49 protein-coding genes (2 of these 49 cut by a window edge) are annotated in these 57,671 nt (G+C 33.8%); 30 read left to right on the top strand and 19 right to left on the bottom strand.

Annotated features, from left to right (window positions below):
- The 5 genes from EHQ43_RS19120 to EHQ43_RS19100 form a co-directional block, all read left to right on the top strand.
- On the top strand, positions 1-242 hold the 3' portion of the coding sequence (locus tag EHQ43_RS19120; protein ID WP_135772057.1) for an antibiotic biosynthesis monooxygenase family protein. It extends 76 nt beyond the left edge of the window; 242 of the gene's 318 nt are visible here — the last part of the coding sequence; its start codon lies beyond the left edge, outside the window; it ends in the stop codon at positions 240-242.
- Between the two features lie 1,327 nt (positions 243-1,569).
- Entirely contained in the window at positions 1,570-3,825 is a 2,256-nt protein-coding gene (locus tag EHQ43_RS19115; RefSeq protein ID WP_135772056.1) for a glycosyltransferase family 4 protein, read from the top strand.
- Positions 3,822-4,760 carry a glycoside hydrolase family 130 protein gene (locus EHQ43_RS19110; RefSeq protein WP_135772055.1) on the top strand — a complete coding sequence of 313 codons (939 nt, stop codon included), beginning with the start codon at positions 3,822-3,824 and terminating at the stop codon, positions 4,758-4,760. Before EHQ43_RS19115 ends, EHQ43_RS19110 begins: the two co-directional genes overlap by 4 nt.
- On the top strand, positions 4,761-6,239 hold the full coding sequence (locus tag EHQ43_RS19105; protein ID WP_135772054.1) for a glycoside hydrolase family 130 protein: 1,479 nt from the start codon (positions 4,761-4,763) through the stop codon (positions 6,237-6,239).
- Between the two features lie 88 nt (positions 6,240-6,327).
- Positions 6,328-9,543 (top strand): CheR family methyltransferase, encoded by a 3,216-nt coding sequence (locus EHQ43_RS19100; RefSeq protein WP_135772053.1) that lies wholly within the window; start codon positions 6,328-6,330, stop codon positions 9,541-9,543.
- Between the two features lie 35 nt (positions 9,544-9,578).
- Here EHQ43_RS19100 and EHQ43_RS19095 read toward each other — a convergent pair whose 3' ends face one another.
- The gene (locus tag EHQ43_RS19095; protein ID WP_135772052.1) at positions 9,579-11,045 is read right to left on the bottom strand and encodes a protein adenylyltransferase SelO; all 1,467 of its coding nucleotides are present in this window, start codon (positions 11,043-11,045) and stop codon (positions 9,579-9,581) included.
- A 383-nt stretch (positions 11,046-11,428) separates the two neighbouring features.
- Between EHQ43_RS19095 and EHQ43_RS19090 the strand changes: the two genes are divergently transcribed.
- Both EHQ43_RS19090 and EHQ43_RS19085 read left to right on the top strand, forming a co-directional pair.
- Entirely contained in the window at positions 11,429-12,541 is a 1,113-nt protein-coding gene (locus EHQ43_RS19090; RefSeq protein ID WP_135772051.1) for an alpha/beta hydrolase, read from the top strand.
- 2 nt (positions 12,542-12,543) lie between these two features.
- Complete coding sequence (locus EHQ43_RS19085; RefSeq protein ID WP_135772050.1) at positions 12,544-12,843, top strand: DUF3995 domain-containing protein; 300 nt, start codon at positions 12,544-12,546, stop codon at positions 12,841-12,843.
- 132 nt (positions 12,844-12,975) lie between these two features.
- On the opposite strand, the gene EHQ43_RS19080 is transcribed toward EHQ43_RS19085, so the two are convergent.
- A complete protein-coding gene (locus tag EHQ43_RS19080; RefSeq protein WP_244242907.1) occupies positions 12,976-13,482 on the bottom strand; it encodes a DUF1554 domain-containing protein in 507 nt (168 codons plus the stop codon).
- Positions 13,483-14,487: 1,005 nt separating this feature from the next.
- Between EHQ43_RS19080 and EHQ43_RS19075 the strand changes: the two genes are divergently transcribed.
- From EHQ43_RS19075 to EHQ43_RS19060, 4 genes are read left to right on the top strand one after another with little or no spacing between them, the layout of a single operon-like run.
- Positions 14,488-15,051, top strand: a complete 564-nt coding sequence (locus EHQ43_RS19075) for a dihydrofolate reductase family protein (protein ID WP_135772048.1) — start codon at positions 14,488-14,490, stop codon at positions 15,049-15,051.
- A gap of 2 nt (positions 15,052-15,053) precedes the next feature.
- Positions 15,054-15,419, top strand: a complete 366-nt coding sequence (locus EHQ43_RS19070; protein ID WP_135740886.1) for a DUF2200 domain-containing protein — start codon at positions 15,054-15,056, stop codon at positions 15,417-15,419.
- A 25-nt stretch (positions 15,420-15,444) separates the two neighbouring features.
- On the top strand, positions 15,445-16,341 hold the full coding sequence (locus EHQ43_RS19065; protein WP_135772047.1) for a hypothetical protein: 897 nt from the start codon (positions 15,445-15,447) through the stop codon (positions 16,339-16,341).
- Between the two features lie 38 nt (positions 16,342-16,379).
- Positions 16,380-17,360, top strand: coding sequence for a hypothetical protein (locus EHQ43_RS19060; protein ID WP_135740884.1), 981 nt, complete (start codon positions 16,380-16,382; stop codon positions 17,358-17,360).
- A gap of 104 nt (positions 17,361-17,464) precedes the next feature.
- Here the strand turns inward: EHQ43_RS19060 and EHQ43_RS19055 are convergent, their stop codons facing one another.
- On the bottom strand, positions 17,465-18,820 hold the full coding sequence (locus EHQ43_RS19055; protein WP_244242906.1) for a beta-propeller fold lactonase family protein: 1,356 nt from the start codon (positions 18,818-18,820) through the stop codon (positions 17,465-17,467).
- A gap of 208 nt (positions 18,821-19,028) precedes the next feature.
- On the opposite strand from EHQ43_RS19055, the gene EHQ43_RS19050 reads away from it, so the two are divergent.
- Positions 19,029-19,598, top strand: coding sequence for a DUF4256 domain-containing protein (locus tag EHQ43_RS19050; RefSeq protein ID WP_244242905.1), 570 nt, complete (start codon positions 19,029-19,031; stop codon positions 19,596-19,598).
- Here EHQ43_RS19050 and EHQ43_RS19045 read toward each other — a convergent pair.
- From EHQ43_RS19045 to EHQ43_RS19030, 4 genes are all read right to left on the bottom strand, one after another.
- The gene (locus EHQ43_RS19045; RefSeq protein WP_425269670.1) at positions 19,588-22,353 is read right to left on the bottom strand and encodes a CHASE domain-containing protein; all 2,766 of its coding nucleotides are present in this window, start codon (positions 22,351-22,353) and stop codon (positions 19,588-19,590) included. The two genes, EHQ43_RS19050 and EHQ43_RS19045, sit on opposite strands and share 11 nt — an antisense overlap.
- A gap of 410 nt (positions 22,354-22,763) precedes the next feature.
- A complete protein-coding gene (gene creD / locus EHQ43_RS19040; protein ID WP_135740883.1) occupies positions 22,764-24,095 on the bottom strand; it encodes a cell envelope integrity protein CreD in 1,332 nt (443 codons plus the stop codon).
- Positions 24,096-24,169: 74 nt separating this feature from the next.
- On the bottom strand, positions 24,170-25,579 hold the full coding sequence (gene creC, locus EHQ43_RS19035) for a two-component system sensor histidine kinase CreC (RefSeq protein ID WP_279631092.1): 1,410 nt from the start codon (positions 25,577-25,579) through the stop codon (positions 24,170-24,172).
- A gap of 34 nt (positions 25,580-25,613) precedes the next feature.
- A complete protein-coding gene (locus EHQ43_RS19030) occupies positions 25,614-26,291 on the bottom strand; it encodes a response regulator (RefSeq protein ID WP_135772045.1) in 678 nt (225 codons plus the stop codon).
- 305 nt (positions 26,292-26,596) lie between these two features.
- Here EHQ43_RS19030 and EHQ43_RS19025 point away from each other — a divergent pair, with 305 nt between their 5' ends.
- Positions 26,597-27,025 (top strand): hypothetical protein, encoded by a 429-nt coding sequence (locus EHQ43_RS19025; RefSeq protein ID WP_135772044.1) that lies wholly within the window; start codon positions 26,597-26,599, stop codon positions 27,023-27,025.
- A 15-nt stretch (positions 27,026-27,040) separates the two neighbouring features.
- Here the strand turns inward: EHQ43_RS19025 and EHQ43_RS19020 are convergent, their stop codons facing one another.
- Positions 27,041-27,922: a DUF4349 domain-containing protein gene (locus EHQ43_RS19020; protein WP_244242904.1), complete on the bottom strand. Its 882-nt coding sequence runs from the start codon at positions 27,920-27,922 to the stop codon at positions 27,041-27,043.
- Positions 27,923-28,208: 286 nt separating this feature from the next.
- Between EHQ43_RS19020 and EHQ43_RS19015 the strand changes: the two genes are divergently transcribed.
- Positions 28,209-29,384, top strand: coding sequence for an acyltransferase family protein (locus EHQ43_RS19015; RefSeq protein ID WP_135753568.1), 1,176 nt, complete (start codon positions 28,209-28,211; stop codon positions 29,382-29,384).
- A gap of 16 nt (positions 29,385-29,400) precedes the next feature.
- On the opposite strand, the gene EHQ43_RS19010 is transcribed toward EHQ43_RS19015, so the two are convergent.
- Complete coding sequence (locus EHQ43_RS19010; protein ID WP_135772042.1) at positions 29,401-30,666, bottom strand: U32 family peptidase C-terminal domain-containing protein; 1,266 nt, start codon at positions 30,664-30,666, stop codon at positions 29,401-29,403.
- Positions 30,667-30,792: 126 nt separating this feature from the next.
- Here EHQ43_RS19010 and EHQ43_RS19005 point away from each other — a divergent pair, with 126 nt between their 5' ends.
- The gene (locus tag EHQ43_RS19005; RefSeq protein WP_135753570.1) at positions 30,793-31,293 is read left to right on the top strand and encodes a hypothetical protein; all 501 of its coding nucleotides are present in this window, start codon (positions 30,793-30,795) and stop codon (positions 31,291-31,293) included.
- A gap of 118 nt (positions 31,294-31,411) precedes the next feature.
- Here EHQ43_RS19005 and EHQ43_RS19000 read toward each other — a convergent pair whose 3' ends face one another.
- Positions 31,412-31,864 carry a bacteriohemerythrin gene (locus EHQ43_RS19000; RefSeq protein WP_244242903.1) on the bottom strand — a complete coding sequence of 151 codons (453 nt, stop codon included), beginning with the start codon at positions 31,862-31,864 and terminating at the stop codon, positions 31,412-31,414.
- Positions 31,865-32,316: 452 nt separating this feature from the next.
- Here EHQ43_RS19000 and EHQ43_RS18995 point away from each other — a divergent pair, with 452 nt between their 5' ends.
- The 12 genes from EHQ43_RS18995 (at position 32,317) to EHQ43_RS18940 (ending at position 41,476) form a co-directional block, all read left to right on the top strand.
- A complete protein-coding gene (locus EHQ43_RS18995; RefSeq protein WP_135772041.1) occupies positions 32,317-32,940 on the top strand; it encodes a GNAT family N-acetyltransferase in 624 nt (207 codons plus the stop codon).
- Between the two features lie 13 nt (positions 32,941-32,953).
- Entirely contained in the window at positions 32,954-33,712 is a 759-nt protein-coding gene (locus tag EHQ43_RS18990) for a phytanoyl-CoA dioxygenase family protein (protein WP_341867058.1), read from the top strand.
- Between the two features lie 239 nt (positions 33,713-33,951).
- The gene (locus EHQ43_RS18985) at positions 33,952-34,251 is read left to right on the top strand and encodes a PadR family transcriptional regulator (RefSeq protein ID WP_135772040.1); all 300 of its coding nucleotides are present in this window, start codon (positions 33,952-33,954) and stop codon (positions 34,249-34,251) included.
- Positions 34,252-34,356: 105 nt separating this feature from the next.
- Positions 34,357-35,529: a chromate efflux transporter gene (gene chrA / locus EHQ43_RS18980; RefSeq protein WP_135772039.1), complete on the top strand. Its 1,173-nt coding sequence runs from the start codon at positions 34,357-34,359 to the stop codon at positions 35,527-35,529.
- Positions 35,530-35,615: 86 nt separating this feature from the next.
- The gene (locus tag EHQ43_RS18975; protein ID WP_135753574.1) at positions 35,616-36,113 is read left to right on the top strand and encodes a DinB family protein; all 498 of its coding nucleotides are present in this window, start codon (positions 35,616-35,618) and stop codon (positions 36,111-36,113) included.
- Between the two features lies 1 nt (position 36,114).
- On the top strand, positions 36,115-36,537 hold the full coding sequence (locus EHQ43_RS18970) for a hypothetical protein (protein ID WP_135772038.1): 423 nt from the start codon (positions 36,115-36,117) through the stop codon (positions 36,535-36,537).
- On the top strand, positions 36,512-36,961 hold the full coding sequence (locus EHQ43_RS18965) for a GNAT family N-acetyltransferase (protein ID WP_135772037.1): 450 nt from the start codon (positions 36,512-36,514) through the stop codon (positions 36,959-36,961). The genes EHQ43_RS18970 and EHQ43_RS18965 overlap by 26 nt, the downstream gene beginning before the upstream one ends.
- Before the next feature lie 26 nt (positions 36,962-36,987).
- Positions 36,988-37,599, top strand: a complete 612-nt coding sequence (locus tag EHQ43_RS18960; RefSeq protein WP_135772036.1) for an FMN-binding negative transcriptional regulator — start codon at positions 36,988-36,990, stop codon at positions 37,597-37,599.
- 70 nt (positions 37,600-37,669) lie between these two features.
- Positions 37,670-39,232 carry an NAD(P)/FAD-dependent oxidoreductase gene (locus EHQ43_RS18955; protein WP_135772035.1) on the top strand — a complete coding sequence of 521 codons (1,563 nt, stop codon included), beginning with the start codon at positions 37,670-37,672 and terminating at the stop codon, positions 39,230-39,232.
- Between the two features lies 1 nt (position 39,233).
- Positions 39,234-40,532 carry a DUF2079 domain-containing protein gene (locus EHQ43_RS18950; protein WP_135772034.1) on the top strand — a complete coding sequence of 433 codons (1,299 nt, stop codon included), beginning with the start codon at positions 39,234-39,236 and terminating at the stop codon, positions 40,530-40,532.
- Between the two features lie 36 nt (positions 40,533-40,568).
- Complete coding sequence (locus tag EHQ43_RS18945) at positions 40,569-41,144, top strand: LBF_2127 family putative lipoprotein (protein ID WP_135772033.1); 576 nt, start codon at positions 40,569-40,571, stop codon at positions 41,142-41,144.
- Entirely contained in the window at positions 41,114-41,476 is a 363-nt protein-coding gene (locus EHQ43_RS18940) for a hypothetical protein (protein ID WP_135772032.1), read from the top strand. Before EHQ43_RS18945 ends, EHQ43_RS18940 begins: the two co-directional genes overlap by 31 nt.
- Here the strand turns inward: EHQ43_RS18940 and EHQ43_RS18935 are convergent.
- Genes EHQ43_RS18935 through EHQ43_RS18910 form a run of 6 tightly spaced genes read right to left on the bottom strand, consistent with a single transcriptional unit; the run spans position 41,473 to position 52,928 of the window.
- A complete protein-coding gene (locus tag EHQ43_RS18935; RefSeq protein WP_135772031.1) occupies positions 41,473-42,786 on the bottom strand; it encodes a TolC family protein in 1,314 nt (437 codons plus the stop codon). The two genes, EHQ43_RS18940 and EHQ43_RS18935, sit on opposite strands and share 4 nt — an antisense overlap.
- 53 nt (positions 42,787-42,839) lie before the next feature.
- Complete coding sequence (locus tag EHQ43_RS18930; protein WP_135772030.1) at positions 42,840-45,905, bottom strand: ATP-binding cassette domain-containing protein; 3,066 nt, start codon at positions 45,903-45,905, stop codon at positions 42,840-42,842.
- 2 nt (positions 45,906-45,907) lie between these two features.
- Positions 45,908-47,011 (bottom strand): beta-barrel domain-containing protein, encoded by a 1,104-nt coding sequence (locus EHQ43_RS18925; RefSeq protein WP_135740850.1) that lies wholly within the window; start codon positions 47,009-47,011, stop codon positions 45,908-45,910.
- Entirely contained in the window at positions 47,004-50,069 is a 3,066-nt protein-coding gene (locus EHQ43_RS18920) for a peptidase domain-containing ABC transporter (RefSeq protein WP_135772029.1), read from the bottom strand. Before EHQ43_RS18920 ends, EHQ43_RS18925 begins: the two co-directional genes overlap by 8 nt.
- A complete protein-coding gene (locus EHQ43_RS18915) occupies positions 50,070-51,740 on the bottom strand; it encodes a transferase (RefSeq protein WP_135772028.1) in 1,671 nt (556 codons plus the stop codon).
- A 6-nt stretch (positions 51,741-51,746) separates the two neighbouring features.
- Positions 51,747-52,928 (bottom strand): acetyl-CoA C-acetyltransferase, encoded by a 1,182-nt coding sequence (locus tag EHQ43_RS18910; RefSeq protein ID WP_135772027.1) that lies wholly within the window; start codon positions 52,926-52,928, stop codon positions 51,747-51,749.
- A gap of 65 nt (positions 52,929-52,993) precedes the next feature.
- Here EHQ43_RS18910 and EHQ43_RS18905 point away from each other — a divergent pair, with 65 nt between their 5' ends.
- Complete coding sequence (locus EHQ43_RS18905) at positions 52,994-54,415, top strand: DUF6938 domain-containing protein (RefSeq protein ID WP_135740846.1); 1,422 nt, start codon at positions 52,994-52,996, stop codon at positions 54,413-54,415.
- Between the two features lie 4 nt (positions 54,416-54,419).
- Here EHQ43_RS18905 and EHQ43_RS18900 read toward each other — a convergent pair whose 3' ends face one another.
- Positions 54,420-54,728 carry an Hpt domain-containing protein gene (locus EHQ43_RS18900; RefSeq protein WP_135742381.1) on the bottom strand — a complete coding sequence of 103 codons (309 nt, stop codon included), beginning with the start codon at positions 54,726-54,728 and terminating at the stop codon, positions 54,420-54,422.
- Positions 54,729-54,872: 144 nt separating this feature from the next.
- Between EHQ43_RS18900 and lpxA the strand changes: the two genes are divergently transcribed.
- Both lpxA and galE read left to right on the top strand, forming a co-directional pair.
- Positions 54,873-55,679 (top strand): acyl-ACP--UDP-N-acetylglucosamine O-acyltransferase, encoded by an 807-nt coding sequence (lpxA, locus tag EHQ43_RS18895; protein ID WP_135740845.1) that lies wholly within the window; start codon positions 54,873-54,875, stop codon positions 55,677-55,679.
- Positions 55,676-56,644 carry a UDP-glucose 4-epimerase GalE gene (galE, locus tag EHQ43_RS18890; protein WP_135740844.1) on the top strand — a complete coding sequence of 323 codons (969 nt, stop codon included), beginning with the start codon at positions 55,676-55,678 and terminating at the stop codon, positions 56,642-56,644. Before lpxA ends, galE begins: the two co-directional genes overlap by 4 nt.
- Here galE and EHQ43_RS18885 read toward each other — a convergent pair.
- Together EHQ43_RS18885 and recG are read right to left on the bottom strand one after the other, a co-directional pair.
- On the bottom strand, positions 56,639-57,439 hold the full coding sequence (locus tag EHQ43_RS18885) for a M15 family metallopeptidase (RefSeq protein WP_135753585.1): 801 nt from the start codon (positions 57,437-57,439) through the stop codon (positions 56,639-56,641). The two genes, galE and EHQ43_RS18885, sit on opposite strands and share 6 nt — an antisense overlap.
- 14 nt (positions 57,440-57,453) lie before the next feature.
- Positions 57,454-57,671: the final stretch of an ATP-dependent DNA helicase RecG gene (gene recG / locus EHQ43_RS18880; RefSeq protein ID WP_135772026.1), read on the bottom strand. 1,852 nt of this gene lie beyond the right edge of the window; the window shows 218 of its 2,070 coding nt (coding positions 1,853-2,070); its start codon lies beyond the right edge, outside the window; it ends in the stop codon at positions 57,454-57,456.

Below are 57,671 nucleotides of genomic sequence, written 5' to 3'. Positions count from 1 at the left end.
ACCGTGAATTTATAAAAACAATTCCAGGTTTTTTAAGTGATGAGATTTACCTTTGTGAAAAAAATAATAACATCCTACTTGTTACAGTAGCAAAATGGAAAGATCAAATCAGTTTACAAAATGCCAAGGCACTCGTCATTTCAGAGTATCAAAATCAAAATTTTGATATGCCTCAATTTTTAGCTCTTAACTCAATCCAAATAGAACGTGAGATTTTCCAAAATCTGGAATCTATTGAATAAAACTAACCCGAAGTTATTGGTTTAAACTCCCATGATACTAACCACTGTTGCATTAGCCGATAGTGGTGCCACACAACTAACAGAACAAAACTTTAGTATTAAAACTGGAGAATGGGAAGTAAGATTTAAAACATGAAAAAATATCATAGGGGAGAATGTTTGTTTCCAACAAGCCACTCTCTCCAACCTAACTAGAATGGAGATTTGTAAAATGGAAATTACCTTCAAGATGTTCGAAAGGCGGTTTAAATATAGATTAGATTTTCCAATTATTTGATTTTTTTAGGAATTCAAAAAACTATACTGAGGATGGAAAAACTAGTATGGAACATGTAGTCCTAAACATTTACTTGTGAAATCCCAATTGGAATAAATTTGGATTTCCATTTTGTTCAAAGATTTGGGATTAGATATAAATTAAAATATTACCGTTATGAATCATAACCTATAATTCTACATAATGTCACGAATGAATGCTTCGCAAGATCAACTCATATTACAGGAAGCCATGCAATGAGAATACTGATATAGATACTTTAAAACAAGGAAATAAAGTGAAAAAAATATCAAAACCTGCTTCTTTAAATGAAGTTTTATCTTGAACAATTATAATTTGATTGTTCCCTTCTGAATCAAATCGATTCATTGAAAATTGATATGTTCAAAACTTTTTCGTAAAAATAATTTCCATGCATTGGTCCAACTTATTCAAACTATTCTTTTCATTTCCAAGTCCATTTCTAGCTAAAGTTGGAACAAACAAAAATTAATGCGAATTCATGATCGACCTTACCAGATAACATTCGCTATACATTTCGAAGTCTATTAAATCAAATCGCCAGACTTCTAGCATAAAATTTTGATATGATTAAAACTAAAATTAACAAATTTTTTAAAGATTTAACCCTAAAAAACAGATCTCAAAACTTAAATTTAAACCAAAAATACAAAACAAAAACCCAAAAATCCTAGTACATTTTGTACAAATTCAAAAGAATCGAAACAATTTCGAGAAATACCTTAGAATTCATCAATTATATTGAAAATTGATTATAATTCTCTTGCAATTAATAAAGAACCATTGCATTATTAATTGTTAGGTTAGCAATCCTATTACTGCTAAGCTGTCCAGATAAAAAGCCCCTGCATTTTTCGACTTACGATTGTAAGAAGTAAGTTCACTATCTTTGAATCTACACAATACCAGTCGCTAAATATTAAAGACAGTTGGTATGATGGTACAAATCACTAGGAAACAAAAAATGAATCTAAATTCAAAAAAGAACATATCGAATCTTTGTAGAAACGGTACAAAAGTTGGTAAATCGTGAAAAGAGTTGCCTTTATTGGTAACTATGCCCCAAGACAATGTGGGATTGCCACTTTTACAACTGACCTATGTGAATCCATTTCACAACAATTCCCTGAAACTGCCTGTATTGCACTCCCAGTAAATGATATCGACTCTGGTTATGCATACCCTATAAGAGTACGTTTTGAACTAAAAGAAAAGGACATCAATTCGTATCATCGCGCAGCAGATTTTTTAAACATCAACAATGTTGACCTCGTTTCACTTCAGTTCGAGTACGGAATTTTCGGAGGAAGGTCAGGAAGCCATATACTTTCCCTCCTGCGTGATTTACATATGCCGATTGTCACTACCTTACATACGATTCTTAAAGAACCAGATCCTGACCAACGACATGTATTAGAACAATTAATTTCATTATCAGATAGAATTGTAGTGATGAGCAACACTGGAGCCGAAATTTTAAAAAACGTTTATAACATCCAATCTGATAAAATTGATATCATCGCACATGGAATCCCAGACGTACCATTTGTAGATCCAAGTTTTCACAAAGATTTATTTGGTGTAGAGGGCAAAGTAGTTTTAATGAGTTTCGGACTAATTTCAGCTAACAAAGGATTGGAAAATGTAATTCTTGCTTTACCGAACATCATTCAAAAATTTCCAAATGTTGTTTATATTATCCTTGGTGCCACACATCCACAAGTACTTCGAAACGCAGGTGAAGCCTACAGAATTTCCTTACAGTTACTTGCAAGAGAAAACAAAGTTGAGAAAAATGTTCTCTTTTATAATAAATTTGTCAGCCAAAGAGAATTAACTGAATTCATTGGTGCAACTGATATTTATATTACGCCCTATTTAGAACCCAATCAAATTGTTTCGGGAACCCTTGCTTATACTTTAGGAGCTGGAAAAGCAATCATATCAACTCCTTATTGGTATGCAGAAGAAATGTTAGCTGAAGGAAGAGGAATCTTAATTCCTTTTCATGATAACAAAACTCTGAGTTATGAAGTAATCCATCTATTAGAAAACGAAGCCATGCGTCATTCTATGCGAAAAAAAGCATACCTATTCGCCCGGAGTATGATATGGTCGCAAGTTTCAAGGCGTTATATGGAATCTTTTCGTCGTGCCAGAGAAGAAAAAAGATACTATTCTTCATTAGGATTCAATATAAAATTAAGAAATACACCACCGATTGAATTTCCTGTTCTAAAATTAACTCACTTGGAACATATGACTGATGATACAGGTATGTTGCAACATGCATTTTTCACCTTACCAAATTACGGTGAAGGGTACACAACCGATGACAATGCACGTGCATTGATTGTGTGTAAGTTGATTGAAGATTTAGATTCTGATACCACTTACAAATTAAGCTATCGATACTTAGCCTTCTTATGGTATGCATATAATGCAAAAACAAAAAGATTTAGAAACTTTATGGATTATCAGAGAAATTGGTTAGAAGAATCAGGATCTGAAGATAGCCACGGAAGATCATTAATGGCCTTAGGAACAATTCTCGGAATAGAATCTCTCCCAAAATTACCAACCATAGCCGGTCGATTATTTGAAGAAGCACTTCCTTCAATATTAACTATGAATAGTCCAAGGGCATGGGCTTTTTCTCTTTTGGGCCTGAATGAATATTTTAAACGATTTAAAGGCGATAGGCGAGCAGAATCAATTAGAGACGAATTAGCAAATAGAATCTTGCAACTTTCCAAAGAAAACTTTAAATCCGAGTGGTTTTGGTTTGAACAATCACTTAGTTATTGTAATGCAATTCTTCCTCATGCACTTCTTGTTTCAGGAAAATCAATGCAAAATCAAAATATGGTAGATATTGGTTTAAAAAGTTTATTTTGGTTAGCTGATTTACAAAAAGCAAAGGATGATGGTGGTCATTTCATTCCTATTGGCACAAATGGATTTTACACTCGCGGAGGACTACATGCGAGATTTGACCAACAGCCTGTAGAGGCTCAAACAATGGTATCCGCATCAATCGACGCCTTTCATATTACCAAAGACCAATTTTGGAAAAAAGAAGCCAACCGAGCTTTTGAATGGTTTCTGGGAAGAAATGATTTAAAAGTTTCTTTATATGATCCTACTACTGGTGGTTGTCGCGACGGATTACATTCCGATCGTATGAATGAAAATCAAGGAGCAGAATCTACTTTAGCATTTATGCAAAGTATGTTAGAGATGCGGCTAGAAGAAAGTATCAATTTTTCAAAAGGTACTATATGAACCCCAACTATCCTGAATTATTTGTAAGAAACAGTGAAAATCCTATCCTAACAGCCAGTATGTGGCCATATCCTGTACATACTGTATTTAATCCAGGGGCAACTATTTTAAAAGATGGGAATACATTACTTTTATGTCGGATGGAAGATCGCAAAGGATTATCACAACTAGGGATTGCTAGGTCAAAAAATGGTTTAAACCATTGGATAATAAATCCAAGTCCATTTATGACAGCGGAACCAGAAATATATCCTGCTGAGTGTTGGGGAATTGAGGATCCAAGGATTACCTTTATTAGCGAATTAAATCAATATATAATTTGTTATGTTTCTTACGGAAAAAGTGGTCCTTCAGTTTCGCTAGCTATTACAGAAAATTTTGAAGAACAAATAAAACTTGGAATGGTTTTAAAACCTAATGATAAAGATGCAGCTTTATTCCCTAGAAAGATTCAAGATAGGTGGGTGATGCTTCACAGACCAATCGACCATAATAGTGCCAATATTTGGATATCTTATTCAGTGGATTTAATGCATTGGAAAGATCGGAAACTTATTTTGGGAACAAGGACAGGAGGTTGGTGGGATGCCGAAAAAATTGGTTTAGGAGCACCTCCTATCGAAACAAAGGAAGGTTGGCTTATTATCTATCATGGTGTTAAAAAAAATGCATCTGGATATCTGTATAGAATTGGATTAGCTTTGTTGGATTTGGAACATCCAGATATTTGTATCAAAAGAACAAATGACTGGATCTTTGCGCCCGAGACTGATTACGAAAGATTTGGTGACGTCAAAGATGTTGTATTCCCATGTGGATTAACACTATTAGCAGACAATGATACAATCCATTTATACTACGGGGCAGCCGATACAAGTATTGGTGTAGCTACGGGAAGTGTTCGCAAGTTACTCGACTGGCTTCAGAACCAATAAATGAATACACAAAATTTGGAACTCGTTCGAACTGGATTAGAACTAACACCTGATTATCGAAGGGTTTTATACCGACCTCTATATATTGAGCCAGAAGAACGAATCATTAAAATTTTAGGTAGAATTCAAACACTTACTGAGACAGAAGTAAATAATGAAATAAATGCACTACTCACTTCCTTTGAAGAAAGACATAAACGATTAAAAAAATTCTTTTTACAAAGATACCAACAAATAAAGAAATATCTTCTCACAGACCATATCCTTTCTGAAGAAAGAAAACTTTTGATAGGAGCTTACTTTACACAGGAGTACTCCTTAGAATCAGCAGCATTATTTAACCCCTCAATCATTTGGGATAAAGACCAAACCAATCTTCCTCCAGGTTGCAAACGTTTCATCATGAGTTTACGGGCCACGGGAGAAGGACATATATCATCTATTACTTTTAGATCAGGTATTGTAGATTCGGAAAACCAAATCACAATTACAAATCCAACCAAATATGTTTCTACCTCTGATAATATATCGAATCCAATCTATGAGAAAAAAATATTTGAACGAAAATTATCAGAGTTAGATTTACTAACTGATTTTTCGATTACTATACTTTCCCTTCTGGATTCTTATTTTACGATCGAAGATTTAAAATTGAATTTAGACAAATTCACAAAAAACACGAAAACAAAATCATCTGAAAACAGAATGACCGCTAATGGAATCCTTTCCTTAGCTTTGTCCAATTATGAAATTCAGTATGATAGTGAACAAAAGCTTTCCGAAAGAATCATTTTCCCACATTCACCTTCCGAAAGTAACGGAATAGAAGATGCTCGGTTTGTTGATTTTACAGATGACGATGGTAATCATATTTATTATGCAACCTATACTGCATATGATGGAAAAATCACATTCCCTCAACTATTAGAAACCAGAGATTTTTTACACTTTAAAGTAAGCACACTCAATGGACCCGAAGTAAAAAACAAGGGTATGGCACTATTCCCAAGAACAATTAACAAACAATATGCAATGTTGTCTAGGCAAGATAATGAAAACATTTTCCTTATGTATTCAGAGGACCTCCATTTTTGGTATAACAAGGAATTGATTTTAAAACCTACCTATCCTTGGGAATTCATCCAACTTGGAAATTGTGGATCACCAATAGAACTTGAAGAAGGTTGGTTAGTGATTAGCCACGGTGTAGGTCCAATGAGAAAATATTCAATTGGAGCTTTTCTCTTGGAAAAACTGGATCCACGGATCGTAATCGGAAGATTAATTGAACCCCTTCTCGTACCAAATGAAAAAGAAAGAGAAGGATATGTACCAAATGTAGTTTATAGTTGTGGAAGTGCGATAAACGCAGGTGAACTAATACTTCCTTACGCAATGTCTGATAGGTCGATCGGATTTGCAAAAATCAACCTAAATCAACTCGTATGTCAGCTCACTAAAAACAAAAAGGAAAACTAAATATGTCCATAGTATCCAAATCCAATCAAAATCTTTATTTCCAAAATAAGTTCTCCGATTTATTGAATCTCAAATCGGTATTATTCCAATGACGTTTCCTGTCATCGGTATCGGGGCTTCTGCTGGTGGACTGGACGCGTTAGAATTATTCTTCAAACATCTGCCAATCGATACCGGTTATAGTTATGTAGTGATCCTTCATTTAGATCCTAACCATAAAGGTATGATTCCTGAAATCTTACAACGTCATACTTCAATACCTATCATAGCAGCAACCGATGGAATTAAAGTAAAACCTAACACAGTTTATGTATTACCTGCAAACAAAACGATATCAATTTCTAATCACGTCTTATATCTTTCAAAACCTGTAGAACAGAAGGGTTTTCGTTTACCAATTGATTTATTTCTTTCATCACTTGCGAAAGATTATAAAACAAAAAGTGTCGGGATAATTTTATCTGGTATGGGAACTGATGGGGGAATTGGACTTCAATCTATAAAAAAGGAAAGTGGATTAGCATTTGTACAAGATCCAGCCACTGCAAAATTTGATGGTATGCCGTTAAATGCAATCAAAGCTGTCAACGTCGATTTAATTGCTTCACCTGATGAATTAGCAATTAGTCTCGTGTCCTTTATAGATTCTCCAGCTGGAATGAATCAATTTGATCAACCGCCTGAAGATTCAATTAAATCATTAAGGGTAATACAATCACTTTTAAAACAAAAATCTGGTCATGATTTTACAAATTATAAAACTAATACTTTATTTAGAAGAATAGAACGAAGAATAATTTTTTTAAATTTAGAAAGCATTCATTTGTATGAGAAATATGTTACAGAAAATCCAGATGAACTTTTATTCTTATTCAAAGAAATTTTAATCGGCGTTACACATTTCTTTAGAGATAAAGAAGTTTGGGATAGAATTGAAAAATTAATATTTGAAAAAATATTCGAAAAAACATCGAATGAAATCATAAGAATTTGGATCCCTGGTTGTTCTACAGGTGAAGAAGCATACAGCCTTGCGATAACCTTTTTAGAAGCGAAAATTAAAAATAAAAGCTATCAAAGTTTTATTATTCAAATTTTTGCCACTGACTTAGATGAAGAAGCAATCAACAAAGCAAGGCAAGGTATTTACTCAAAAAATATTGAAAAAAATGTTTCGATTAATCGACTAAATACTTTTTTTACAAAAGTTGAAAACGGATACCACATCAATCCAAATGTTAGAGAATTAGTTGTTTTTGCAAATCACGATATCATTAAAGATCCTCCGTTTACAAAACTCGATATAATATCCTGTCGCAATATGCTAATCTATATGGAACCTAATTTACAAAAAAAAATATTAGGATTATTTAGATATTGTCTAAAACCAGAAGGATATTTAATACTTGGAACAGCAGAAACCTTAGGCAATCAAAACATATTTTTTAAAACCATTGATCCAAAACTAAGAATTTTTGAAAAAAATCAAGTTTCGATTAAAAATGAACATACTGATTTTCCAACTTTTTTCAAATCTGAAAAGTTAGCAAATTTTGAAATATCCAAAATGAAAGATTCGGAAAATAGTATTCAAACATTAACGAATACTATTCTCCTCCAAGAATATAGTCCCTCTAGTGTTCTTACCAATGAAAAAGGAGATATAATATACATTACTGGAAAAACGGGAAAATACTTAGAGCCTGCCGCGGGTAAAGCAGTCTTAAATATTTTTTTAATGGCAAGGGAAGGTTTAAGTCACGAAATCATCATTGCATATAGAAAAGTAATAGAATCAACTAATCCCATCACACTAAAAAATTTAAAAATAAACTATAACTCCAATATTGTATTAGTAGATGTAATCATTCGGAAGATAGAAAAACCAGATGGATTGTCAGGTTTATTCTTAATCGTTTTTGTTGATGTGCCTACCCTCATTCCTATCACTAAAGAAAACCCGAAGGAATTAAAAAACAAATACCAAACACAGATGATGGTCTTGGAAGCTGAACTGCAAAGAACTAAAGAAGATCTTCAGCTCACAATTGAAGAGATGCAAACATCTCAAGAAGAGTTAAAATCAACAAATGAAGAATTGCAATCAACAAATGAAGAATTGCAATCAACAAATGAAGAACTGCAATCAACAAATGAAGAACTGCAATCAACAAATGAAGAAATAACTTCTTCCAAAGAAGAAATGCAAAGTTTAAACGAAGAATTACAAACTGTTAATGCTGAATTACAAACCAAAATTGATGAATATATTTCAATAACAAATGACTTTAAAAATTTATTAGATGGAACCGATATTGCTACTTTATTTTTGGATAAGGATTTAAGAATCCGAAGGTTCACAAAACATGTAACTAGAGTATTTAACATGATACCTACTGACATCGGAAGACCCATAACGGATTTAGGCAGCAAATTAGATTATCCTGAATTCATTCATGATGCTCAAGAAGTTTTAGATACCTTAATATTCAAAGAAGTTGAAATTCAATCCAATTCAAAAATTTGGTATATAGCAAAGATTATGCCTTACCGAACGGTAGATGATCGAATCCATGGCCTTGTAATTACATTCACAAACATAACCAAGACAAAGGATTTGGAATTTGCTTTAAGGAATACAAATGAAACTTTAGACATTCATTTAACAGAAGTCCAAAATCTATTGTCTGAAAAAGAAATCATTCTAAAAGAAGTTCACCATCGCATTAAAAACAACATGGGTACTGTATTAGGAATATTAAATTTACAAGCAGACACAATCACTAATGAAACAACTAAAAATATCTTAGTAGATGCATCGTGTCGAATTCAAAGTATGATGACCTTGTATGATAAATTGTATCGATCTAGAAATACATCAGAAATTGATATTTCAGATTATCTACCTGATTTGATTGGAGAAATCATTAGTATTTTTCCAGAAGGTCATTTAGTATCAAAAACGATACATTTAGATAAAATTGCCCTCAGTTCAGAAATGATATCTACTTTAGGTATTATTTTAAATGAACTTGTTACTAATTCAATGAAATATGCATTTAAGAAATTTGATAAAGGTGAGATTTCACTAGTAATCCATAAATTAGACAACCAAATTTCCTGTATTTATAGCGACAATGGTATCGGAATTCCAAAGGACATTGACTTTGAATCTTCCACCGGATTCGGTCTTGAATTATTAAGAATCCTTGTAAAACAATTGAGAGGAACGATTCACTTAGAAAGAAAGAATGGAACCAAAATAATAATTAGTTTTCCTTTGAAATACCTGCCGAAAACCTAAAAACGAAAACGACAAACAAGTAACGAATCTGCAATTTAAGTTCCACAAAACGTTCGATAGTTTCTATCACCTCCTCTGGGAACTTCATCGTTGTAATCATAACCTAACAAACGTGTATAAGGAGATTGGCCTCTTTTGATCAAATCCTCGGCAATCCTTAATTGTCCTTGGCGAACGTTAGCAAGTGCTAATTCTACTAAGTGATTTCTAGGAACCAAACTTGGATTTGTCTTTTGCATAAGATAAATTGCATCTTCTTCGAGGATACCATGTTTCTTTTTTGCATCCTGCCAATCTTTCACCCAATCCTTCCATCGATGATCGTTATAGATTGAATCCTTTGGAACGTAAGCTCCTTCCAGTACAAGAAAAGTATTGGTATAATCGGCTTCCGTGTCTTGCATCCATTGGTATAAGTTTTGTAACAACGGTAAATCCTTTTCAGTTAAATTTGGAAATCCAATTTTCTCACCTAACATCCGTATGTAACTTTCTTGGAACCAATTTTCTAATTCAGATAATTTTCCTTTTGCTAAGTCTATAGCTGTTTTCTCGTTTGGATCAATCAAAGGCAAGAGGGCATTTGTTAAACAAGCAAGATTCCACTGTGCTATACCCATCTGATTGGCAAATGCATAACGTCCATTTACATCAATCGAGCTAAACACTCTCTTTGCGAAGTAACCATTCAAAAAAGCACATGGACCATAATCAATGGTTTCCCCAGAAATACTCATATTGTCGGTATTCATCACACCATGGATAAAACCCACGCGCATCCAATTAGTAACAAGCGTTACCTGTCGTTTCATCACATATTCTAAAAATGCAAGCACTGGATTGTCGGCATTCAGAAGATTCGGAGCATGTCTATTTACAGTATACTGAAATAAAGATTCTAGTTCATGTAGTGATAATGTATGGTAAGCATATTCAAAAGTTCCTACACGGATATGACTTGAGGCAACACGAGTTAATACCGCTCCCTCCTGTGGTTCGTCACGTAATACAGTTTCACCAGTTGCAATTACCGCCAAGCTTCGAGTTGTTGGAATTTGTAACCCAACCATTGCCTCACTCATGATGTATTCTCGCACCATAGCACTAATTGTAGCTCTTCCATCTCCATTTCTTGAGTACTTTGTTCTACCAGATCCCTTCCATTGGAAATCATACCTCTCACCACTTCGATTCTGAAACTCTCCCATTACAATTGTTCTACCATCACCTAACATTGTAAAGTGTCCAAATTGATGGCCTGCATAGGCTTGAGCAAACGGCTGTAAATTTTCCGGCAAACTTGTCCCAGAAAAAAATTGGGCGGTAATTAAATCCTGTTTTTTCCAATTTTCAAACATAAATTCATTAGCTAAACTCTCATTCCAAAAAATAACGTTAGGCGAAGCGACAGGAGTTGGTTTTATGTATTGGAAAAAAGAATTAGGCAATGATGTGTAAGTTTTTTCTACACTGGGATGTTCAGGAAAAGAAAAAGATAGCATATTGTTTAGACTTTTCTTGGAATTCGTTTTGCGTCTCTAATTAATATGAAACTGAAAAGATTAGTTTCCACTTAAAAATTGCTTTGAACACAGGTTTTGGGCGCACATTTCCGGCTTTCCGCTCCAATCTTTGCATTCGCAAAGGATTTCCGCTGCAATCCGGGGCGCAGGATTGAAATTGAGTGAACCAAAGAACATATCATTGTTATTTTTATTTTATCATGATTCTATCGCTGAAAATAAGATTGGTATCAACAAAGATTCTTCTTCTCACAAAGTAGAATTGAATCTCAAAAACATGTGACAAACACTAATAAAAAAAAATTTTTCATGAAAGAAAAACCCCTACTCAATTGTTGTTCCCAGTCGAAAGGGTAAATGGTATGAAATACTTGATTCAGTACAAAATCGGATGGAATTATTTTTGTGTTATAAAACCTATCTATGTATTTCTTATATTATGTTTACTGAATGTTTCCTGTTCCATTTTAGGAGAATATTCTGATGACAAAAACAATACACAAAATACATCATTAATTGCTTCTGGTTTATTATTACAAGCACTCTCGAACCAAAATAGTTGGACAACTCCTCCTACTGTACAGTCAAATGCAACATATACTGTTGCCAAATCGACGCATATTTATGCACAAGCATTAAGCCATTCCAATTGGGGATCACCTACAACGAATGTAGTCAATTTAAGTTTAGATTTATATTTACCAACCAATGCACCAAGGAATCGTCCTGCAATGATCCTTATCCATGGAGGTGGTTTTTCTACTGGATCCAAAGATGATTCAAACATTGTAGCTATGGCAAATTATTTTACTAGCCGTGGTTGGGTGTGTATCTCCATCAACTATAGGCTGATATCGTCTTACGGTACACTTTCAACAGCTTGGGGAACATATGTGATGAATCTTGCTAGCCTTTCTCCAGCAGAAAAACAACAAAGTTATGCAATGTATCCTGCAGCTAGAGATGCAAAAGCTGCGCTTCGATGGTTGTATGCCAATGCGGCAAATTATGGAATCAATACAAATTTCATTACAGCTCTTGGTGGTTCAGCGGGATCCTTTTTAGCGAATATGCTTGGCATAACGAATGCTAGTGATTTTCGAGATGAAACTCTCACTTTAGTTGATGCTACTCTTTCTAGCACGAACCTTACCGCAAGGGCACAAATTCATACAGTCATTAATCATTGGGGTGGAATCAATCATATGACATATTTGCAATCTATCACTGGTCAATCAAGGTTTGATGCAAATGACCCACCGATTAGTATAGTTCATGGAACACTTGATGCCGATGTTCCATTTACGCAAGCAGAAGCTCTTCGTGATGCTTACATCGCAAGTGGAGCTGCATATGAATTTAATCCACTTGTGGGAGAAGGTCATAGTGCATGGTCTGCTACGATTAATGGTAAGTCTTTATCAGAAAATGCTTTCCAATTCATTGTCACAAAACAATCTCTCACTCTAAACTAACGATGACATTCATTACGATTATCACTACATCAATCCTTTTTTCATTAGCTCTCGTTCATATTTACTGGGGATTCGGTGGCTTATGGCCAGGAAATACCAAACAAGAGTTAATTGATAAGGTATTTGGCAAAGGGAACCAATTCCCCTCTCCATTCATTTGTTTTTTTGTGGCCTTAGGATTGTTTTTGTTTTCTATGTTACCAATTTTATGGATGTTTCGTTTTTCGCTCATAAAAAGAATAATACCTACACAGATGAATATCTGTTGGATGAATTTCCTTCGAAAGTATACTAACGAATGACGAGATGAATTGTAAGTCTCTTTCACCTACCACTAAAGGATAACAAAGCAAAATAAACACAAACAAAATACATTCAATTAATTTCTATGTTCGGTAATTAGAAAGTGACAAAACTAGTTAAATGTTCTAGTACTATTGTTCGATACAAAGGATATTATTAAGAGTTCCGCCATTCCCATAGGCAGAGGTAATCGCAATGGCTCTGCTATCTTGCCAGGATGTAACGCCATAGGTCCCACAGTTTGCGGAAACATTGTCAGACCAGGATGTACATGTATGAGATGTATCTGTTTGCCAATCCCAAGATGGATTATTTTTGATCCCTGTCCAAATCCCTGTTGGTGCTGACATAGTTGTCGCAAAAGAGCCGGTAAAGACACCATTCAAATCTGATGTAAAAATTAAAGCTGAAGTGTTTAATGAATAATAACTGATATTAGGTGCTACAACCCAATCGATTTGTTCCGTGATTCCACCTACTGAACAATTGGCACTTGTGCAGGCTCTTCGATTCACATCGTCAACTAGTAAAGCTTTATATATTCCATCCGCAGGTTTATTCGGATCAATTGAACATTTAACATCAGCACCGCTAATTCCTTGTAAATTTGCATTATACGATGTCGCCGAAACAAACATTCGGCAAGGAGAGCATTGGGGTTTTTTCGGAGGTCCGAACGAAATAGGTTTTTGAAAAGCCAAGTTTAAAATTCCACATTGACTTTCAATATCGGCAGGATTGCAAAGATTCGCCTTTTTGCAATGGAAACAAAACATAAGAAAAAAACCAAAAAGGTAATATATCTTTTTCATTTAGTTTAGCTCAATTCTATACCTAACATACTTCCTTTGCGGAATCAAGTTAGAAAGTATTTTTTTCGAAATTTTCTTTTTCCTAAATCTTATTTCTGTCATTGATCGATCTAACATTCTAGGATTTCTCATTCTCAAATGGATCAAAATGAACTCTGGCATTAGTATCTGAATCTAAAAACAGTTATAATATTTCTCTTCAAAACGTTTCATGTTTTCTTCCGTGAATTATCAAAACCATAATCTCAACGTTAAACGAATATATAAGAATCAATCTCGTTTCAAAATCATCGCATATTTATTCACAAGTGTTAAGTTATGTTAATTGGTGACTACCCTCTTCGAAAGTAGTAAACTTACATTTGGATTAATATTTATTAACTGGAACACCATCGTGATCCATTACAAATTCTAAACTAATGTTCGTAATCCGATAAATTTAGGCATTTCTATTAATTATAATTCAATCCCAACTGATAAAATTTGGGTTCTAACAATACCGGTCATTTTGTAACTTAGTTGCATTTACACCATGTAACTTTATCGCGATTCATTCCAAATGAAGTTAATCAGAAAATCTTTGTTCACAAAATGTTATCTGATTTTCAATTTATGTCGTTTCATAAAATGTTTAAAAACTGTATTCAGCAGGAATCATTGTAAATCAAATCAGAATTGAAAACTGAAAAGAATGTCTCCATTTTCCGAGCTTTTACAGATAAGATTGTTTCCAAATTTATTGTTTTGTAATCGTTTCGATTTTTCCTTCCTCCAGCCTTTCCTAGATAAAATGTACTTCCAACAACAACCTAACTCCTTATAAAAAGGTGAATGAAAAAGGTAATCTTTGGGATCAATGCCTCCGCTGATGGTTTTTTTGGCCATTCCGATATGAACGCAGATGAAGCATTACATGAATATTTCATGCAAATGTTGCAAAATAGCAGTGAAATCCTTTATGGTCGGATTACCTATGAACTCATGGTACCATTTTGGCCAGAAATTGCAAAAAATGAATCAATGTCACAAGTTAGCAATGATTTTGCGAAAGTGTTTACTGCCATGGAAAAAATTCTTTTTTCAAATTCGATCTCAAAAGTTTCAGATCCAAATACAACACTTGCGACAAGACCCTTAAAAGAAGAAGTAACATATCTTAAAAAACAACCTGGAAAAGATATCTGCATAGGAAGTTTAAGTCTTGCCTCACAACTTTCTAATTATGGACTCATCGATGAGTATCGAATTGTGATCCATCCAGTGATCGTAGGTAAAGGTCCAAGATTGTTTTTTAACCATTCGCTCGAGAACACAATTCGATTAGAATTGGTCAGTACTAAAACATTTCCTTCTGGCAATATTGCTCTTCATTACCGAACACTAAGGAATCATTAAACATGGAACCTACGAAAGAACATAATGAAAAAATGGCTAAGATGACTTTTGCATCTGTATATCCATTATATGTAACCAAAATTGAAAGAAAAGGCAGAACGATAAAAGAATTAAATCAAGTCATCCAATGGCTCACTTCTTTTGATGAAAAAAAAATCAAGGAATTGATCAAAGAAAATGTTACTTTTGAAACCTTTTTCGCCAAAGCTAAATTAAATGATAACGCTAAACTTATCAAAGGTTTGATTTGTGGCTATCGTGTAGAAGAAATTGAAAATCCATTAACTAAACAGGTGCGTTATTTGGATAAATTAGTGGATGAATTGGCAAAAGGAAAATCTCTAGATAAAATTTTAAGAGAGCCTTGATCAAAGAAAAAGAGTTAAAAGCAAAATGAAACTGATTCAAAGAACAATATTACCGATAACATTTATAATTTTTCCTTTTTCCCTATTTGGTGAATCAAAACTTTTTATGATGTATGGAATCAAACTAGGACAAAAAAGAAACCTTGTATCCGAAATTTATGGAAAACCTTTTAAGTCACATACATTTGAAGATGGTTACAGTTACGATGCTTTTAAGTTAGATGAACATATTTTAGTTGTCGAATCTGAAAACAAAAGACCTGATTTAGTTTGGGCGATCCAAATCCAAGGTAACAAAAATCCTAAGTTTTTTGGGTTGAATGAAATCAATTTAGGAGACAATGCGGAAAAAGTAATTTCAACATTTGGGAAACCAGATGAAATTCGAAATGCCTATGATGAACAAACAAAGGAAGAATTAAAGAATATTCAATATTATTCTTACGATACATCTAGAAATTTTAGTTTTGAAGTACAAAACCAAAAAGTTACGAGTATAAAACTTTCTTTCAAAGGTATAGCATCTGTTGCTGACACTTTAGAGATTACATCCACGTTCAAAATTCTCCAAAGCAAAAATTTATACCAGATTGCTCTATTACTCGACCAAAATTTTATCTTAAAAGAAAAGGATCAAAAAGAATTCAAAATCACAGAAAATCCAGTTGTTGTATTACATACAAAAAATGAAATTTCAAATCGATTCTTTAACCTTCCAAATTCTTTAGCTAACCTTAGTCCAAATGATATATTAGAATCTTTAGACCTTAAAAATGATAATCAATTTGTCTTTGGAAAATATTTAAAATTCAAGAAAGGTGATGAAACTATCCATTTATTTTTTCTAAAAAGTTATGAAGGGTGGACATTGAAAGAAATAAATATCGAAAGCACTCCTAATTCCGCAGAGTCACTAAAATAGAAAATTTCGGTAAAAATAATTTATTTATGAGGCGTTGTATGAAACATATCACTTACATTTTTCTTTTATTTACACTTCTTCTTCCACACTTAGTGTTTGGTGAAACAATCAAAACAAAAACACTCAGCGATTATGAACCAATCCTTAGGAATGCGGTCACACAGTTTGAAACTGTATTTAAATCTTCTCCAAAAAAAAATGATCTCGTGGAACAAAAAATTAATTTTATGATGAGCCAAGCCATCAAAGGGGAAGTAGTTTTTTTAATTGATGTCAATGCTAATCAAGATATATCTGCAATGGGTTTTGTGGATTTTTATAATGAAAATAAAAAACCTGCAATTGTCATAGGGACATACTTTTTAGATCAGTTTGAAAAGAATCCAAGTATTTTTTATTCAGCTTTGGTACATGAATTCACACATGCTTACGATTTCTTCAATAGCCAAAGGTATTTTCTATATTACAAAAACAATCGAATCGTAAAGGCTTTGTTTGAAGCAGATGCGTATGCAATAGAATCACTCTTCATTCAAAATTATCTAATCCCACAAAAAATCAAATTAACAAAATTTGAATTATTTTTAATTGATGATTTTGAAAAATCTAGTTTATCCAAAATCATATTAATCAATCAAATAGCGAGTTTGCCAATGCTCCATACTTTTTTGGAAATTCGCGACTCAAAAGACAAAATTGAAACAAAAGTAACTTCCTTAACTAATATTGGTGAAAATCTCGTTGCTAAATTTGATTCGATTCAAACGCTTAAAGACACTGATAATAAGATGGAAATCCTTGCTTTTTATTTCACTTATCGTGTCTTACTCAATCAATTGGTATATGATATCGAGCAAAAAGAAACTGAAGAAGTAATCAATCCTGAGACATTTTCACTTGAAAAATATCCAAATTTATTCCAAACACAAAAATTAATTACCGAAAAGGTAAAAATTTATGAAAAAGAATTTGAAGACTATATCATTAAAGAAAACCAAAGGATTAGAACAGAAATATAAACTTTTGAAGCAATAAAATCTTTGATGTTTCCGTATTATATATTTTCTTTCTTAAATTTAAAAAACACGAAATAAGTAAACTTTATACGAATGTATTATTGTTTTTATAAAAAAGTTAAATTCCATTGAACGCTACCTGGATTTACAGATCCAACGAATGTGAGCTCACCAGTTGTTTGATTGATACTCAAATGTTTAATTTCACCACTGTTGTCTGCTACATATGCATATCTACCTGATGGTTCAATAATGATAAATCGTAAACTACTTCCACTAAAACCAGTTAAATTCTGGAACAACGAGATCCTACCATTATAAGGATCAATTGTATAACCTGAAATTGATAAATTATTAATATTTACTGTATAATAAAATCTTCCATTCGGATGGACGATAGAACCATTGATAGACATTGAATGTAAAACTGAATCCACAAAACTAATGTTACCTGAATTACTATCAAATCTCAAAATCGTGATGGAAGGAAAGGAACCCATATACAAATAATTTCCATTGGGATGTGTAGCAATACTGCCTGACCCATTATTGGCAAATGATGGACTAGTCCCCACTAAAGTTAAATTTCCATCGTTATAATTGATTCGGTAGGAAACAACTTCCGTTAAGTTTGGGCTGAGATAAAAAATAAAATTTCCATTTCGTGAAATTTGGATTTGCGAATGCCCAATACCTGTGGAAAAGGAATTAATAAATGTTAAAGTACCATCTCCATTAATGGAAAAGGCTCGGATTGTTTGTGTACCTTCTGATGCGAGATACAAATACTTACCATCAGGTGTCACAACTAAATTGCGAGGATTAGCACCGGCAGTAATGTTACCATTTGCCGTTAATGCCCCTGTGCTTTGGTTGATAAGAAAATGAGAAATGTTTCCACTCGCAAAATTTCCAGTAAATAAATATTTTCCGCTTGGATCTGTTACAATTCCATTTGGATCACTTCCCGGAATGACGGAAGTTGTGCCATTCACTGTTAAGACTCCGCTATTTTCATCCATCGTTAAATGAGCGACACTATTGTCAAAATTGAGAGTTGTATAAACATATCCAGAATAAACGGTAACTGAACTTTCAGCACTCGCTCTTCCATCACGAGACGAAGCAGTGATCGAAACTTTACCATTGCCGATCCCTTGTACAAGACCAGTTTGATCGACTGTTGCTACTGACACATCGCTACTAGACCATTGAAAACTTGAATTGATGTTTTGACCAAAAGCAAAGTATTGAGCTGATAATTGTAATGATTGGCCTTTTTTGATTCCAGCCCAATTTCGATTGAGTTCGATATAATAGTTTTGGTTTGCAAGAAATAGCCAAAAAAGAAGAGAATCTTGTGATTTGTTGTCTTTCTCAGAACATAACACTTGTTGAACAATGGGATTGAGAAGACAGGCATTCAAACTCATTAAAGATAAAAATAGTAGAATATATTTCAAAACTGATTCCTGTTTAGTCTATAAAATATATTTGATCCACAACTTTCAACAAACATATATATAACGGATTTCAATTGTCATTCTAAATTCGTTTTTAAAGTCAAAAAATGGCGTTGCTATAACAACCAGACGGTGTTTTAGGGTTGCAAAAATGTTAGGCAAAAATCAAAATACAAACTAGTTTCATTGATCTTAATGTTATTAAGTCATGATTCAATCTAAATCTTTAGCACAAAACATTATGAACCAAGATTCTCTCCTTCTCATTCTAAAAGAAAGATTTGAAAGTTTTCCAAACCGTCATAAAGGAATTAAATGGAATATCGTAGAAGAGAAGTTAAGGAAAAATCCTGACAAAATAAAAATTCTTCTCAAAATGGAAGAATCAGGTGGGGAACCAGATGTCGTACTTTATGACAAAAAAAGTAATACTTTTACCTTTTATGACTGTTCTGCAGAATCACCGACTGGGCGTAGAAGTTTCTGTTACGACAAAGAGGCACTTCAATCAAGGAAAGAAAACAAACCAAAAAATAATGCCATCGAATTTGCAAAAAGTATGGGATCTAAAATTTTAAATGAAGAGGAATATCGCCATTTACAAAGCTTAGGTGAATTCGATAAAAAAACATCTAGTTGGATAGAAACTCCGAGTCAAATTCGAAAATTAGGTGGAGCACTATTTTGTGACTTTCGTTATGGCACTGTTTTTGTTTACCATAATGGTGCCGAATCTTATTACGCTGTTCGTGGTTTTCGCACTTCCATTACTGTTTGATTTCATTTGATTTAGAAAATATTTTATAAATTGAATTGAGAAGTTCTGATAGAATGATTGGTTTTTTAACGCAATCATCCATACCATTCTCTAAATATTCTTTTATTTGGGAGTCCATATTGTTTGCAGTGAGTGCTATGATAGGAATGTTCTGGTATTCATCTCTTCTTTTTCGAATTCGTTTTGTAGTTTCTAATCCATCCAATTCAGGCATTTGAATGTCCATAAGTACCAAATCGTATTTCCTACTTTCATTTAAAAGTGATGCATCCAATAGTTGAATTGTTTCTATACCATTTGATGCAATTGTCACATTTACTTTTTCCTTTTCTAAAACTTTTCTTACAAACTTTTGATTAAGAAGATTATCTTCTGCCACTAACACATTAACGTTTTTTAAATTAAAAGTTTCTTGTGATTCTATTCTTATGATTGTTTGAACTGGAACATCAACTTGATGGAAAGGAATTGTAAACTTAAATGTTGATCCTATATTTAAGATGCTTTCCACTTTGATTTCACCACCCATCAATTTCACTAACTGTTTTGATATATACAACCCTAGTCCAGCGCCTTCAAATCGTTTTGTTCTTGCATCTTCTAATTGCACAAAACGATCAAATAATCTCTTCATATTCTCTTCAGAAATTCCAATCCCAGTATCATGAACACAGAATTCGATAAAATTTCTACTAGGTTCCAATTTGACTGCTAAAGTAATGATTCCACTTGGCGTAAACTTAAGTGAATTACTAATCAAATTATTTAATACTTGTCTCAATCTATTTTCATCGACTAAGATATGTAAATTAGTATCTTCAATTGTAAAATCAAGGTTTAGTTTTAAATTTTTTTCAATCACATCGGATTGGAACAAAAGTTGTATATCGCGACAAAGTTTATATATATTCGTTTCTGTTGGAATAATTTCAAGTTTATGGTTTTCCAATTTTGAAACATCCAAGATATCATTGATAATAGTTAGCAATGATAAAACAGATTTTTTAGCATTGTCCAAATAATCTTTTTGTTCAATATCAACATTCGTTTCTTCTAATAAAGTCAACATACCGAGTACTCCATTCATTGGAGTTCGTATTTCATGGCTCATATTTGCCAAAAATTCAGATTTTACTCGATTGGCTTTTTCCAACTCAAATGTTCGTTTCTCAACGATTTCTTGGATACTTTTTTCTTTTCCAAGAATGATTAACATTAATATTCCAAGTAACCCAGTTAGAAAGGACGAAATAATTAATATAAAACGAGAAGCATTTGTTAAGTTCTTATCAAAATATTCTTTTGTTGCTACAATACGGAAAGTTAGTAAGTGGCTTCCAATTTTTGTTCTGTGAACGTGAGAAAAATCAGAGAATATTTTTTCTTGTGATGTAATACAATTTCGGTTGTATACTTCATTAGAGTGATTTTGATCACCTTCTAAAATCTGAACACATAAATTATTTTGATCACTCCCAATTAAGGATTTTTTTATAATAGAAGTAATTTTTATGACAGCTGTTGCAAATCCATATTCACCATCGTTTCTTTTCAATGGATAAAAAACTAAGAAGCCTGTATTATCGGAATCATTTTGTATTAGATTCACTTTCCCAGTGATTTCTAAATCATTTGTTTGCATTGCAATATTTAATGCTTCTCTTCGAACAGGATTCGAATAAACATCATAACCGACAGCTGCTTTATTTTCAGGAAATGGATATATGTAACGAACGAAGATATACTGCTCTTTTATTGGTGAAATTTTGGTAGCACCTTCTTCTTTCAAATTGATTCCAATTGAATTTGGATAATCATTTTTGAGTTTTGCTTCATATAAACTTCGTTTAGAGTGTGGAATTTTTAAATTCCAGGACACAGCCGATACACTTTCTGTTTCATCCAAAATTGACTTAGCATACGTATCGAATTCTTTTTTATTTAAACTGTTTTGTACTGAAATAAATGAACCCAATGACTTCACAACTCTCAAATTTTCAAAGATTCGGTTTTCTATTTCAGAAGAAATGATCTGACCATCTGTCTTGATGCGATATTGAATGAATTCTTTTTCCCAATCTCGTGTTACAAAAAAAATAGTAAGTGTCAAAACAAATGTTCCCATTGTCGCGGAACAAAAGAGAATTAACCTCATCCCCGTTTCTTCTTTTAAAATCCATTTATGCGTCAAAATGAGAATGGGAGTAAATATGATGATACCAATAGAATCACCCAACCACCAAGTAAACCAAGTTTGGAACAAAAAGTCTTTATAGATAATATTGAAAATGAGTAATGAAAAACTTCCTATAATTGAAGATATTATTGCAGCGGCAGGACCTGCTAAAACGAAAAAAGATAAAAGATCTTTAACAGAAAAAATATTCAATTTTGAATCAGAACATTTTTTCAATAAATATGCACCAAACAATGCCGAGATGGAATTTCCAAACGATATAAAAATATTTTGAGGATTGTTAGTAAATGTTTCAAGCCAGCTAAAATCTGGATCAGAAAAATGTGTATTCGTGAAATATGCAGCTAAAAATACAGAGAGCCAGACTCGGTTTCCAAAAATTAAAACAAAACCAAGTGCAAATCCAGCAGGTGGCCATACAGGTGTGCTATATCCATCGATTGAAGAAAGATATAAACTGAGTTTTCCTGAGATAAAATAAACAATGAAGACAAAGAAATATGCACCTATTTTCCTAAAAAAATAACTCATCCTTTCATCTAAAGAGTGCATACTCATATAAAGACGAGTAAAAAATTAAGAATCCAAAACAAATCAAAACACGAAGGTTGAATTTTTGATCAAAATTCCCTTTTTGGCGACATATAGATTTAAAATTTGAATAATTGACAGTTCAACTTGTAGTTTTCTTATCTAATTGTTTCAATTCAACCATTCTGATGGTTTCATAAATTAGTGTAAGTGAGACTTAAGTGGGTGATCCAAGGTAGGATATTAGAAATTACATTATGGTAAGAAATAGTTGATTCAATTTAGATTACTGATTTTTCGAACGAATTTGGATTTTTTAAACATTCAAATTTCAATCGATTGACTTTAAAAACAAATAATATGCATCGTGAAAAAATCTTCAACTGTTAGCAAGAACTCTGTAATCAAAATCTTTTTCATTACAGAGTTCTAATGTTTTACGTATTATGTGTGTTCAAACCAAATTGATACCAATTGATTTTACGTGTAAAATGCATAACCAGTGCCAAAATTGTAAACAAAGTTATGGATCCTAGTAAAAGAGCCTGATCTTCCGAAGCCAAAATGATATACAAAAAAGAATACAATGAAAGATAATACATCGACGTGATAATTCCTTTCTTTCTATTTTGTAAAACATGAATAGCATAGTATCCAATCAGCGAAGTAACTGCAAGAGATGAGATCATATATGCACCTAAATAACCAATATGTTCCGAAAATGATAAATTCAAAACATAAAAAATGATCATAGCACATCCGATGAGTACATATTGTATCGGATGTAATATAATTCCTCCAAACACTTCCATCAAAAAAAACAAAGTGAAACTGGTGACAATAAAAAGTAATCCATACTTAACTGAACGTTCTAATTTTAAATAATGATCAACTGGAATTAGTAAACTCACTCCAAAAGCTGAATTGTAAATTGAATTCACGATCGATTCATCCAATGCATGGATCACTTGTGGATAAGACCGAGAGAAGTACGATGATTCCCAAAGAGATCGGAATCCAGTTTCATGAATTTCACGATCCACTGGTAAAAGATTTCCATTAAAAGAAGGGTCTTTCCAATTTGATTCCATCATCATTTTGGTTTTTTTGCCAATTGGTATGATAGAAAATGTATCTGATCCTTTTAAGGATACATCCATATTGAAATTGGAAAATCCAATGTTATCATCTAAATGAATAGGAAGACTCATTCCTGAAGTAAAAAAATTAGATTTTGTTCCTGGAGTGAAAACTTTTTCTTTTCCATTCCAATTTAGTTTTAAATCACCACCTAATCCTTTTAAGTCGGAAACGGAAACGATCAATCTAACATCTTCCCAATAAATATAAGTTGTATCCATCGGAAAATCAGAAATTCTAACAGGCGCAAATTTACCTTTAGCATTAATTTTGTTGGTATACAACGGAATTTGGTAAATCCCACGTTTTCGTTCTTCAGTCACCATCTCTACATTATATGTAAGTTCCTCCGGTAAGATATAGGCATATTCTGTGATATAGTCCCATTTTTCTTTTGTTTGTGAAGTACCAGATTTCGGAATCCTTATGTTGTAAGGAATCACAAGTACAGGGCCAAGTAATGTTTGGTTTTGACTCCATTTTTGACCCACTTCGGAAACTGCATCCAATCGAGATTGATTTCTCTCTTCAATTAAGGAACCAACCATTGAAAGTGGGATGATAAATAAAATAACCATCACACCCAAGATCAAAAGACGTATGTTTACAGATGATATTAATTTGCTCATAAAAAACTCCTAACATCAAATATAATTGATAATGGTGAGTATATTATGTTAGCAATGTGAGGATTGTGTGAGGGTTAATCATTTCGAAACTCAATTTTCACTTCAACACCCTTTGGATTTAGATTTCGAATTTTTAAAGCTGCTCGGTGCAAATCCAGAATTTCCTTCACAATACTTAAACCTAAACCAGAACTTTTTCGATTTCCAATTGGCCTCGGCAACGAAAAAAACTTTTCGGTCAATTTTGGAAAAGCATAATCAGGAATTGATTGTCCTTGGTCAGAAATCACAAGATTCGTTTGTGATGATTCATCAAATTCTATTCGAACAGTGATCGTATCATTTGGATTTGCAAATTCAATTGAGTTTCGTATGATATTTTCGATGGCCATACGCATATAGTTTTGATTTCCTCTAATTTGAAATGAATGGTTTGGAAAAATTCGTTTCACAATCAATGCTTTTCTTTCTAACTCAATTTCAAAACGTGTGATCACTTCCTCAAGTAATGGAACCAAATGAATTGTATCTTCTAACTGGATTGAATTTTTCCCTTCTAAAGACGATAACTCTAGCAATTGATCAATTAAATTTTGAATTCGTTTTGCTTCCGCATCTATTGTTTTTGTCAATCTGTCAATCTCAGTTGGATGAGAATGTATTAACTCGACAGATGCTAATATAGAAGAAAGTGGGCTTTTGATTTCGTGAGTAAGAGTTTGTACATAAGACTCAACATATTTTTTTCCTTCAAGTTCGATGACAAGTTGGTCCACTTCTTTTCCCAAATCATTCAACTCTTTTATTCCTAATTTTGGAAAGGGTTTTTTATCATTTGTTCTTAAAGCATTTACATACTTCGATAATCGCAGGATAGGCCGAAAACTAATATAAGCAAGCAAACTAAATACAATTGCAATTGAAGAGGCAACTAATAATGAAATTCGCCAAAATTTGTTTTTTGCTTCTTCAATGAATGGAATCACACCTATCTTAGGTTTAATGACTGTTAGTACGCCAATGATTTCATTTTCGTAACGGATTGGAGAAGCAATGAACAAAGCCCCTTCTTTTTCCGTTTCGATCATTTTACTCGATCTAACTCCATACTTTCCTTTTAAAGTTAGATAAACATCATTGTATTTAGAATAATCTAGTCCTTCACGAAACTTCTCTGAGTCAAAGATCACTATGCCATTTGCATCCGTAATGTACATCTGGATGTCTGCATTGGTTTTTAAGAGTGAATAAATTTTTGCTTCAAAAGTACGGTTACGAACATTTTGAAATGGTTTTCGAAATATTTGTTCTAGAAGTGCTTTAAAATGAAATCTTTCCTTAGGATTCGACTTTATTTTTTCTTCGACAATTGCTGACAGTACATGCGTAGTATCATTCAACGATTCTTCAATCGTTTCCATATACCGAGGACGGATAGATTCTTCTGTTTTATCGATTAGATAATAAAAACCAATAGATAGGATAAAAAAAAACTAACGATAATTCGTAACCAAAGGTTCATATATTTTCCTTTAAACCGTAACCTTGCCCTCGTCTTGTTTCGATTGGATCAAAATGTAAATCCAATTCTTTGAATCTAGCTCTGATATTTTTAATCACAGTATCAACAGCACGATCAAAACTATCTTCGGGTTCTGTCCAAACATTGTCCATAATTTCTTCACGTGTAAAAATACGTCCAGGCCACTTAAAAAACAATTCCATCGTTTTGTATTCGTAAGGCGAAAGATTCAAACTTTTTCCATTAAAGTATATCAGTTTTTTTTCGAGAGATATTCTAATCTTTTGATTCAATTTTTGTTCCATTTCCAATGGATTTTGAGTTCGTCTTAGAATCGCCCTAATCCTTGCTAAAAGTTCCCTCGGACTAAATGGTTTTACAATATAATCATCTGCTCCAATTTCTAATCCCAAAACCTTATCAATTTCGGAATTACGTGCCGTCAAAAAAATCACAGGGGTTTGGAATTTTTGGCGAATGGATTTGAGGACTTCAAATCCGTTTTGGTCTGGTAAACCTATATCAAGTAGGATCAATGAAAACTCATCCGTTAACATTTCTAATCCTTCCGAACCAGTGGATGAAATTGATAGCGAAAACCCATCAGCTTCAAGTGCAATTTGAATTGTCTCTTGTATCCCAGGTTCATCTTCTATGAGTAAAATTTTAATCATGTGATTCAAAAGATTCGTTCCATTCGAATTGGAACTAAACAAAATGTATTGAATAAATGTACTTAAGAAAAGCAATCAGATAAAAATAGAAAAAGTCTGAGAATGAAGCAAATTTAAGATTTTGCAATTGTAACAAATTTGGTTCAGGTTTCACTCAAGAGGCATTTTTTTTCGGTAGATTCTTCTAACTTTGTATTTCCAATCGATTGAAGTTGAGACGAAAGACATAAATTGAATTCCGTTCTTTAATTGAAATTCAGAATTCCAAGTTGACTCTTTTTACAAATTCAAGTATCCCCTTTCTTATGAAAAATATCACAATTCTATTCTTTTTACTCGTAATCCCATTTTCTGTTTTTGCTAATGCAGAAACAAAATCCAAAGAGATGTGTGAATGTCTAAAAAATGCCAAAACTTCACAAAGTGAATCTGACAAAAAAAAATGTTTAACACTTCGGGAAAAACATGTTAAAGCTTTAAAAAAAGGTTCCAAACATCATGAGAGTTATCTTAAATCACTAAATTTGTGCGAACAGGAATTAGCTGGCATACCACAAGTGGATTCTAATTTGACTTTGGAAGAAAAAACAAAAGTAGTTTGTGATTGTATGAAAAATGCATCCAATCAAAACCGAATGGGTTGTTTCAAATTACAAAGTGATTATGCAAAAACGATCTCCGATTTGGAAGAGAAAAAAGCATTTAACATCAAATCTCAATCCTGCGGAGAATGAATCGCTCTTAGATTCTCAAATTTTTTTTTGTTGGAACCAATGAATTATTTTTTTCGCCGGTAGATATAAGATTCCAACGAGTAAAAAAAATGGGATCATCCAAACGAGTAGATAGGTTAACTCTAAGAAAAGGTTGGTGATTCCAACCAGTGCATTTTGGTATTTAGGAACAATAATTTTGTCTGTAGGAGTGGGGACACTGAAACTCACATTCAGAGTTGCCCATTTTACTTTATCGTTGATCCTCCAAATTTGAAGTTCTGTTTGGTCCAAACTTTCTTCACTAGCTGAAATCGATTCTTCAATCGCTTCCCAATTTTTGGAATTACTTGTTGTTTGGTTGTTCGCAGTAACCCTACGACTGTATCGAATTTTTTCACGAGTGGATTTTATCTTTTCCCAGACCATTCCTTCTGTATGGTCAATCGTTGTAATATTTTCATTCAATAATGTACCATACGTATCCAATTCCAACAAGGCCTCATATAATTTATCTGCTTTGATATGAATCTTTACATTCATATAAGGTGCGTTAGAATTAGTAGCTGAACTATTTTCAATGTATCCATATTTGCTAACAAATGACAAAAAATCTTTTCTTGTTTTTTCCAAATCCAATGTTTCGTAACTTAAATCGATTTGGAATTCAAGTAGTCGTTCTTGCTGATTTTGAATCGGTAGAAAAACGGGTCCGATTGTTTTGTCTTTCGATAACGGCGAAGATTCGCCACTCTCTTCCATCGCAGGAGCACTCGGAGACATTTTTTTCTCACGAGAAGAACTTGAAATTTTCAATTCATCAGACGCTTGAGTTACAGATTCCTCATGTGATTCTTTCCCACAATCGATAAGGAACAAAAATATAAGAAGAAAGAAGAGTAAGCTAATTTTTTTCACAAGAAATCCTATTAAGAATCATTATACTAGATAATAACAATTAAGGGATATTCCCTTCCCATGAAGATGAATTAAGGTTTTCAAGATTGAATTGTTTTATTTTTGTCATTTTTTTTCTTATTTATGTCCATTTTATCAATAAATTTACTACATATTTTCTTGACTTTTTTATGCATTTGATTCTAATGTTTGGAGCCTTTCACATCATGTTGGCTAACCAAAAATTTCCATTTTATATCGATAATCAAACTTTGAATGAACTTTGGCTTCATTTCCAGGACAAATTTTGTTTCAATCAGTAAATAATTTATTTTCCACAGATGCTTCTGAAATCAAATCTCTGAATGGTTTGCGAGCTTTTGCAATCATATTTGTACTAATTAACCATTATGCTTTGAATCTTAAGTTCGTACTAACAAACCAACCTATCCTAGAACTTATCTATTCGAACTTTTGGTTTGGGGTAGACTTGTTTTTTGTTTTAAGTGGATTTTTAATTTCTAAAGGACTTTGGTTTCATTGGCAAAAATTCCAATCCATTGATTTTAGAAGTTTTTATATAAAACGGACTCTTCGTATTTTCCCAGCATATTATTTTTTTCTAATTATTACAGTTACAATTGCATACGCTTTATTAAAATTTTCCGAAAAAAAAGGCGTATCAACAGAAGTTCAAGCTGCATTGAAAAAAGGGATCAGCAATGTCTGGGGAGACTTTCTTTTTGTCGGCAATTATTTTCCTGGAATACATAATCATACTTGGTCATTGTCAATCGAAGAGCAATTTTATCTATTGTTTCCTATACTTTGTGGAATTCTATTTTTCAAACTTAAATTTCCAAAGCGACAATTAATGTTATGGATTTTCTATCTTATTCCGCTCCTAATGCGTATCATAACATTCATTAAAGTTGAAGAATCAAGCAAACCTCCTTATTATGGCGAAATATACTCTCCGTTGCAAACAAGATTTGATTCGTTAATTATCGGTGTGATCGTGATGGATTTATTTTATAATAATCAGAATTTTTCAAATTTTCTGAATGATCACAAAAAAATTTATCATTTGTTATCAATACTTTTTTTTAGTGCACTTATTTTCTGTTTAATGATATCTCCGCATAATCTGGATATATTCTCTCACACTCTAAGATACAATTTACAGAATCTATCATTTGCTGGAATTATGTATTTAGCTTTGATTAATGTAAAATCTCCGATTTCAAACTTTCTAAGTTTAAAAGTTTTTACACCATTTGCTAAACTAAGTTACACCATTTACTTATGGCATTTTATTTTTATGGGTATTGCACTCGCAATATTGAAAGTAAATCAAAATGTATCTTTATTTTCTTTTCATATCAATTTTATATTTGTTCTATTGATCCAATTACTTCTATCCATTCCATTATATCTTTTGATCGAATTACCATTTCAAAAACTTAGAACTAAATTACTTTGAATCCTAAATTTAAACACTAATTTACGTTATTTATTCTTTTAGTCAAAAAAGATTGATTCGATACTTGGAATGGAATTTTAATTTCGGCCATGCCAATGCCACCGCTAATAGTTTTGATCGAATGATTTTGATAAAAAATTTCTTCGACGATAAATGGTTTCACTTCTTCATCTAAAGGAGATATAACTTCTATTTCATCCCCCACTTCTATTTTATTTTTAACTTCGATGGATATTCGTTTGTTTTCAGCCAGGAAGTTTTTGACAATTCCCACATAATGATGCGATTTATGGAGGCTTGTGCCAAATTCGTTGTTTTGAAAATTTTGTTCTTCCTCCGGAATACGATCTTCCAATCCTCGTGTCAAAAAACCGGAGAAGTATTTCCTTGATGAAAGTTTGTCCAATTCAACTAACCACTTACGATCAAAACTCTCACCCTTTGCGATTCCATCCAATGTGTGACGATAACTCCTTGCCACCATTCCGACATAAAAATCATTTTTAGTTCGCCCTTCTACTTTTAATGAATCTACACCTGCGTCGCATAACTCTTGCAAAAATTCGATGGCACGTAAATCCTTTGAGTTCATTAAAAATGTTCCTTCTTCATCCGTAATCAATTCCATCGGCTCATCATTTTGTTTGGGATTCGTCACATATACTTTATACAAATCACGACAAGCGTTGTTACATGATCCTTGGTTTGCATCTCGATTTTTAAAATAATTACTCATGAAACACCTACCACTGTGAGCAATACAAATTGAACCATGAACAAATACTTCAATTTCCATATCGGGAACTTTCTCTTTGATCTCTTTAATTTCAGGTATGGATACTTCTCTCGACAAAATCACACGAGTGGCACCATATTCTTTCCAGAATTGAACAGCCGCATAATTCATTGTGTTAGTTTGGACAGAAATATGAATGTTTATCTCTGGATGAGCATTTTTTGTTAGATGGATGAGACCAGGATCTGCCATAATCAAAGCATCAGGTTTCAGGTGTGCCATCTGGTCCAAATATTTATGATAAGAATGTAATTTAGAGTTACGTGGAATGTTATTTACAGTAAAATATATTTTTTTATTCAAGTTCCTTGCTATATTAACAGCTGTTTGCAAATCTTCGATAGAAAATTCATTTTCTCTTGCTCTTAATGAATAACGAGGGACTCCACAATAAACAGCATCCGCACCATATAAATATGCAATTTTTAATTTTTCTAAATTCCCTGCTGGTAAAAGAAGTTCTGGAATGTTTCTAATTGAATCCATATACTTTTTCCATTCCAAAAAGAGTTCGCGTTCTATTAAAGAAAAATACCAAAGATAGAATTTAGATTGTTTCTAAATCAAAAAATAGAAAGACAAAAGGTACTTTGAAAACAAATTTAAACTTATATGTGGTTATATTTGGTTTGTTTATTGTTTCATATTCTTTCGGCAATGATTTGGGTGGGAGGAATGATCTTTTATGTGATTGTCATTATGCCAGTCATTCGAAATCCAAAACTCAAAGATCAAAAATTAACCTTACTTCAATTAACTGCACTCCAGTTTAGAAGTATCTCTTATTTTCTTTTTTTAATATTTATCACATCAGGCTTTGGTATGTTATACGCTAAAGGATATTTGGCATATGGAGAGATGATCTCTTTCTTTACATCAAAAATAGGATACATGTTTACATTAAAGATAGGATTGTTTTTAATATTATTCCTTTCCTCAGTTTACCACGACTTTGTTTCTGGACCAAAAACGTTTGTTTATTTAGAAAAAGACTCTATTCAATACGAACGGTATCGCAAGCTATCTGGTTTTTTTGGCAGATTCAATTTATTACTCTCTTTAGGGATCACGATCCTTGGGATTTTGGTTTCAAGGGGGGTTTCGGTCTTTTAGTTTAAAATCCTTTCAATTCTCGTAATGATGAATTCTATTAGAGTATTTGTCTTACTTGCTCTCCAGATTTCAAATTGATCAGGGTTCGTTCGTACGCTGACAACCCTTATCTTCATTTTCAAAGATCTAATTTAATATATGGTTTATAATTCATATCTTCTTGTAAGATATGATTAGTTAACCATAACCTCAAAAATCCAATCAATTCACTGAAAAATTGATTCAATTCGATATCATTAGTGAGTAGCGTACCAGATGTTAGACGCTTTTTCAATTCTAGAATTTTATCTGTAAAACGATCATGTTGCTTTTTATGTGCTTCTAAATCTGGGTATTGGTTTAGTTCCATCACACGTTCTTCGATTAAAAAATGACTGATCGTATAATCTTCTAGTTCAGACACAGCATCTACAAGTGATTTTGATTTGTTAGATAAATGATCTCGATTTTCATCATAAATGATTTCAATTTGATTGATCAATCGAAACAGTTTTTTGTGCTGTGAGTCAATCTCAGAAATCTTGGTTTCATACTTTTCGTCCCAATTCGCAATCATAACTACCTCATACATTCCATTTTTTCCCGAGCGTCTGAACCACAAGGTTTAAATCCCCAATCCTTGGTTTGAGGAAGTACTCTGAGATTGATAAATATCAACCAAAAGTCAGCACTTCCGCTTGATCCAGATCTATGTATTTTAACTGAGACTGATATCCAATAGAACCAGATCCAAAATTAGGCGTTACTAAATGAAAAATCAATTTTCTCAAATAACAATGATTATGATTTTTTTAACTGTTATGATCACAGCAACAAATTGTTAGCAACTCGTGACTTAGTGAATGCCTTTCTCTATTATCGTTTTTTACAAAGTCAGTTAAGGTCGGTGGGCGCACTTTTCCGGCTTTACGCTCCAATCTTTGTTTCACAAAGGATTTCCGCTACAATCCGGGGCGCAAAGTTCATTCGAATGGATTAAAATTTCGTTGTATTTCTTTTTCATAAAGAAATACAACGGCATATATGGTATCTTCTAATCATCAAACACCACCTATCATTAGAAAGGCAAAAATCGAAGACGCAAATCAAATCATTCCACTCATCTACTCTTCTGGTCCACTTGCCTGGAATTTTGTTTTCCAAGAAGGAAACAAAACCCCATTTGATTTTTTAAATCGTGCATATGCCCGAAAAGGAAATACAATCTCTTATACAAATCATTTTGTCGCAGAAAAAAATGGATCCGTTGTTGGTTCCATTTTGGCTTACACACAACCGAGTTTTCTTGCGCTGACAGCAGGTACTGCCTTTCAAATCCTAAGTGTATACAAATGGAAAGCTCCTAACGTAATGGCTCGTGGTTTAAAAACTGAGACCATCATCCAACCTCCAAAATCCAAACGATTGTATTTAGGGCATATTGCCGTTTCAGAATCTCATAGAAACCAAGGGATCGCCAAACAACTTATTGAACATATGATCCAATACAATAGTGATTACAAAACAATTGCATTGGATGTATCAGCAGAAAATCCGGCGGCAATTTCACTATATCAAAAACTTGGTTTTGTTATAAAAGAAACAAGGCATCCAAATGGTTGGGAAGGAAAAATTCCATCTCATCACTATATGGAAAAAATTATTTGATTTCAAGATTTCTTTGGAAACTTTATCAAACATAAAACATCATTTGGAAATTGATGGATATTATCTGATTCAAAACTATTTTGATTTAGATTCTATTTCAAAGATCAAATCTATTTTGATAAAAACAAATGAAGAATGGTTGAAAAAAAATAAAGACCCACGACTGATCAATAGTGCATATCTTACTTCTAAACAATTTTTACAAAAAGAAGTGGATCGAAATACAATTTTTAAATTTTTAACTCGTGATCAAATCTTAAATATCTGCAAGCAGATCTTTCAAAAAGAATTTTATTTTCTCAATACTCAGATCTTCTTTAATCCAATCGATAAAGAAAAAAGACCTTATTGGCATCGCGATATCCAATACTTAGGAATCCCAGAAGAGGAACAGAAACTCCGCATCCAAAAAGACATTGTATGGCACTTCCGAGTCCCTTTAGAAGAAGATCCGGGTATTTGGTTTGTACCTAGTTCCCATAAACGATGGGATCATAAGGAAGAAAGGGAAGTTAGGTTAGAGATCGGTATCCATCGTAGCGATGAACCATTACAAAACCAAATCCTCATTCCACATGACCCAGGTGATCTTTTGATTTTTTCTGCCCACTTACTTCATAAAGGTGAGTATGGAAAAAATCGATTTTCGTTTGATGTCCTTTACACGAACTTCCCTGAATCGACGACTCAAGTAAAAACCTGGGAGCATTTCCCTGATGTTAATCATACTGGAATTGCAAAGGATAAACGATTTCTATTCCAAACAAATTAAATCCAATTTTAAAGTTAAACCATGCGCCAGCGACAGAAGTGGAAATCCTTTCCCCAAGGGAAAGATTGGAACGGATGGCGCGGTCGTTGTTTAAATGATGGAGAATACGTAAACTGATTCGAGGCGCCCAATTCTTTCTAAAACAAAACATTTTCCTATATTGAATTTGTCTTAAAGCCGATGATCATCCAATTTTTTGGATTTGACAATCGTATTTCGATATCGTATTTTGATTTTGAATGCGTATCAATGAATTTTTCTCAAGTTTTATTAAAATTCATATCTTACACCACTGTCTAAAAGAAGAAATTTATGGTGTATGGATGATTGAGGAACTAAAAGAACACGGTTACAAAATTAGTCCTGGATCAATATACCCACTCCTGAGGAACTTAGAAGAAAAAAGACTGATTCGATCTCGCATCGAACAGATGGGAAAAGTAAAACGAAAATTTTACCGTATTACACCCAAAGGAAAAAAAGAACTCATATCCGCCAAAATCAAATTAAAGGAGTTAATGGGTGAAATACTTAAATAAATTTATGTTAACTGACAATGATCGTTTTTTGATCTGGAGCCGATGTATCGTCGGAATTGGAACCTTTTTTATATATCTTATACTACCTAAATATAGGAGAGAAATATGAAACTAATCCAAGTATTTAGTACAGCCCTTAAACTCGGCTGTACTTCGTTTGGTGGTCCAATCGCACACTTAAGTTATTTCCACGATGAGTATGTTACCAAAAAAAAATGGATCAGTGCCCATGCTTATGCGGATTTAGTAGCCCTTTGCCAATTTTTACCTGGTCCTGCCAGCAGTCAGGTAGGGATGGCGATCGGATTATCAAGAGCTGGCATCTTCGGAGCCATTGTCTCATGGATAGGTTTTACATTACCCTCTGCACTAATTTTAATTTTATTTGGACTTGGGCTCTCGCATCTTGATATTTCTAACCATAAACACTGGTTACATGGACTAAAAGTTGTTGCTGTTGCAGTGGTTACTCAAGCCATTCTTGGTATGGGAAAAAAACTTTGCCCTGACAAAGAAAGAATTACAATCACAATCTTAACGAGTTTTCTCTTATTATTTATTAATTCTGCACTTATACAAATTTTAGTTTTGCTTGTATCAGGAATTTTCGGAATTTATTTTCTCAAACCAAATGAAGAACTACCACATGAACCAATTCACAAAGGAAATAAATTAATCGGGTTTTTGTTCATAAGTTTCTTTTTATTATTATTACTCTTACTTCCAGTATTGCGCCAAGTATTCAATTCCACTGAAATTCAATACTTCGATAGTTTTTATCGTGCAGGTGCATTGGTGTTTGGTGGTGGACATGTTGTTTTACCGTTATTACAAGCGGAGGTAGTTCCAACAGGTTGGGTCAAAAACGATTTGTTTATGGCAGGGTATGGATTTTCGAACGCAATCCCTGGTCCATTGTTTGCTTTTAGTAGTTTTTTAGGAGCAGTTTCAAGTGTTGCACCTAATGGTTTGTTGGGAGCTATATTATGTTTGGTGGCTGCGTTTTTACCTTCCTTTTTACTTGTGGTTGGAGTTTTACCATTCTGGGAACAATTGAGAACAAATCAAGTGATTCGTAAGGCGATGCTTGGAATCAATGCATCTGTTGTGGGAATATTACTCGCTGCATTGTACACTCCAGTTTGGACTAGTGCAGTATTCTCACCAAAAGACTTTGCCCTAGTAATCGTTGGTTTTTTACTTTTGGAATTTTGGAAACTGCCTTCTTGGTTAGTGGTCATCGCTACAGTAGTTATTAGTTTTGTGATATATCTATGAAGTCGTTGGCCAAATCATTCAAAGGAAATCAATTTTAGTATTAATTTCTCATTGTCTCCTTAGAACTCGTGGAAAAATCTTTCCGTATGAAAGATTTTTTCTTAAGGAATAATGAGTATCATCTTTGGGCCACAAATCTTTTATTCAAATCAATCGATTCTTTATCCAAAGATGATTATAAAAAAGATATAGGACTATTCTTCAAATCCATTCACGGGACTCTTAATCATTTGTTAGTTGTGGAAAAAGTTTGGTACACTCGACTCACTGGAGAAAATTATATCCCAAGTTCATTGGCAGAAGAATTAGAAGCCAACAAAGAAGGATTACAAAAACAATTACTGCAGAGTGTAGCAAATTGGAATGATTGGCTTGAGAATTTTGATTCTACACGATGGCAGGATATATTCCGTTACAAAACTATGCGTGGATTTGAAGCAGAACTATTATATTGTGATGTGATACACCACAATATGAATCATAGAACCCACCATCGAGGCCAAATCACAGCTGCCATCACTCAGTTAGGAGGACCTTCTCCTGAAATCGATTATGTTTATTACTTACAATCACTAGGAAAATAATATGTGGAACCCTTCAAAAAAAATACGAACTATCACAAGTAAAATTTTATTCATTGTTTTCTCCTTAACTTCAATCTTCCATGTATTGGCATTATTCCAAATTATACCCTATCAATACCTGTGGGGAGGTAGGTTGCAGTCTTTAGAAGAAATGTATGTGATGGAAAGTATTTCCTTAATCGCTAATGTCTTTTTTGTTTTTACTAGTTATTTGTATTTAGTTTATTTAAAAAATGGTTTTGTCCCAACCTGGATTCGTATTGTTTTTGGATTCATTGCATTTATATTTTTTATCAATACGATTGGGAATTTAGTTGCCGTTACCAATTTAGAAACTTTACTGGCTACACCTATCACTGCATTTCTATCAGTGGTTAGTTTCACGTTGGTACCAAAATATGAAAATCAGACAAGCGAACTATAAAGACATTACAAAACTAACAGAACTCTTCGATTTATACCGTCAGTTCTATGGTCAACAATCGAATACATCAGCTGCTTCTCGTTATTTGTTAGATCGAATGGAACATGGTCAGTCTATCATTTTTCTCGCTGAGGATACAAACTCAGTTAATTTTGTTGGGTTTACTCAATTGTATCCTGTATTTTCCTCAATTTCGATGCAACGCTCTTTTATCCTCAATGATTTATATGTTAGATCAGAGAATCGCAAACAAGGAATCGCCAAACTTTTGATCAATGAGGCAAAATCTTTTACCAAAACATTTGGTGGAAAAGGATTAGAACTTTCAACATCCATGCGCAATCACGAGGCACGTTCTTTGTATGAAAAAGAAGGATTTGTGCAAGAAACAGAATTTTTAACATATTTTTGGAAATCAATTTAAACTAAATTAATCGAAGGGAACTTTCAGTGTATATTCCAGAACAATTTCTAATGGAAAACGATTCCATTTTCCAATTTGTCAAAGAAAATCCATTTGCAATTTTAGTTTCTGAAATGGATGGAACTTTATCAGGTACACATTTACCTTTGTTAGTCTCCAAAGATCAAAAATTTCTCATTGGACATTTTGCAAAACCAAACTCCCAAAAAAATTCCAAAAACAAAGAAGTCCTTTGTATCTTTTCTGGGCCACATTGTTATATTTCTCCATCTTGGTATGAAACGAATCGTTCAGTACCGACATGGAATTATACTGCCGTTCATATCAAAGGGATATTAACATACATGGAAGATCCCATAGAAATTCAAAATAGTTTGGAATTATTGGTAAAAACATTTGAAACCGAATCTTCAAGTTACCAATTGAGTGATGTAGATCCAAACTATTTGAACGGATTACAAAATGGCATTGTTCCATTTCGAATCCAAATCACTCATTGCGAAGGGAAAGCTAAACTTAGCCAGAATCATTCCATAGAAAGAAGGAAACTAGTGATTCAGAATCTAGAAAGAATGTCTGGAGAGAATGAAAAAGCGATTGCCAATTTAATGAAACAATCCTTAGATCAGAATTCGTAAGTCTCAAAATCACTCAATTGAAAATTTTAATTTCGAATACCAATCAATAAATCGAGTTTAGTAAAATACATTGAAACTAGAATTAAATGTCAGAGTTACACCTGAGATTGCCTCGAATTCAGACAGTCTTTTACAATTTGTTTCCAAACAAAACAAAATTCCAAAAAATGAAATCAAACATATCGAATGTACATCTCGTTCGATTGATGCAAGGCAAAAACACATTGTTTTCCAATTACGTTTGGATGTTTATATCAATGAAGAATTTATACCAAATCAATTTTTAATTCCAAATTTTCCAAATGTAAGTTCTGAAGAACCGATCATCATCATTGGAGCAGGGCCGGCAGGTTTGTTTGCCGCATTACGCACGCTAGAACTAGGAAAAAAACCTATTATTTTGGAACGAGGAAAAAATGTAAAAGACCGAGTGGCTGATCTACGAGGCATCAATGTCCACCATATTGTCAATGAAGATTCCAATTACTGTTTTGGAGAAGGTGGGGCAGGAACTTACTCTGACGGAAAACTATATACTCGGTCTAAAAAGAGAGGAAATATCAAAAAGGTATTGGAGTATTTAGTCTCTTTTGGTGCCACCAAGCAAATCTTAGTTGACGCTCATCCACATATTGGAACAAACAAACTTCCTCGTATCATTCAAAATATTCGTGAATGCATCTTATCAGCAGGTGGCGAAATACATTTTCACACAAAGGTCACCGATTTTTTTCTAAATGGCAAATCAATCATAGGTGTAAAATCAGCTGATGGTCAGAAATGGATGGGAAAAAATGTTATCATTGCCACTGGCCATTCTGGTAGAGAGATGTTTCATTTACTTCATGAAAAAGGAATTGAAATCCATACAAAACCACTTGCTATTGGTGTTCGAGTTGAACACCCTCAAAGTTTAATTGATTCCATTCAATACCATTGTGATACTAAAAACCCACTCTTACCTGCTTCCGAATATTCACTTGTAAAACAAATCAATGGACGTGGGGTTTATAGTTTTTGTATGTGTCCAGGTGGAGTCATTGCACCTTGTGCCACAAAACCAGGAGAAGTTGTAACAAACGGATGGTCAAGTGCGGAACGATCTAGGCCGACTGCAAATTCAGGTATCGTCGTTGAACTCAGATTAGATGATTTTAAATCATTTGAGTCTTTTAAAGTATTCTCTGCCTTAAAATTCCAATCTTCAATCGAACAAAAAGCGTTTTTGGTAAATGGTGGTACTCAAAAAGCACCTGCTCAACGAATGGTGGACTTTACAAAAAATATAGTCTCGACCGACCTTCCAAAAACTTCCTATACACCAGGACTTGTATCTGTTTCATTATCAGAAGTTCTTCCTCCATTGATTGTAGAATCCTTACAAAAAGGATTCAAAGAATTTGACTCTTCAATGAAAGGTTATTTTACAAATGAAGCAATCATACATGCTCCAGAAACTAGGACATCTTCACCAGTTCAAATTCCAAGGAATCCAGATACATTAGAACATATCGCCATCAAAGGATTGTTTCCATGTGGTGAAGGCGCAGGTTATGCAGGAGGGATAGTTTCTGCAGCCATCGATGGAATGAAGTGTGCAGAAGCAGCACTTACGGGAAAATTCACAAAGTAATATGAATCGTATATGGAAGTATCTTCCATCCTTTATCTTATGGGTTTTAGCATTTTACTTTTTATCAGAAAGAGCAGTCTATCGATACCAACATATGGGAGCAGGTGTTGATATTGGACTTTTTGAAAATTTATTTTTTTGGATTGTACAAGATTGTAAGGCAATCACATCACTTGGATTAGATGGAACTCTACATCATTATTTTGCCGACCATATCAATTGGTATATTTATCCAATCAGTACCATCTATTATTTTTTTCCATTTGTTGAAAGTTTACTCATCTTTCAGGCATTTGTAATCAGTTTTCCGATTCTATTGTTTCCATTTTTTGGGAATCAGAAATCATTTCAGTGGGTTTACTCCACTTTGTATGCATTATTTTTACCAATTTATTGGATTCAAATTTTTGATTTCCATCCAGAGGTTTTATGGATTCCTCTTTTCTTTTTGTTTTATCTTTTTTGGGAAAAAAAATCCAAACTGTGGATATTGTTTTTTATCCTAAGTTTATTAACGAAAGAGGAAACATGTTTTGTTTGGATTGTTTTTTCATTTTTACAACGAAAAGAGTATCCAAAAGAAAGTATTTTCATCGCTATCGTTTCTAGTCTTTATTTCATTGTTTCCATTGGACTTTTAGTTTATTTTCATAATCAATTCCAAACCAATACACCTGCACACTTGGAAAGATACAGCGATCCTCTTTCCGCTTTAAATAAAATTCATTTGTTTCCTTTTCTCATTCTCTATTTAAACCTCCCGTTTTTGTTTTTATCCTTCCGAAGTCCATTGATGATCTGTTTAGTTCCGTATTTATTGTATTCAATTTTTTCCCAATATGAAGTGAACAAAACTCCATTCACGCATCATAGTTTCATAACAATACCAATTGTTTTTTTGAGTTATGTAAAAAGTTTAGAAAACTTGAATTGGAATCGAAAAAAATATATATTTGGAGTATCGATTCTCGTCTCCATGATTCTTTTTATTTTTTATGGTCCAATCTCAAAATCTTATTCCTATCGAAAAGAGTATTTAAATAGAGAAGTATCAGTAAATGATTATCAAATTTTAAGAAATTTATTACCGAATGAAACCATTGTTTCAAACGTCCCACAATACCTCTCCAATCGAAAAGAGATTCAGCTTCATTTACCCAATAATAGCAGTTCGGCTCATTATTATATTTTTTACCAATGGAAAAATGATTTCAATCCAATCGATCATCCAATCGGATACATTTTGCAAAGTTCCATTGAAAATCACATCTTCATCTTCAAAAGACAGAAAATTGATTGATTCAGATTCAAATTTCATTATGCTTAAATTCCGAAAATGAAATCTTTTTTTGTTCTAATTACAATTTTTCTATTAATGCATTGTTCAACGGACCTTCGCCAAGTCCCTCCCCCTACAAAAAATGGGAATTTATCGCGAGCCAAAACAAATTTACCAGTTGTGATTGGTCGATTTGAAATCCTATCAGCAGATCGAGGCGTTTATACTGATGCGTGGCGTATGGCATGGAAAGGACATTTACAGTCTTCTGGAATTTTTTCGAATGTTCATTTAGAATTAGATCCGGAGGTAACAAAAGAATACTACACTATCGATGTTGAAATGAAAACCTCGTATTCTGATCGGTATAATTGGTGGTATACATGGCCTGCTGTTTACCCATTTATAGCCATCTGGCCCATTCAATATCGAATTGGAGAATATACAGTTGAAATCAAGTATAAACTTTTTCTTAATAAAGATCTTAAAAAAGAAGATGTTATAATAAAAAAAGGAAACACGGACGAATTCCTTTATGGATTTTTTAAAGTGAGAAACTTTCATAGGATGATTGAAGAAACAAATTTAGAAGCGGTGAATGTATGTTTAAAGAACTTAGAAGATTCACTGTAATACTATTATTGTTTTCGCAAATTGGTTGTGTCAGTATACCTTTCCAACCTGCAAATCGCACTGAAGAATGTATGGCATATTATTTTCAAACAAAACGTCAAGTCACAGAAATCTTTGATGAAAACGTGTTAACGATCGGTTTGATTGTAACATTATCACTTCTCAATTCTGCTTTTTCTTTTGTTTTTCTAGCTCCAATCTTAACGACTCCTTACATCCATTACAAAAATAAAACCAAATCGGATGATATTTTAAACAAATGGAAAGCCGAAAAGTGTGATATGAATTCTAAAAAAGAAATATATACTGAAAGACCGCCGTTAGGTCTCTAGTTATTTAAGAACTTCATTGTGTCACCTAACAGTAGACCAATTTGAAGTCTCAATTGGATTAAATCATATCGATTTTGGATTTCGTTTCTCATCACATCTCGCAATCGTCGATCAACAGTTTGTAATTCAATAATAGACGCTGATCCCGTTTTATATGCTTTTTCCATAATTTGAAAATTTTCTTCTGCGATTCTTTTACTTTCACGGGATATATCATACAATTCAACAAGGTTGTTGTGTTGTTGAATCAATTCATATAAATACAATCCAGTATTCTCACGTAAAAATTGCGATTGTGACTTCGCAAGTTTAACTTCAATTTTGGATTTATCAAATTCATTTTTATCAAGCCAACGATTAAACAGCGGAAATCGAAATCCAAAATTTCCACCAACATTGAAATCAGTATCAGAAGATCTGGCATAAATGCTATAATCATTTCGACTATAATCATATACCTGCATTGGATTGGTCCAAGTCCCGCTCAATCCAGAATAGGATTCTCTAGAGTTTTGATTGTATACATTTACAAAAAAATCAGGTACCCAAAGTTCATTAAATCTAACCTGCTTTTGTATTTCCAATATTTTGATTTGATTAACCGTTAAAATTAAATCAAAATTTACTTCAGAAAGATTTTTTTCATACTCTGCTAATGTTTCTTCAAAAGGTAAAACTTTATATTCCCTTTCAGGGATTTGTTTGAGTGTTACATCCTTTAATAAAAATTTTCTTCTAAAAATAGATTGGCTTTTTTGTTGATCAAGTCTGGATTTGATTGCATTGTATTTATAGAAGAAAAAATCTACTTTTGAGTTTTGTGTGACTAAGTATGATTCAATTCCTTGTTTATACAATTTTTGAACAGTTTGGAATTGTTTGTCTGCATCTGATTCGTTTGAAAAATCATAATCATAAAAAGCCAACAGTTTAAGTGTTTCTGCATATTGGAAAGCTTGATCAAAAAGTTCTTTTTGGTACAAAGCACGGTATTCAAGTAACAAACGTTCATATTCTAACTCAAGGATCATGTTTGTTAAAACCGTATTTCCTTGGTCCATAAAATTCCAATTTAAATTTAAGGATGTACTCCATCCTTTACGATTATATCCATCACCTCGAAGTGTTTCAAAAAATGGGGAATGTTCTAAATTCACAGAAGGTAAATAACGAAAATTTCTGGAATCCACATCCACTTTTTTCCGTTGGATTTCCATTTCTTTTAATTTCAATTCATATGACTTTTCACCAACTAACTTAGGCAGGTCATAGAAACTCACCACTTCGGAAGGAAGTAGAGAATCTGACATAATTAGCAATAGTAAAAAACAAAGAATGTTTCGAAATAAAATCACTATTAGAATTATCGGATTGCTTCTTGTTTGGAATGAAGTAATTGGTAAATTCCACCTTTAGAAAGTAACTCTCTATGACTTCCTTTTGAATCCAATTTCCCTCTTTCCAGAACAAAGATTTGGTCATAATGACGAATCGTATCCAAACGATGGGCTACCGTTACTATCGTAGCATTTGCAAAAACAAAATTGATATGAGACAGAATTCTAAGTTCAGTTTCTTTGTCCAATGAGGCTGTTGGTTCATCCAATAACAACATATTTGGTCGTTGCAAAAATAATCTGGCTAAGGAAATTCTTTGTTTCTGGCCACCTGAAAACATAAAACTCCTATCTGAAAATTCTGTATCATATCCAAGAGGTAACTTTACAATATCATCATGAATGCACGCAAGTTTTGCAGCCTCAACAACTTCACTTAATGTAGCTTCTGGTTTCGTAATGGAGATATTTTCCCTAACACTCCCAGCGATAAATGGATTTTCTTGAAAACAAACTCCAATTTTGGTTCTCAAACTTGGTAACCAAATTTCATTCAATGATATATCATCAACTAAAATATCGCCTTGCTGAGGATTGTACAATCCTAGCAATAGTTTGATGATAGTAGATTTTCCACTTCCACTTCGACCTACAAAGGCTACTTTTTTACCTGCTTGTATTTTTAATGATAAATTCCGAATACCTGATTCAGGTTTCTGACTATCATAAGCAAAATTTATATTCTTAAATTCAATATTCCCTTTCACTTCAGGTAAATCTACCTTAAACAAATTGTCCTTATCTGAAATCTCACTATCTAAAGATTCAAAACTTCTAAGACGATTCCAAGCAACATTTGCTTTTTGGAATTTTAGATAATCTTCATACAATGAAATTAATGGATTTCTTATATACGCGATTAATCCAATAATCGCATACAAAGTTCCTAATGTCATTTGATCATTTAAAATTAAAATGCTACCAACAAGCAAAGTAACCACAACTGTGATCTGCTTAAAAAAATCTGTGTTCGTAGACAATAGATTTGAATAAAATAATTTTTTACCTTCAGAGTTTAATTGTGATGTTAAGCGTTTTTCGAAATCCCAACGATGTGAATAAGTAGCACCTAAATTTTTGATTGTTTCGAACCCATTGATTGATTCTATAAAGTAACTTAGAGTTTCAGAGCGTTTTAGTGATTCTTTTTTTGTTTCTTCAATGATCTTAGGTGATAACAATCGCAAGACTAAAATTTCTGGTACAATGAATAACAAAATGATGATCAAAAGTATTGGTGATAAAAATAAAAAAATTACAAAAACCAAGGAACTAAAAATTAAATCAAAAATTTTCATAGCACCTTGGTCAGAGAAAAAAAGAATTATTGATTCAATTTCTTCCCACCGATTGAGTATTTCTCCCTTGCGATTTCGTTCAAAAAAAGATATAGGAAGGGAGATTAATTTTACTAAAAAACGAATTGCGATTGTTTGATTCACTCTATTACTTGTGAAAAAAATTACATTCGATCTAAAATAACCTAAAAAAGATTGGGAAACACTTAATAATACTACAGAAATGATGACCGGCAAAAAAAATTCACGACTCTCTTGTAATAAAACAGCATCTATCAAATACAAATTAACAAGTGGAATAAAAACTTCAAGACCCTTTAACACAAAACTGGCGAGGATTCCTGCCTTTAAATATTGAATTGCTGGTAAAAAATATTCACTGATTCCTGCAAAAAAACGACTTTTCCAATCCCAAGTTGTTTTTGGTTGAATTTTAGGAACAAAATAGATAACGATATTGGAAGATTTTTTTTCCCATTCTTCACGATTAAAAACTACCTGACCAACTTCTGGATCTAAAATCGTAACATATTTCTTTTTGATCTCTTTTAAAATTACATATTTGGAGTTTTCTAAATAACTTATGGTAGGAATAGAATTAAGTTCTGTTTCATGTTCACGCCAATTTACAAAATAACAATTTCCTTTTTCTTCTCCAAAACATTGTTTCCAGTGATGTGGTAGAATATCAGGATCAAAATCTGGAAAGTTAGGATCGGAATCATATTCGGCAAAAATATAACCCCAATACTTAAATATCATTTTTCTACAAACATCACCTGATTGAGACTTTCCTTCTTGGAATAAAAATGGAAAAGAAATTTGATTTCGAATAGGCGCAGAAAATTTTAATTTTGGTAGAAAATGAAATTTATCTTCTTCATAAACATTTGTTAGTTCGTAATCATCGTCCTGCGATTTTTCGCCTAAGTTTAGTTTACGTTCACTCATGATGGATCGAATTGTTATGAGTAAACTTTCAGATTTCTTAAAAAATTGTTCAGCACTTTTAGAAGAAAGTTCATATACAAAACTATCTTCCACTGCAGTCACTGTTGCATTTCTAACTTTTTTTTCGAGCACACCCATTTCACCGAGGATCGAACCCGCCTCAACATATGAAAAATAATCTTTTTGCCATGTGGATTTAGTAACCTTGAACTTACCAGATTTAATGAAATATAAAGAGGAACTTTTTGAACCTTCTTTGATTAATATCTGTCCTGAATTAATTTTTCTTTTGATTAATAATTTTGATAGTTCTTGAATTTCTGAATTCGAAAGTTTTCGAAAATATGGATGAATTCTTAATTCATCTCTTAATTGAACATTTTCTTTGTATTCATCCCATATTCTTTTTCTAGTTCTATCTGATTGAATGAATTTTGAAAATGAACTAGTAGAAAGTGTTAATACTCTTGAATTCTCTTCGATGTAGTAAAGTTGTTTGTCTAAAGATTCAGATGTATATTCCGAAATCCCATACAACGTTTCTTCTTTAAGAGTTTTGATTAATAATTCATTCTGATTGATTTTTAATTTAATTTGAATTCTACCTGTTTCCAATAATAAAATCGGTGTAGGTTCGTTATCACTAGCACCAATTTTATCTCCCGAAACTAATGATCTCGATTCAAATTGTGTGATTAATTTTTTCAAATCTGCTGAAGAAAGTTGAGATAAAAAACCATCTTCTTTTATTAAATCAGAAATATCTTTTAGTTTATGTTTCAAACTTAATTCCTTGGATCTGCATAACGAAATAAAATTTGATAAATATTTTTCCGATCTATCACAATATCTGCGATCACTTTAAGTCCTGGAAAAAGTTGGAATTGTTTCCCATCTTGATTTAAATCTTGTGTTCCCAAAATTAGAATTACTGAAAATGAATCTTTATCTTTTGTATTCGGAATGATTTGAGATACTGTTCCTTCCACCACTCCAAAATCATTTTGATGAAATGCTTTTACTTTGATGACAGCAGATAAACCAATTTTTACAGCTCCGATATCTTTGCTACTGACTTCAACAATGGCTTCTAATGGCTGGTCTTCTTCCATAAGAGAAGCAACCGTTTGGCCTCGAATGATATTTTGACCAACGTTATTAACAGCCAGTTCACCTATCACTCCGGAAAATGGCATTCGAATTACTGCGTTGGCTACTCTTTCCTTTTTTATTTTTGTATCACCACGTAAACTAGAAATGATATTCTCTTCCCGTTGGATTTCATCTTTAAGATTTCCAAACTCTTCATTGAATTCTAATAAACTTTGGTCATAGATAAATTTTGCACCAACTCCATTCTGAAAATCCATATAAGCTTTTTTTAAACTTACGAATTTACTAAGAACTCCTCCTGAAAGTGAAGCACCTGAATTGTTTTCTAAATTATAAGAAAGATTTTTTAATATCTTTTCTGCTTCTCTTTTGTTACGAATGAGTCTCTGTAATTTTTTTTCTTCGTAATCTAAATTGTTTGTATCTTTCGATAATTCAATTTGTTGTTCGGAGAATTCTAATTCCATTATGGGATCCCCTTTTTTTAGAAAATCCCCAGATTTCACATATAAATTTGTTAAAGTTCCAGTTTCCAATGCTTCCACAACATGGTAATTCCCTTTAGGTCGAATATTTCCATTTGCTTGCACAACAACATCAACTCGACCAATTACTAAGAACAAAACAAAACAGAAAAAGAATATCGAAATTAAATATATCCCTTTCTTTTCCCAGTTAGGTGCAGGGTGTTTTAATAATTCATCATAATAAGAAGCGGAATGTCTAGATTCCCAATTGGAATCAGTTTCTTTTATATTTTTAAATTTTTTAAACATGACTTTCCTCTTCCGTTAACGTAGGAAACAAATGATAATAATATCCTTTAGTTTGTATTAATTCAGCATGAGTTCCCATTTCAACAATACGACCTTCATCTAAAACGATGATTTTGTCAGCACTCACCGTACTATGCAATCGGTGAGAAATTTGTATGACAGTTCGATCCAAAAAAACAGTTTCCCATTGTGTTTGGATATGTGATTCTGTTTCCGAATCTAATGCTGATGTTGGTTCATCCAAAAATAGTATACTTGGATTCGTCACAAGAGCTCGTGCTATTGCAAGCCTCTGCCTTTGTCCCCCTGATAAACCTACCCCTGATTCACCAATTTTTGTCTCATATTTCATTGGGAATCGTTCTACGAAATTATCCACCGAAGCAAGTTTAGCTCCAGCTAACAATGATTCCATAGGAAGGGAGGGATTTTTTTTAGATAAATTTTCAGTGATCGTTCCTGAAAATAGAATTGGATGTTGTTCTACGGCACCAAATTGAATTCTTACTTCTTCTGGATCGAGTGTAGATAAATCGAATGAATCTACAAAAACCTTTCCTTTCGTTGGAGTGAGTGTTCCCATCATTATGCGCATCAAAGTTGATTTACCACAACCGCTACGACCTACGATTGCTATTTTTTCTCCTGCCTCAATATCCAAATTGATATCTTTTAATATCTCTGGCGCTCCTTCTGAATACCGAAAACTTATATTATCTAGTTTGATTTTTCCTGTAAGTCTTGGAAGTTCACCAAACGGCCGCAAACTAACAGATTCGCCTGGCAGTGAATAAATTTCAGTTAATCTCATGCGAGACTCTCTTAACTCACTGAGATCTTCATATAAATGGCATAACCTGACAATTGGTTCCATCAGCAGAGAATACAAAACTAAAAATCCTAAAAAACTTCCGAGTGACAACTCTTGATTTAAGACCTGATTTACTCCAAATGTGATGACTGCGATGAGTCCAATTTGTTCAAAAAACTTACTGATAAGTTCTAAGATATGAACTCTTTTTCCCACACGTAAGTTTGTTAAAATTGTCCTTGCGATTTCATTTAATCCTTTGGCGAGATAACGACTTTCAATGGAAGATGCCTTGATCAATTGAATACCTGAAAAAAGTGAAAGAAAGAAAGCAGTTGTTTTTTTCTTGGATTCAAAACTATGTTTTTGTAATTTTTTAATCTTTGAACTGGAACGAACGACAACAATTGCATATAGAATTAAAAAAAATAAACCTATAAAAGATAATCCACCATCTAATCGAAATAGTATCAAAAGATAGATTGGTAAAGTAATCAAATCCAAAATCAAAAACAATCCAGAACGTTGTGTGATTTCCAATATCCTTTGGTTTTCCTTTAATCTTTGAGTAAAATCACCTGTTTCAAATCTGCGGAATTCAGGAAGTGTTAAGTTTAATATATGTTGGAAAAATCTTACAAAATAATTATATTCAAGATTTTGCATCAAGCCAATAGAAATCAAATTTCGAAATAAAGAGAACATGGTTTGAAAAAAAACCGATAAGGTTACACCGAATACAACTGTGAATAGAAAATTTCGATCGGAAAAAACTAAAACTTGGTCAACTATCTGGCGGATTAAATATGGTAACGACAAAGAAAGTATAGCTGAGAAAAAAGTTGCCACCATCACCCAACGAATTTCTTTTTTTTTGGGACTAAAGAGCATCCTCAGTTCTTTAAAAAAACTGATTAAACTGACTTCTGCAGACAAACTACTTGGAGCTAAAGAAAACTGCAAGATAACCCCATCCCAATGTTTTAAGAACTGGGAAGTTGAAATTTCATAAACACCTTTGATTGGATGGGAAATCAGAACAGCATCTAATTCTAAATCAACAAGATACAATAAACATGGAAAATTTTCTTCATCAGTGATGAACACTGGATTTTCTAATAATTGTAATTCTAAAAATGGAATATGTAATTGTTTAGTTAAAAAACCAAGTTTTTCCAATTCGATCGCTAATTCAAAAATACCAGGGATAATATTTCTACTAAGTTCATTTTTGATTCTAATTTTCCAATTGGTAGGTAATGGTTTATCAAACACTCTTAAAGCTAATTCAGAACATACCAAACCAACCAAACTCACTTGATCTGTGGTAACTTGTTCTATTAAAATTGTTTGTGTTGTTTTTTTAATTTCAAATCGTTTGGAAACAAATGGCCGAATTGAATTTTCTTCTTTTTCTTTTGATTTATAAGTCGAATATCGGAGTAATCTTGATTGTACGATTTCTTCAAGTTTGTTTCCTTTCTCAGCTCCTATGACTTTTCGGATTACATTCCCTGGAATTTGATAAAGTTCGGAATCTTCAGCAGTGATGGCACTTGCCAATCGTTTTTGTTTTTTAAAGATTGCGATTTCGCCTAAGATATCACCCGACTTCATAATCGAGATGATTTTTCTTGGATTCTCTGTTCGAATTTGGATTTTACCTGATCGAACAATGTATGCTGCTTCTCCTGCTTCACCTTCTACAAAAATAAACTCACCTTGCGGAACTTTGATGAGCTGAATTGATTTCAAAATTGATTTGATTTCATCTGGAGATAATTCATCAAAAAAACTAAGTTTTCTTACATAATGGAATTTTTCTTGTTCTTCTTCTCTATGTTTAGCTTTTTCTGCAATTTCAGGATGTGCATCAACTAACTTTAAAAAACGAGAAGTTGGTAATAATAATACAATCGATGGTTCTAATGCATAATAATCATGTTTTGATGGTGTTTTTGTTAAGGTGATCCTTTCACCTATTGATTCACCTTCTTCGACAAAGGCATATCTTCCTTTATTTAGATCTTCCTTATTTTGTTTCATTCCAAATTTGCCAGTAAGAACAAAATGAATGTATTCAGGCATCTGGTTTGCTTTGATTAACGATTGTCCAATTCGTATAAACTTAATTTCGATAAAAGGAAGGAGAGATTCTCTCTCAGAATCGTCTAACTCAGCAAGTAAATAGTTAGAACGAAATACAGAACGAATTTTATCGAGATTACGCCTAACTTCTGATTGCATTTATTTTTCCGCTAACATCAGCATGTGGGTCACTGGAAAATCTAGTGGGATAAGTTCTGAACCATTATTAGGATTTTCCGATTGAGAGGAAAAAAGTTTTACCTTCCCTTCATATCGATTTTGTACTAGCCACTCATTACGGTATTGATTTGAATTTGGTGAAATTTTAAAACCAATCGATTCCAAATTTTCTTTCCATTCTCTAAAACTCCAAAAACAAAAGGATTCGTGCATTTCGCTTTCCCAATTGTCAGTATAATCTTTTTTAGAGATGTATTCACAAATATCTTTAAGTTTCATGCGCTCGTATTCTATACCATCGACTGAAATGGAGGCAGTCCTAAGCACATAACCTTCTTCTTTACGAAAGTCTCTTTGGAATTGGTAAAATCTTTCTTTTGTGGATAAAGAATCTAGATATTCTTTGAAATTGGGAAAGTCTTTTGGGCTCCGACCATGGTTTGTACTCGAATTTTCTTCCATCCAAACAAATACTTCCTTTTCTTTGTCTTCTGGACCAAGTACATCTCGGTTGATCCAAACCCCACCATACACCAATTCCTCATAGCGGTTTTGTAAAAAAGCCAAGAGTTGAGAGCGACCACCATAGGACTCAATTTCATGAGTGAGAGACGATGTGTGAATGGTATTCATACTCATTCTTGGGAATACATTTCCACTTACTGCATTCCTTCGTATAAAAAAGATGTTAGGATTTGAAAACTCTCCATTCTCTTTTCTTTGTTCGCAAAGTTGGTATAGATGCCTTGCTATCTCTACACCGTAAAAATCGGATTCTGAATAATTTGATTCTTGGCAAACAAGTTTGATCCAAGATCCAACCGCACATCCAATATCTCCAATCCTACCAGGTTTCACAAAAGGTTTGGTCTCTTCGAACTTGAGTTCAGCGATATTGTCCATTTCACGGACATACGTATTATAATCTCTTGATTCAGTTAAGTCGCCATCATCTCCTATAAGTGAATCAGAAAATAACATATCTACTTTTTCAAATAGACGATAGTCTTTCCACAATCGTATACAAGCTGGGTCTAGATTTTGGAGTAAACCTTCTAAATGATCAAACGAAATGTCCGAATCCAGACATTTTGATTCTCGTTCAAGATTCGATTGTTTCTGATTATTTTTGTATTCTTTTGCTTTCGAGACAATCTCTTCCAACTCTTCCCAAGGTAGTTTCGCATGGAAAGAAAGTTTGGAACCTGGATTTTTTTCGACAGGCAAAATTCGATAACCAAGTGATAAATATAAATTCGCAACCGGTGTGGAACATAATACAATTGTATTTTCCGGTGTGAGTGATAACTTTAACTCAGTCTCCACTTCAATTTTTTTAATTGTATATGAAGCGAAGTTAGGTGACAAACCAATATCATCGATTGGAATTACATAACTCGGTAATGACAACTCTCTAGAAAAATCTTGGATCATCATAGCCCTCTGGTAAAGGGGAAGAGGGTTTCGTCTTGTATTGTTGTGATTGGCCGAGGTTACTGCAAAGATGATAGCAGTTGGAGGTTTGGAAACCGCCAATGGATTTCCAAACACATCCAATACTTCCGAGAGACCATGTTTTACCAATTGGAGTAAATACTCTTTTTGGTACCTTGTGAGGAGATGGTGACGCCCCGGAAATAAAAGGTACATTTTGTACTATGCTTTAGGGTTTTCTAAAACAATCGCGATCCCTTGTCCTCCACCAATACAAAGCGAAGCAACACCATACTTAACTCCTCGTCTTTGCATCTCTAGCGCCAAAGTCAATGTTACACGGTTCCCAGAAGCTCCGAGTGGATGTCCTATCGCAACGGCTCCGCCATTCACGTTGGTGATCTTTGGATCAAGTCCCAATTCTTTTTGAACAGCTAAGTACTGAGCGGCAAATGCTTCATTCACTTCAACAAGACCAATGTCTTTCAAACTGAGTCCTGCTTTTTGTAAGGCAGATGGAATGGCAAGTGCTGGACCAATTCCCATCTTCGCAGGATCACAACCAGCATGCCCCCAAGATTTTACAATCGCGAGTGGTTCTTTGCCTAGTTTTTTTGCTTGTGATGCAGATGCTACGATCATAGCAGAAGCTCCATCGTTGATGCCGGATGCGTTTCCTGCAGTGACAGTCCCATCTTTTTTGAATGCAGGTTTTAAAGTTGCAAGCTTCGTTGCGCCAGCCTTTCCTTTGATGAATTCATCTTTATCAAATACGATTGGATTTTTTCCACTGATGGTGATGGGATGGATTTCCTCTTTGAGTATTCCTTTGTTCGTTGCTTCTTCAGCTCTTTCTTGTGACGTTGCTGCCCAAGTGTCTTGTTCTTCTCTTGAAATTTTGTATTGGTCAGAAAGGTTTTCTGCTGTCATTCCCATCGGAAGTTCTACATAAATATCCGTTAAACCTTGTGCCAATGAATCTTCAAATTCAGCATTTCCATATCGAACACCAAATCTCGCATTACGAACCACATAAGGAGCATTACTCATAGATTCAACTCCACCAGCAAGGACAGTATGAGCTTCACCTAACATAATTTTTTTGGACGCTTGGATGACTGCTTCCATTCCTGAACCACATAGTCTATTGAGTGTTAATGCGGGACTAGCGATTGGAACCCCTGCTTTAAGCCCAATATGGCGAGCTAAATAAATTCCGTCTTTGCCAGTAGGGATAACGTTTCCAAAAATACTTTCTTCAATGAGTGAAGGATCAACACCCGTTTTTTGTAATGCTGCTTTTGTAACTTCGACCCCAAGGTCTACGGCGCTCATGTCTTTAAGAGTTCCGCCAAAACTACCGAATGCGGATCTAAGTCCGCCCAATATGTAAACTTGTTCCATAGATACCAGGAATGGGCAAAATTGGTCAACTGTCAGCTAAGAATTGAAATTTCACTTGAAAGAGTATGCCACTTAATTACACTTCCTGCATGAATCGAGAACCAATGTTCGGCCTTGACACAGGTTTTATTTCCAAACAAACCGCTGGCCTCATTCGAGGGATCCTACAAAAACGATACTCCATTGGAGAAAGTTCCATTCCCTTATTTTCTTCCCCTTCTCCATTGTATCCAGGATTAGAACTCATTTCCGATAAAGGGCAAAATCCCATTGGATCACGTCTTGTGGTCGGAAGTATCCGGATGGGTTATGGCCACCATCGAATGGCACTTTCCGTCTATTCCCATTCGTTAAAAAAAAACATACCTACCTATTTACATGATTTACTCGCCATCGAATCCCCAGAGTCAAAAGCCATCGGCGATATCGATTCTGGGTATAGTTTTTTCTCACGAATGAGTTCTGAAATTGGTGGGCCTGTAGAATGGATTTGGGGCCAACTTATGTCACAAGGGAATCTCACTTCTCTTGAACTTTCTTGCCAACTCGCATCCCTATATAAGGGACTGATGCATGGTATTCCCAAAGACTCACCAGTCATCACCACATACCCGTTAAATGGTCAAATTGCAGTCGCATCTGATTTTCAAAAGACTATCCACCTCATCTGTGATAATTACCCTCAATACTATTTACTTGTCCCAGGTGCATTAAATTTGGTTCAGTCACCTTCCTCTTATACGAAGTACATCGAGATGGGAGTTCCGAAGGATAACTTAGCCGTTGCAGGGCATTGGGTTTCCGAAGACATTGTGTCGAATGCAGTGACAGATTCCGAAAACCGAGTTCGTAGGATAGATGCCAAAAAAACCAGAAGGTTTTTAATTCCAATCGGTGGTGCCGGTGCACAAAAAGGGTATATCTTGGATCTCATTCGTTTGACCAAGTCTTATCTCATCAACAAAAAAGCTGCGTATTGGATCAACACAGGTGATCATGTCAAAGTTTTAAAAGCAATTGAAGAATATTTGATCTTTCAAAAAATCCCTTATCTTTCTATTGATTCCTGGGAGGATCTATTAACATTCATTACACGACACCCTCTTAGGTCAGATGACAATGAAAACAATCCACCAGTAGTATTGTTTCATTTTCCATCCCACACAGAAGCATTTTCAGCAACGGATAAATTGATCCGCATAGCAGATGTTCTGGTGACAAAACCTTCTGAATTAGCTTTTTTTCCCATTCCCAAACTTTTCATTAGAAGAGTAGGTGACCATGAAGCAGCATCAGTTGTCCGATCATTGGAACTTGGAGAAGGAACCGTGGAATGTAGAGAAGTAATGCATGCGAAGGAACTTGTTCAAATTTTCACAGAATCGGAGGATCTACTTCTCAGAATGAACGAATCCATTATTAAGAATACAATCGAAGGGATCTATAACGGTAGTAAAACGGCCGTCGAAATGGCGACCGCAAACTAAGTATTTAGGATGAGAATTTTTTTTCTAGTTCCCGTTTTGTGGATTCCCAAATCGCTGGAATTTTTTTCCCTTCGATGATGGATGAATCCACATCACCGGCTTTCACAAGGCTTTCTGCTTTGACAACAACTTCGGAAAGTGATGAGAGTCCAAAATTTGCTGCCACCCCTTTGATTTGGTGGAGTTCAGATTGGAGGTCTTTTGGATCTTTAGTTTGCATCAATCGATCCAAGTTTTCAACCCGAGTTGCCATATTTTCCAAAAGCGAAGCGATCATTTCCTTAAGCCAAGCTTGGTCTTCAGGATCGTTCATATCCACAAGAGATTCTATTCGCGACCAGTCTATTAACAAGTTCACACCACCCTTCCAAAAGATAACAGACGCTGAAAAGCGTGTAAATTACATTTTAAAAAATCATTTGCAGGTCTTTCCAATTGGTTTTTTTTGTAATTCAATATGAAAATTCACCCCACTGCCATCATCGATCCTAAAGCGGAACTACATGAATCCGTTGAAGTTGGACCATTTTGTATCATTGAAAAAGATGTCAAAATTGGAGAAGGAACTGTTATCGAATCCCATGTGAAAATCCTTACAGGGACCCGAATTGGTAAATTTAATAAAATTTCATCAGGTGGTAGTTTTGGCGGATTACCTCAGGACTTAGCTTTTAAACCTGAAACCAAAACTTATTTGGAAATTGGGGATCATAATCATTTTAGAGAAAATGTAATCTTTCACAGAGGGACAGTAGAAGGGAAAGCAACTGTGATCGGAAACCACAATTATTTAATGGGGAATGTTCATATAGCCCATGATGTGATTGTAGGTGACCATAACATTATGGTTCAAAATACGATGCTTGCGGGTCACGTTGTGATTGGTGACAAAGTGTTCATCTCTGGATCCGTCGGAGTTCACCAATTTGTAAGAGTAGCCGATTATGCTATGTTAGCGGGACTCACAAAAGTTGTTAAAGATGTACCTCCTTATGCTACAGTTGACGGTCATCCGGGCCTTGTCGTGAGTTTGAATGTTGTTGGTATGAAACGTGCCGGAATCTCTGCTGATGTTCGCCTTGCGATCAAAAGAGTTTATAAAACTATTTATCATAGTGGTCTCAATACAAAACAAGCATTGGTCGAACTTAAAAAAGACCAAAACCCTGCACCCGAAGTGCAAAAAGTCATCGAATTCTTCGAAACCAGTAAACGTGGAGTTGTGGATCACAAATTTGTTTCCGGTGGATCCGACGAAGAATGAGAGTCCTCGTAACCGGGGGAGCCGGTTATATTGGGAGTCATATTGTCCTAGAACTCATGGAACTCGGACATGAAATCATCATTGTCGATGATATGGAAAAGGGAAACGAAGCCAATTTGTTTCCCGAAAATGAATTTATCAAAGGTGAAATCCAAGATCCTGAAGTCTTAAAAAAAGCTTTTGCTAAAAAAGTAGATGCTGTTTTTCATTTTGCTGCATGGAAGGCTGCAGGTGAATCCATGACTGATCCGCTAAAATACACAATGAACAATCTGAATGGCACCTTTACATTATTAAATGCAATGATTCAATACGGATGCCAGTATATTGTGTTTTCTTCTTCTGCAGCAGTGTATGGAGCTCCTAAGTACTTACCTATTGACGAAAACCACCCTTTACAACCAGAAAACTATTATGGTTATACCAAACTTTGTATTGAGGAAAATTTGGAATGGTTTGATAAACTCAAAGGTTTAAAGTCAGCTAGACTTCGTTACTTCAATGCTGCTGGTTACGATCCAAAGGGAAGAATCAAAGGCATTGAAAAAACTCCAGCCAATTTACTCCCCATCATTATGGAAGCAGCTGCTGGCATTCGAAAGGGATTCGAAATTTTTGGAAACGATTATGAAACAGAAGATGGAACTTGTGTGCGAGATTATATCCATGTCAGCGATCTTGCGAAAGCTCATGTTTTAGCCTTGGATTATATAATGGCGAAAAAGGAAAGTTTAACTGTTAATCTAGGTTCCGAATCCGGATATTCCGTGAAAGAAATGGCTGATTTATCGGAGAAAGTTGTCGGAAAACAAATACCTCACAAAACAGGGCCTAGGCGACTTGGTGACCCAGCAAAATTACTTGCCTCTTCTAAAAAAGCAAGGCAAGTACTAAATTGGACTCCAATTTATAGTGATGCCGAGACTCTACTTTCCAGTATGTGGAATTTGTACAAAAACTTATAAATTCTGCGACGTGATTTTTTCACACTCCGGGTTGATGGACTTTACATAATCCAACGCCCGGTCACCTAACACCTCTGCACCTAAAAAACTACCTTCTAATTTGATCTCACCCGATTGGAAAGATTTGATCCATTCTTTGGTGAGTTGGTTGGAAATCGGTGCATAAGACCAGTGCCACTTCTCTTCCTGATACCCCTTATTGTTTCTGGAAACAAGTGGATTGTAAGGTTGGCAAAATCCATATTTAGATGCGTTTTCCTTTAACCAATCATATAGATATTTTCCCTTTCCATTCGATTCAAAGTAGGCATTGTCAAGAGCATTTAAGTCAAAGTCGGTCCCCCAGTGATGGCGAGAAGTTCCAGGTGCACTTGAAAATTCTAATATCAACCCAATGATTTCTTCAGATGATTTTCCTTTGATGGGAACTCGCATCGCTTTTTTCCCAGTGAATTTAGATTCCCAAATTCCTTTTTGGTGAGTGAAGTTGCGAAAACTAGAAACTAAAAAGATATGTTGCTTATAAGAGCTTGGTTTCGAATCTTCAAAATCATTGATCATTTTATGAAGGGCTTTTTTCACATCAGGTCTTAAATAATGTTCCTTTGCATTTTCTTCTAAGATAACAGGCGCTAATGGTCCAGGTGAATTGAATTTGCCAGTTAAGTAAGAATTTTTATCGATTCCCAGATATAAATCAGTTTGAGTTTGTTTGATCGGTTTTTCACCACATACACATAATAAAGAGAGCAAAAACAAAAATAGAAACTTTGATCTGAACATGATAAGGTTCATTTAAAAATCTTCGATTAATTCGCAAATAAAAATTTGCCTTCACTAAATCGAGTCCTCAACTCCGAAACTTCCATAGGATCATCCAATGGAATGGACGCTGCGTCTTCCTTGGCTTCTTCTAAAAGATCACGATCCACAACCAAATCGGCAATTTTAAACTCTGGCAATCCACTTTGTTTGACTCCTAAGAGTTCACCTGGACCACGAATGGCGAGATCTTTTTCGGCTAAAA

The sequence above is a fragment of the Leptospira bouyouniensis genome (assembly GCF_004769525.1).
In the GTDB taxonomy this organism is placed as follows: Bacteria; Spirochaetota; Leptospiria; order Leptospirales; family Leptospiraceae; genus Leptospira_A; species Leptospira_A bouyouniensis.
This window is presented reverse-complemented; position numbering and strand designations above follow the sequence as displayed.

Bases quoted from the DNA above. Each gene is read 5' to 3' on its own strand.
- EHQ43_RS18925 (WP_135740850.1), bottom strand. From the start codon at position 47,011: ATGTTTAAAAAATTTAAAAATATAAAAGAAACTGATTCCAATTGGGAA.
- EHQ43_RS18905 (WP_135740846.1), top strand. From the start codon at position 52,994: ATGCCACTTAATTACACTTCCTGCATGAATCGAGAACCAATGTTCGGC.
- EHQ43_RS19090 (WP_135772051.1), top strand. From the start codon at position 11,429: ATGAAATACTTGATTCAGTACAAAATCGGATGGAATTATTTTTGTGTT.
- EHQ43_RS19050 (WP_244242905.1), top strand. From the start codon at position 19,029: ATGATTCAATCTAAATCTTTAGCACAAAACATTATGAACCAAGATTCT.
- EHQ43_RS18945 (WP_135772033.1), top strand. From the start codon at position 40,569: ATGAAATCTTTTTTTGTTCTAATTACAATTTTTCTATTAATGCATTGT.
- EHQ43_RS19105 (WP_135772054.1), top strand. From the start codon at position 4,761: ATGAATACACAAAATTTGGAACTCGTTCGAACTGGATTAGAACTAACA.
- EHQ43_RS18965 (WP_135772037.1), top strand. From the start codon at position 36,512: ATGAAAATCAGACAAGCGAACTATAAAGACATTACAAAACTAACAGAA.
- EHQ43_RS18985 (WP_135772040.1), top strand. From the start codon at position 33,952: ATGCGTATCAATGAATTTTTCTCAAGTTTTATTAAAATTCATATCTTA.
- EHQ43_RS19025 (WP_135772044.1), top strand. From the start codon at position 26,597: ATGAAAAATATCACAATTCTATTCTTTTTACTCGTAATCCCATTTTCT.
- EHQ43_RS19045 (WP_425269670.1), bottom strand. From the start codon at position 22,353: ATGAGTATGCACTCTTTAGATGAAAGGATGAGTTATTTTTTTAGGAAA.
- EHQ43_RS18940 (WP_135772032.1), top strand. From the start codon at position 41,114: ATGTTTAAAGAACTTAGAAGATTCACTGTAATACTATTATTGTTTTCG.
- EHQ43_RS19000 (WP_244242903.1), bottom strand. From the start codon at position 31,864: ATGTATGAGGTAGTTATGATTGCGAATTGGGACGAAAAGTATGAAACC.
- EHQ43_RS18885 (WP_135753585.1), bottom strand. From the start codon at position 57,439: ATGAACCTTATCATGTTCAGATCAAAGTTTCTATTTTTGTTTTTGCTC.
- lpxA (WP_135740845.1), top strand. From the start codon at position 54,873: ATGAAAATTCACCCCACTGCCATCATCGATCCTAAAGCGGAACTACAT.
- EHQ43_RS18935 (WP_135772031.1), bottom strand. From the start codon at position 42,786: ATGTCAGATTCTCTACTTCCTTCCGAAGTGGTGAGTTTCTATGACCTG.
- EHQ43_RS19070 (WP_135740886.1), top strand. From the start codon at position 15,054: ATGGAACCTACGAAAGAACATAATGAAAAAATGGCTAAGATGACTTTT.
- EHQ43_RS19085 (WP_135772050.1), top strand. From the start codon at position 12,544: ATGACATTCATTACGATTATCACTACATCAATCCTTTTTTCATTAGCT.
- chrA (WP_135772039.1), top strand. From the start codon at position 34,357: ATGAAACTAATCCAAGTATTTAGTACAGCCCTTAAACTCGGCTGTACT.
- EHQ43_RS19080 (WP_244242907.1), bottom strand. From the start codon at position 13,482: ATGTTTGTTTCGGCGACATCGTATAATGCAAATTTACAAGGAATTAGC.
- EHQ43_RS19010 (WP_135772042.1), bottom strand. From the start codon at position 30,666: ATGGATTCAATTAGAAACATTCCAGAACTTCTTTTACCAGCAGGGAAT.
- EHQ43_RS18975 (WP_135753574.1), top strand. From the start codon at position 35,616: ATGAAAGATTTTTTCTTAAGGAATAATGAGTATCATCTTTGGGCCACA.
- EHQ43_RS18900 (WP_135742381.1), bottom strand. From the start codon at position 54,728: ATGAACGATCCTGAAGACCAAGCTTGGCTTAAGGAAATGATCGCTTCG.
- EHQ43_RS19065 (WP_135772047.1), top strand. From the start codon at position 15,445: ATGAAACTGATTCAAAGAACAATATTACCGATAACATTTATAATTTTT.
- EHQ43_RS19095 (WP_135772052.1), bottom strand. From the start codon at position 11,045: ATGCTATCTTTTTCTTTTCCTGAACATCCCAGTGTAGAAAAAACTTAC.
- EHQ43_RS18950 (WP_135772034.1), top strand. From the start codon at position 39,234: ATGAATCGTATATGGAAGTATCTTCCATCCTTTATCTTATGGGTTTTA.
- EHQ43_RS18910 (WP_135772027.1), bottom strand. From the start codon at position 52,928: ATGGAACAAGTTTACATATTGGGCGGACTTAGATCCGCATTCGGTAGT.
- creD (WP_135740883.1), bottom strand. From the start codon at position 24,095: ATGAGCAAATTAATATCATCTGTAAACATACGTCTTTTGATCTTGGGT.
- EHQ43_RS19100 (WP_135772053.1), top strand. From the start codon at position 6,328: ATGACGTTTCCTGTCATCGGTATCGGGGCTTCTGCTGGTGGACTGGAC.
- EHQ43_RS19030 (WP_135772045.1), bottom strand. From the start codon at position 26,291: ATGATTAAAATTTTACTCATAGAAGATGAACCTGGGATACAAGAGACA.
- EHQ43_RS18915 (WP_135772028.1), bottom strand. From the start codon at position 51,740: ATGTACCTTTTATTTCCGGGGCGTCACCATCTCCTCACAAGGTACCAA.
- EHQ43_RS18970 (WP_135772038.1), top strand. From the start codon at position 36,115: ATGTGGAACCCTTCAAAAAAAATACGAACTATCACAAGTAAAATTTTA.
- EHQ43_RS18920 (WP_135772029.1), bottom strand. From the start codon at position 50,069: ATGCAATCAGAAGTTAGGCGTAATCTCGATAAAATTCGTTCTGTATTT.
- galE (WP_135740844.1), top strand. From the start codon at position 55,676: ATGAGAGTCCTCGTAACCGGGGGAGCCGGTTATATTGGGAGTCATATT.
- EHQ43_RS18995 (WP_135772041.1), top strand. From the start codon at position 32,317: ATGGTATCTTCTAATCATCAAACACCACCTATCATTAGAAAGGCAAAA.
- EHQ43_RS19075 (WP_135772048.1), top strand. From the start codon at position 14,488: ATGAAAAAGGTAATCTTTGGGATCAATGCCTCCGCTGATGGTTTTTTT.
- EHQ43_RS19005 (WP_135753570.1), top strand. From the start codon at position 30,793: ATGTGGTTATATTTGGTTTGTTTATTGTTTCATATTCTTTCGGCAATG.
- EHQ43_RS19110 (WP_135772055.1), top strand. From the start codon at position 3,822: ATGAACCCCAACTATCCTGAATTATTTGTAAGAAACAGTGAAAATCCT.
- EHQ43_RS19060 (WP_135740884.1), top strand. From the start codon at position 16,380: ATGAAACATATCACTTACATTTTTCTTTTATTTACACTTCTTCTTCCA.